General features: G+C 73.9%; 59 protein-coding genes (2 of these 59 running past the window's edge). 24 read left to right on the top strand and 35 right to left on the bottom strand.

Features of this window, described 5'->3' with window-relative positions; genetic code table 11:
• Positions 1-559, top strand: partial view of a DUF6397 family protein gene (locus tag ABTZ54_RS16905; RefSeq protein WP_351663449.1) — the 3' portion only. Its footprint begins 530 nt before the window's first position; only the last 559 of its 1,089 coding nucleotides appear in the window; the start codon falls outside the window, past its left edge; its stop codon occupies positions 557-559.
• 75 nt (positions 560-634) lie between these two features.
• Positions 635-2,182, top strand: coding sequence for an ATP-dependent DNA ligase (locus ABTZ54_RS16910; protein ID WP_351663452.1), 1,548 nt, complete (start codon positions 635-637; stop codon positions 2,180-2,182).
• A gap of 18 nt (positions 2,183-2,200) precedes the next feature.
• Here ABTZ54_RS16910 and ABTZ54_RS16915 read toward each other — a convergent pair whose 3' ends face one another.
• Positions 2,201-2,731, bottom strand: a complete 531-nt coding sequence (locus ABTZ54_RS16915) for a DUF6328 family protein (RefSeq protein ID WP_351663455.1) — start codon at positions 2,729-2,731, stop codon at positions 2,201-2,203.
• 64 nt (positions 2,732-2,795) lie between these two features.
• Here ABTZ54_RS16915 and ABTZ54_RS16920 point away from each other — a divergent pair, with 64 nt between their 5' ends.
• The 4 genes from ABTZ54_RS16920 to ABTZ54_RS16935 all read left to right on the top strand — a co-directional run bounded on the left by ABTZ54_RS16920 (position 2,796) and on the right by ABTZ54_RS16935 (position 5,683).
• Positions 2,796-3,197 (top strand): hypothetical protein, encoded by a 402-nt coding sequence (locus tag ABTZ54_RS16920; protein WP_351663458.1) that lies wholly within the window; start codon positions 2,796-2,798, stop codon positions 3,195-3,197.
• A 238-nt stretch (positions 3,198-3,435) separates the two neighbouring features.
• Positions 3,436-4,224 carry a polysaccharide deacetylase family protein gene (locus ABTZ54_RS16925; protein ID WP_351663461.1) on the top strand — a complete coding sequence of 263 codons (789 nt, stop codon included), beginning with the start codon at positions 3,436-3,438 and terminating at the stop codon, positions 4,222-4,224.
• A gap of 398 nt (positions 4,225-4,622) precedes the next feature.
• Entirely contained in the window at positions 4,623-5,315 is a 693-nt protein-coding gene (locus ABTZ54_RS16930) for a hypothetical protein (RefSeq protein ID WP_351663464.1), read from the top strand.
• Positions 5,312-5,683 carry a peptidase inhibitor family I36 protein gene (locus ABTZ54_RS16935; protein ID WP_351663467.1) on the top strand — a complete coding sequence of 124 codons (372 nt, stop codon included), beginning with the start codon at positions 5,312-5,314 and terminating at the stop codon, positions 5,681-5,683. Before ABTZ54_RS16930 ends, ABTZ54_RS16935 begins: the two co-directional genes overlap by 4 nt.
• Positions 5,684-5,900: 217 nt before the next feature.
• Here the strand turns inward: ABTZ54_RS16935 and ABTZ54_RS16940 are convergent, their stop codons facing one another.
• The 5 genes from ABTZ54_RS16940 to ABTZ54_RS16960 form a co-directional block, all read right to left on the bottom strand.
• A complete protein-coding gene (locus tag ABTZ54_RS16940) occupies positions 5,901-6,638 on the bottom strand; it encodes a rod shape-determining protein MreC (RefSeq protein ID WP_351663470.1) in 738 nt (245 codons plus the stop codon).
• Positions 6,639-6,741: 103 nt separating this feature from the next.
• Positions 6,742-7,929 carry a globin domain-containing protein gene (locus ABTZ54_RS16945; protein WP_351663473.1) on the bottom strand — a complete coding sequence of 396 codons (1,188 nt, stop codon included), beginning with the start codon at positions 7,927-7,929 and terminating at the stop codon, positions 6,742-6,744.
• A gap of 74 nt (positions 7,930-8,003) precedes the next feature.
• The gene (locus tag ABTZ54_RS16950) at positions 8,004-8,495 is read right to left on the bottom strand and encodes an RrF2 family transcriptional regulator (protein ID WP_351663476.1); all 492 of its coding nucleotides are present in this window, start codon (positions 8,493-8,495) and stop codon (positions 8,004-8,006) included.
• A gap of 52 nt (positions 8,496-8,547) precedes the next feature.
• Positions 8,548-9,264: a hypothetical protein gene (locus ABTZ54_RS16955; protein ID WP_351663479.1), complete on the bottom strand. Its 717-nt coding sequence runs from the start codon at positions 9,262-9,264 to the stop codon at positions 8,548-8,550.
• A gap of 203 nt (positions 9,265-9,467) precedes the next feature.
• The gene (locus ABTZ54_RS16960) at positions 9,468-9,869 is read right to left on the bottom strand and encodes an SHOCT domain-containing protein (RefSeq protein ID WP_351663482.1); all 402 of its coding nucleotides are present in this window, start codon (positions 9,867-9,869) and stop codon (positions 9,468-9,470) included.
• A gap of 165 nt (positions 9,870-10,034) precedes the next feature.
• Between ABTZ54_RS16960 and ABTZ54_RS16965 the strand changes: the two genes are divergently transcribed.
• A complete protein-coding gene (locus ABTZ54_RS16965; protein WP_351663485.1) occupies positions 10,035-10,481 on the top strand; it encodes a DUF6325 family protein in 447 nt (148 codons plus the stop codon).
• A 5-nt stretch (positions 10,482-10,486) separates the two neighbouring features.
• The gene (locus ABTZ54_RS16970) at positions 10,487-10,870 is read left to right on the top strand and encodes an SHOCT domain-containing protein (protein ID WP_351663488.1); all 384 of its coding nucleotides are present in this window, start codon (positions 10,487-10,489) and stop codon (positions 10,868-10,870) included.
• A gap of 41 nt (positions 10,871-10,911) precedes the next feature.
• On the opposite strand, the gene ABTZ54_RS16975 is transcribed toward ABTZ54_RS16970, so the two are convergent.
• Positions 10,912-11,367, bottom strand: coding sequence for a peroxiredoxin (locus ABTZ54_RS16975; protein ID WP_351663491.1), 456 nt, complete (start codon positions 11,365-11,367; stop codon positions 10,912-10,914).
• A gap of 34 nt (positions 11,368-11,401) precedes the next feature.
• Positions 11,402-11,980 (bottom strand): PadR family transcriptional regulator, encoded by a 579-nt coding sequence (locus tag ABTZ54_RS16980; RefSeq protein WP_351663494.1) that lies wholly within the window; start codon positions 11,978-11,980, stop codon positions 11,402-11,404.
• Positions 11,981-12,248: 268 nt separating this feature from the next.
• Here ABTZ54_RS16980 and ABTZ54_RS16985 point away from each other — a divergent pair, with 268 nt between their 5' ends.
• From ABTZ54_RS16985 to ABTZ54_RS17000, 4 genes are all read left to right on the top strand, one after another.
• On the top strand, positions 12,249-12,734 hold the full coding sequence (locus ABTZ54_RS16985) for an SRPBCC family protein (protein WP_351663497.1): 486 nt from the start codon (positions 12,249-12,251) through the stop codon (positions 12,732-12,734).
• A gap of 109 nt (positions 12,735-12,843) precedes the next feature.
• Positions 12,844-13,413, top strand: a complete 570-nt coding sequence (locus ABTZ54_RS16990) for an MBL fold metallo-hydrolase (RefSeq protein WP_351663500.1) — start codon at positions 12,844-12,846, stop codon at positions 13,411-13,413.
• 152 nt (positions 13,414-13,565) lie between these two features.
• Complete coding sequence (locus tag ABTZ54_RS16995) at positions 13,566-14,909, top strand: L,D-transpeptidase (protein WP_351663503.1); 1,344 nt, start codon at positions 13,566-13,568, stop codon at positions 14,907-14,909.
• A 39-nt stretch (positions 14,910-14,948) separates the two neighbouring features.
• Entirely contained in the window at positions 14,949-15,275 is a 327-nt protein-coding gene (locus ABTZ54_RS17000) for a CU044_2847 family protein (protein ID WP_351663505.1), read from the top strand.
• Between the two features lie 43 nt (positions 15,276-15,318).
• Here ABTZ54_RS17000 and ABTZ54_RS17005 read toward each other — a convergent pair whose 3' ends face one another.
• From ABTZ54_RS17005 to ABTZ54_RS17035, 7 genes are all read right to left on the bottom strand, one after another.
• Positions 15,319-15,816, bottom strand: coding sequence for a DUF6069 family protein (locus ABTZ54_RS17005; protein WP_351663508.1), 498 nt, complete (start codon positions 15,814-15,816; stop codon positions 15,319-15,321).
• A 122-nt stretch (positions 15,817-15,938) separates the two neighbouring features.
• Entirely contained in the window at positions 15,939-18,464 is a 2,526-nt protein-coding gene (locus tag ABTZ54_RS17010) for an ATP-dependent Clp protease ATP-binding subunit (protein ID WP_351663511.1), read from the bottom strand.
• 131 nt (positions 18,465-18,595) lie between these two features.
• On the bottom strand, positions 18,596-20,008 hold the full coding sequence (locus ABTZ54_RS17015; RefSeq protein WP_351663514.1) for a threonine/serine exporter family protein: 1,413 nt from the start codon (positions 20,006-20,008) through the stop codon (positions 18,596-18,598).
• Between the two features lie 124 nt (positions 20,009-20,132).
• Positions 20,133-20,948, bottom strand: a complete 816-nt coding sequence (locus tag ABTZ54_RS17020) for an ABC transporter permease (RefSeq protein ID WP_351663519.1) — start codon at positions 20,946-20,948, stop codon at positions 20,133-20,135.
• A gap of 40 nt (positions 20,949-20,988) precedes the next feature.
• A complete protein-coding gene (locus tag ABTZ54_RS17025) occupies positions 20,989-21,891 on the bottom strand; it encodes an ABC transporter permease (protein ID WP_351663521.1) in 903 nt (300 codons plus the stop codon).
• A 9-nt stretch (positions 21,892-21,900) separates the two neighbouring features.
• Positions 21,901-23,100, bottom strand: a complete 1,200-nt coding sequence (locus ABTZ54_RS17030) for an ABC transporter substrate-binding protein (RefSeq protein WP_351663542.1) — start codon at positions 23,098-23,100, stop codon at positions 21,901-21,903.
• 82 nt (positions 23,101-23,182) lie between these two features.
• Positions 23,183-24,283 carry an ABC transporter ATP-binding protein gene (locus ABTZ54_RS17035; protein ID WP_351663544.1) on the bottom strand — a complete coding sequence of 367 codons (1,101 nt, stop codon included), beginning with the start codon at positions 24,281-24,283 and terminating at the stop codon, positions 23,183-23,185.
• 124 nt (positions 24,284-24,407) lie between these two features.
• Here ABTZ54_RS17035 and ABTZ54_RS17040 point away from each other — a divergent pair, with 124 nt between their 5' ends.
• On the top strand, positions 24,408-25,247 hold the full coding sequence (locus ABTZ54_RS17040; RefSeq protein WP_351663546.1) for a FadR/GntR family transcriptional regulator: 840 nt from the start codon (positions 24,408-24,410) through the stop codon (positions 25,245-25,247).
• The gene (locus tag ABTZ54_RS17045) at positions 25,201-26,058 is read left to right on the top strand and encodes a cache domain-containing protein (protein WP_351663548.1); all 858 of its coding nucleotides are present in this window, start codon (positions 25,201-25,203) and stop codon (positions 26,056-26,058) included. Before ABTZ54_RS17040 ends, ABTZ54_RS17045 begins: the two co-directional genes overlap by 47 nt.
• 25 nt (positions 26,059-26,083) lie before the next feature.
• Here ABTZ54_RS17045 and ABTZ54_RS17050 read toward each other — a convergent pair whose 3' ends face one another.
• Complete coding sequence (locus tag ABTZ54_RS17050) at positions 26,084-27,691, bottom strand: extracellular catalytic domain type 2 short-chain-length polyhydroxyalkanoate depolymerase (RefSeq protein ID WP_351663550.1); 1,608 nt, start codon at positions 27,689-27,691, stop codon at positions 26,084-26,086.
• Positions 27,692-27,906: 215 nt separating this feature from the next.
• On the opposite strand from ABTZ54_RS17050, the gene ABTZ54_RS17055 reads away from it, so the two are divergent.
• Positions 27,907-28,413 carry a tetratricopeptide repeat protein gene (locus ABTZ54_RS17055; protein WP_351663552.1) on the top strand — a complete coding sequence of 169 codons (507 nt, stop codon included), beginning with the start codon at positions 27,907-27,909 and terminating at the stop codon, positions 28,411-28,413.
• Between the two features lie 32 nt (positions 28,414-28,445).
• On the opposite strand, the gene ABTZ54_RS17060 is transcribed toward ABTZ54_RS17055, so the two are convergent.
• Together ABTZ54_RS17060 and ABTZ54_RS17065 are read right to left on the bottom strand one after the other, a co-directional pair.
• Positions 28,446-28,778, bottom strand: coding sequence for a cupin domain-containing protein (locus ABTZ54_RS17060; protein WP_351663554.1), 333 nt, complete (start codon positions 28,776-28,778; stop codon positions 28,446-28,448).
• 77 nt (positions 28,779-28,855) lie between these two features.
• Positions 28,856-30,067, bottom strand: a complete 1,212-nt coding sequence (locus ABTZ54_RS17065; RefSeq protein WP_351663556.1) for an MFS transporter — start codon at positions 30,065-30,067, stop codon at positions 28,856-28,858.
• Between the two features lie 90 nt (positions 30,068-30,157).
• On the opposite strand from ABTZ54_RS17065, the gene ABTZ54_RS17070 reads away from it, so the two are divergent.
• Positions 30,158-31,060: a LysR family transcriptional regulator gene (locus ABTZ54_RS17070; protein WP_351663558.1), complete on the top strand. Its 903-nt coding sequence runs from the start codon at positions 30,158-30,160 to the stop codon at positions 31,058-31,060.
• Positions 31,061-31,095: 35 nt separating this feature from the next.
• Here ABTZ54_RS17070 and ABTZ54_RS17075 read toward each other — a convergent pair whose 3' ends face one another.
• The 8 genes from ABTZ54_RS17075 to ABTZ54_RS17110 all read right to left on the bottom strand — a co-directional run bounded on the left by ABTZ54_RS17075 (position 31,096) and on the right by ABTZ54_RS17110 (position 38,722).
• Complete coding sequence (locus tag ABTZ54_RS17075; protein WP_351663560.1) at positions 31,096-32,259, bottom strand: oxygenase MpaB family protein; 1,164 nt, start codon at positions 32,257-32,259, stop codon at positions 31,096-31,098.
• 97 nt (positions 32,260-32,356) lie between these two features.
• On the bottom strand, positions 32,357-33,427 hold the full coding sequence (locus ABTZ54_RS17080; protein WP_351663562.1) for a polyprenyl synthetase family protein: 1,071 nt from the start codon (positions 33,425-33,427) through the stop codon (positions 32,357-32,359).
• Positions 33,420-33,707 (bottom strand): polyprenyl synthetase, encoded by a 288-nt coding sequence (locus tag ABTZ54_RS17085; protein ID WP_351663564.1) that lies wholly within the window; start codon positions 33,705-33,707, stop codon positions 33,420-33,422. The genes ABTZ54_RS17080 and ABTZ54_RS17085 overlap by 8 nt, the downstream gene beginning before the upstream one ends.
• A 108-nt stretch (positions 33,708-33,815) precedes the next feature.
• Positions 33,816-35,135 (bottom strand): M20 metallopeptidase family protein, encoded by a 1,320-nt coding sequence (locus tag ABTZ54_RS17090; protein WP_351663566.1) that lies wholly within the window; start codon positions 35,133-35,135, stop codon positions 33,816-33,818.
• Between the two features lie 94 nt (positions 35,136-35,229).
• Positions 35,230-36,873 (bottom strand): acyl-CoA dehydrogenase family protein, encoded by a 1,644-nt coding sequence (locus ABTZ54_RS17095; RefSeq protein ID WP_351663568.1) that lies wholly within the window; start codon positions 36,871-36,873, stop codon positions 35,230-35,232.
• A complete protein-coding gene (locus ABTZ54_RS17100; RefSeq protein WP_351663627.1) occupies positions 36,857-37,510 on the bottom strand; it encodes a TetR/AcrR family transcriptional regulator in 654 nt (217 codons plus the stop codon). The genes ABTZ54_RS17095 and ABTZ54_RS17100 overlap by 17 nt, the downstream gene beginning before the upstream one ends.
• A gap of 28 nt (positions 37,511-37,538) precedes the next feature.
• Positions 37,539-38,093: a hemerythrin domain-containing protein gene (locus tag ABTZ54_RS17105; RefSeq protein WP_351663629.1), complete on the bottom strand. Its 555-nt coding sequence runs from the start codon at positions 38,091-38,093 to the stop codon at positions 37,539-37,541.
• 44 nt (positions 38,094-38,137) lie between these two features.
• Complete coding sequence (locus tag ABTZ54_RS17110; protein WP_351663631.1) at positions 38,138-38,722, bottom strand: TMEM165/GDT1 family protein; 585 nt, start codon at positions 38,720-38,722, stop codon at positions 38,138-38,140.
• Between the two features lie 340 nt (positions 38,723-39,062).
• Between ABTZ54_RS17110 and ABTZ54_RS17115 the strand changes: the two genes are divergently transcribed.
• The 4 genes from ABTZ54_RS17115 to ABTZ54_RS17130 are packed head-to-tail and all read left to right on the top strand — an operon-like array spanning position 39,063 to position 42,491.
• Positions 39,063-39,698, top strand: coding sequence for a TetR/AcrR family transcriptional regulator (locus ABTZ54_RS17115; protein WP_351663633.1), 636 nt, complete (start codon positions 39,063-39,065; stop codon positions 39,696-39,698).
• Positions 39,695-41,062 carry an MFS transporter gene (locus ABTZ54_RS17120; RefSeq protein ID WP_351663635.1) on the top strand — a complete coding sequence of 456 codons (1,368 nt, stop codon included), beginning with the start codon at positions 39,695-39,697 and terminating at the stop codon, positions 41,060-41,062. Before ABTZ54_RS17115 ends, ABTZ54_RS17120 begins: the two co-directional genes overlap by 4 nt.
• Positions 41,063-41,100: 38 nt before the next feature.
• Entirely contained in the window at positions 41,101-42,246 is a 1,146-nt protein-coding gene (locus tag ABTZ54_RS17125; RefSeq protein WP_351663637.1) for a PP2C family protein-serine/threonine phosphatase, read from the top strand.
• A 32-nt stretch (positions 42,247-42,278) separates the two neighbouring features.
• A complete protein-coding gene (locus tag ABTZ54_RS17130) occupies positions 42,279-42,491 on the top strand; it encodes a hypothetical protein (RefSeq protein ID WP_351663639.1) in 213 nt (70 codons plus the stop codon).
• Positions 42,492-42,580: 89 nt separating this feature from the next.
• Here the strand turns inward: ABTZ54_RS17130 and ABTZ54_RS17135 are convergent, their stop codons facing one another.
• From ABTZ54_RS17135 to ABTZ54_RS17160, 6 genes are all read right to left on the bottom strand, one after another.
• On the bottom strand, positions 42,581-42,799 hold the full coding sequence (locus ABTZ54_RS17135; RefSeq protein WP_351663641.1) for a heavy-metal-associated domain-containing protein: 219 nt from the start codon (positions 42,797-42,799) through the stop codon (positions 42,581-42,583).
• A 106-nt stretch (positions 42,800-42,905) separates the two neighbouring features.
• The gene (locus ABTZ54_RS17140; RefSeq protein WP_351663643.1) at positions 42,906-44,270 is read right to left on the bottom strand and encodes an NtaA/DmoA family FMN-dependent monooxygenase; all 1,365 of its coding nucleotides are present in this window, start codon (positions 44,268-44,270) and stop codon (positions 42,906-42,908) included.
• Positions 44,267-45,421, bottom strand: coding sequence for an LLM class flavin-dependent oxidoreductase (locus tag ABTZ54_RS17145; RefSeq protein WP_351663645.1), 1,155 nt, complete (start codon positions 45,419-45,421; stop codon positions 44,267-44,269). The genes ABTZ54_RS17140 and ABTZ54_RS17145 overlap by 4 nt, the downstream gene beginning before the upstream one ends.
• Before the next feature lie 342 nt (positions 45,422-45,763).
• Positions 45,764-46,348: a nucleosidase gene (locus tag ABTZ54_RS17150; protein ID WP_351663647.1), complete on the bottom strand. Its 585-nt coding sequence runs from the start codon at positions 46,346-46,348 to the stop codon at positions 45,764-45,766.
• A 38-nt stretch (positions 46,349-46,386) separates the two neighbouring features.
• Entirely contained in the window at positions 46,387-47,835 is a 1,449-nt protein-coding gene (locus tag ABTZ54_RS17155) for a vWA domain-containing protein (protein WP_351663649.1), read from the bottom strand.
• The gene (locus tag ABTZ54_RS17160) at positions 47,832-48,701 is read right to left on the bottom strand and encodes an AAA family ATPase (protein WP_351663651.1); all 870 of its coding nucleotides are present in this window, start codon (positions 48,699-48,701) and stop codon (positions 47,832-47,834) included. The genes ABTZ54_RS17155 and ABTZ54_RS17160 overlap by 4 nt, the downstream gene beginning before the upstream one ends.
• 179 nt (positions 48,702-48,880) lie before the next feature.
• On the opposite strand from ABTZ54_RS17160, the gene ABTZ54_RS17165 reads away from it, so the two are divergent.
• Complete coding sequence (locus ABTZ54_RS17165; RefSeq protein WP_351663653.1) at positions 48,881-50,026, top strand: PP2C family protein-serine/threonine phosphatase; 1,146 nt, start codon at positions 48,881-48,883, stop codon at positions 50,024-50,026.
• 83 nt (positions 50,027-50,109) lie between these two features.
• A complete protein-coding gene (locus tag ABTZ54_RS17170; RefSeq protein ID WP_351663655.1) occupies positions 50,110-50,478 on the top strand; it encodes a luciferase domain-containing protein in 369 nt (122 codons plus the stop codon).
• Between the two features lie 16 nt (positions 50,479-50,494).
• On the opposite strand, the gene ABTZ54_RS17175 is transcribed toward ABTZ54_RS17170, so the two are convergent.
• The gene (locus ABTZ54_RS17175; RefSeq protein WP_351663657.1) at positions 50,495-50,983 is read right to left on the bottom strand and encodes a PaaI family thioesterase; all 489 of its coding nucleotides are present in this window, start codon (positions 50,981-50,983) and stop codon (positions 50,495-50,497) included.
• Positions 50,984-51,092: 109 nt separating this feature from the next.
• Here ABTZ54_RS17175 and ABTZ54_RS17180 point away from each other — a divergent pair, with 109 nt between their 5' ends.
• Positions 51,093-51,566 carry a winged helix-turn-helix transcriptional regulator gene (locus ABTZ54_RS17180; RefSeq protein ID WP_351663715.1) on the top strand — a complete coding sequence of 158 codons (474 nt, stop codon included), beginning with the start codon at positions 51,093-51,095 and terminating at the stop codon, positions 51,564-51,566.
• A 75-nt stretch (positions 51,567-51,641) separates the two neighbouring features.
• A complete protein-coding gene (locus tag ABTZ54_RS17185; protein WP_351663659.1) occupies positions 51,642-52,532 on the top strand; it encodes a YhjD/YihY/BrkB family envelope integrity protein in 891 nt (296 codons plus the stop codon).
• Between the two features lies 1 nt (position 52,533).
• Here ABTZ54_RS17185 and ABTZ54_RS17190 read toward each other — a convergent pair whose 3' ends face one another.
• Together ABTZ54_RS17190 and ABTZ54_RS17195 are read right to left on the bottom strand one after the other, a co-directional pair.
• Positions 52,534-53,364, bottom strand: coding sequence for an ABC transporter permease family protein (locus ABTZ54_RS17190; RefSeq protein WP_351663661.1), 831 nt, complete (start codon positions 53,362-53,364; stop codon positions 52,534-52,536).
• A protein-coding gene (locus ABTZ54_RS17195) for an ABC transporter ATP-binding protein (protein ID WP_351663663.1) crosses the window boundary here: on the bottom strand, positions 53,361-54,038 show its 3' portion. 234 nt of this gene lie beyond the right edge of the window; the window shows 678 of its 912 coding nt (coding positions 235-912); the start codon falls outside the window, past its right edge; it ends in the stop codon at positions 53,361-53,363. Before ABTZ54_RS17195 ends, ABTZ54_RS17190 begins: the two co-directional genes overlap by 4 nt.

Below are 54,038 nucleotides of genomic sequence, written 5' to 3' on the forward strand. Positions count from 1 at the left end.
GCCGCGCAACTGGCGGGCCCGGCGGCTCGGTTCGCTGCTGCGGGCGAGCGACGACCCCTGGGTGCGGACGGCCGCCATCGCCTCGCTCCTCGACCCGCTCCAGCTCGCCGAGGTCGTCGACGACCCGTACGAGCGCGCCTATCTGGACCGGCTCCGCCCCGGCCCACCGGCATGGCGCCCGACCGGCCCGACCGCCCGCGAGATCGCCGACCGGCTGATGCTCGCCGACGACCCGGACGAGATCCTCTGGCACCGGATGAGCCTCGCCCTCGCCCTGGACGAGGCCCGCGCCGACCGCCAGGCCCCGCGCCCGGACGGACTTAGCGGACCGGCCGTGGCTGTGGCCGTCGCCGCCGCCGTACGGCCTGAGGCGGATCCGGTGCGCGGGGACACCGGCAGCGGAGCCGTGGCCGCGGGTCCCGGGCCGGGAACAGGACCAGGGCCGGGACCGGGGCCGGGACCGGGGCGACCGGCGGGCGTCACCCGGCCTCCCGGGAGGCGGATCCGACGCGGGCTGCTCGACCGGCTGCGCAGGCGGAGGGAGGTGGGGCGCCGCTAGGGCGGGTCGGTGGGCTGTCGTCGCTCGCGCCCGGTCCGGGGTGCGGAGGGACGGTGGCGCGGGCACGATGGGCGCATGCTGCTGGCCCGGGTCGCGGAGGTGTCGGGGCAGGTAGCGGCCGCCTCGGCGCGGTCGCGGAAGATCGGCCTGCTGGCTGAGCTCTTCGCGGAGGCCGCGCCCGAGGAGAGCCCGCTGGTCATCGCCTATCTCTCCGGACGGCTTCCCCAGGGGCGGATCGGGGTCGGCTGGAGCGTGCTCAAGCACGTCGTCCCGCCGGCCGTCGGGCCCGCCGCGCGGCCGACGCTGACCCTCACCGGCACCGACGAGGTGATGACGGAGCTCGCCGCCGTCTCCGGCGCGGGAGCGCAGGCGCGGCGCGGTGAGCTCGTGCGCGGGCTGATGGCGGCCGCGACCCTCGCCGAGCAGGAGTTCCTGATCCGGCTGCTGTCCGGGGAGGTACGCCAGGGCGCCCTCGACGCCATCGCCCTGGAAGGGGTCGCCCGGGCAGCCGGCGTGGCGCCGGAGGAGCTGCGGCGGGCCGTCATGCTCGAAGGGTCGCTGCCGAGCGTGGCGAGGGCGGTGCTCGCCGAAGGCGGCGCGGTGCTCGGTGCGTTCACCCTGCGGGTCGGCCGCCCCGTGCTGCCGATGCTCGCCCACACGGCGGGCAGCGTGACGGAGGCCGTCGGCGCCCTCGGGCCCTGCGTCGTGGAGGAGAAGCTGGACGGCATCCGCGTCCAGGTCCACCGCCTCGGTGACCGGGTCCGGGTCTACACCCGCTCCCTCGACGACATCACCGACCGGCTCCCCGAGGTGGTCGCCGTCGCCCTGGAGGCGCGCGGCGACGGGCTGGTCCTGGACGGCGAGGTCATCGCGGTCGACCCCGCGAGCGGGCGGCCGATGCCGTTCCAGGACATCGCCTCCCGGGTCGGTTCGCGTGTCGATGTGGCCGGGGCGCGGGCCGCGCTGCCCCTGTCGCCCGTGTTCTTCGACGTGCTCGCGGCGGACGGCCGGGTGCTCGTCGACCTGCCGGGGGAGGAGCGTCACCGGGTGCTCGCGCGGCTGCTGCCGGAGCCGCTGCGGGTGCGGCGCAGCGTCGTCGCCGACCCGGCGGAGCCCGGCGCGGCCGAGGCGGCCGAGTGGTTCTTCCGGGAGGCGCTCGCCCGTGGCCACGAGGGCGTGCTGGTCAAGGCGCTGGACGCGCCCTACGTCGCGGGGCGCAGGGGGCGCGCATGGCTGAAGGTGAAGCCCGTGCACACCCTCGACCTGGTCGTGCTCGCCGCCGAGTGGGGCCACGGGCGCCGGACCGGGCTGCTGTCCAATCTGCATCTGGGAGCCAGGGCCGCCGACGGCACGTTCGTGATGCTGGGCAAGACCTTCAAGGGGCTGACCGACGCCATGCTTCGCGCGCAGACCGAGCGGCTGGGCGAACTCGCTGTGTCCGACGACGGTTTCACGGTGCGGGTGCGGCCCGAGTTCGTCGTGGAGGTCGCCTATGACGGGCTCCAGCGGTCCACCCGATACCCGGCCGGGGTGACGCTGCGGTTCGCCCGTGTCCTGCGCCACCGCCCCGACAAGAGCGCCGCGGAGGCCGACACCGTGGAGCGGGTCCTCGCGGGGGACTGAGCCTCGGGCGCCGTGCGGTCAGCGGCGGTCCGCCGTGTGGCGGTGGCGCACCCAGAGCGGCAGGGCGAACCAGCACAGCAGGTACCAGAGGAACAGGCACCCGACCAGCCAGGGCACGTACGTGGCCCCGGTCGCGACCCGGAGCACAAGCAGCAGGGCGGCGGTCAGGGTCGCGAGGAGGAGCAGGAGCCCGACGAGGATCAGCCGGGAGGTCCAGGTCACCGCCCGCGGCTTGAGGCTCCGTCCCGCGACCATCCGGTGGAAGGAGACCGGGCCGATCAGCGCCCCGATCGCGGCGGCGGCCAGCGAGACGGTGACGACGTAGATGGCCCGGTCGGTGTCGGAGAGTTCCGCGAAGCGGGGCGTGAAGACGACCGTCAGGAGGAAGCCGAAGAGGATCTGCACACCGGTCTGGGCGACCCGGATCTCCTGCATCAGCTCGCCCCAGCGCCGGTCCGCCCGCTGCTCGGACGTCTCGTCGCGCCCACGGGCCGGTCCGTCGCCGTCCGGCCGCGCGGGTCCCGTCGGCCCAGCCGCTCCTCCCGCCACGTGTCCTCCCGTGTCGCTCCCCTCCACCGTGGCACGAACCTCGCGGGACGCCCTGTCGGGAGGCATGCTGGAAGCGGGACAGGAGGAGATGAGCGACGTGTACGACTTGCACATCGACACCGATGTCACCGTGCAGCTGAGCGACTGCTGCCGGGAGGACGCCCAGGCCGTCTTCGAGGTCCTCGACCACACCTACCAGCTCGAGGACATGACGGCACCGGGCCCCAAGGCGGCCACCGGGCCCGCCACCACCGTCTGGATGGCCACCTTCGACACCGCGGGCGGCCGGCGCGAGGAGACCCCGCCGGTCCACCTGAGCGCCATGGTCGGCGCCACCCTCACCGGCGGCTACCACGCCGTCGACGAGGTCGAGAAGGTGCTGGCGCGCACCTTCGCCATCCAGTCCCTGCAATCCGTCTCCGGCGACCAGGAGACCGAGGCGCGACTCCTCCTCGCCTCCCGCTGACCCCACGACCCGACCCCATGACCTGACCCCACGACCTCCGAGCCCCCGGGCGGAGCGGACGGGCGCCGCCCGGGGCCGTCGCGCGCAGCAGGCCCGTGCAAGGGAACGGAGCCGGGCCGGGACCCCCTCGACCGGGCAGCTATACACCGTGTGTAGAGTTCTGGCTGTGCCGCAGGGCCCCGCCATGACCGCCGTGGGCCCCGGCACTCGAACCATTTTCGGGGAAAGCGGGTTGCTCATGTTCCGAACCACGACGGGCCGACGCCGGGGACCGGCTGTCGCCCTCCTCGCCGCGGCTTCGCTGGTCCTCACCCTCGCCGGCTGCTCCGCCGACACCGTCACCCCCGGTGACGCACGGGGCGGCGCCCAGGCGGACCTCAAGGCGGGAGGGCCGGCCGGCGGCGTGGACTGCGCCAAGGTCAAGTGCATCGCGCTGACCTTCGACGCCGGGCCGGGCAAGGACACGCCCCACCTCCTCGACGTACTCAAGGAGAAGAAGGTCCCCGCCACCTTCTTCCTCCTCGGCAAGAAGCACGTGGACCGCTATCCCCAGGTCGTGAAGCGGATCTCGGACGAGGGGCACGAGGTCGCCAACCACACCTGGACCCACCGGATCCTCACCGACCTGGACGCCGCGCAGGTCCGCGACGAGCTCTCGCGCACCCAGGACGCCATAGCGAAGATCACCGGTCGCAAGCCCACCCTCATGCGCCCGCCGCAGGGCCGCACGGACGACACCGTCGCCGACGTGAGCCGCGAGCTCGGGCTCGCCCAGATCCTGTGGAGCATCACGGCCAAGGACTACTCCACCACCGACTCCGCGCTCATCCGCAAGCGTGTCCTGGAGCAGGCGCACCGCGACGGCATCATCCTGCTCCACGACATCTACGACGGCACCGTCCCGGCCGTCCCCGGGATCATCGACGAGCTCAAGCGGCAGGGCTACACCTTCGTGACCGTGCCCCAGCTGCTCGCCCCCGGAAAGGCCGCGCCCGGCACCGTCTACCGCCCCGAGAAGGACGACTGAGCGCCCGGCGCCGCGGAGCGGGGTGTCAAAAGGGGTGAGGTGACTCACATGCGGCACACGGGACACCGCGGAACAAGAGATGAAGGTTTACCGTTCATCATTGTGTGACGGTGAAGGGGCCCGGTGCCCTAGGTCCCCCGCCATGGCGCGACCGCCCTTCCCCTGTCACGGCAAGAAAGCCCCGGTTGGAATCCCCCGTCCAACCGGGGCTTTGTCGTACCCGCCGCACGCCCCGCGGGCGACCCCCTGACGGCGTGCGCTCCGGCGCGTTCGACCCCTTCGAGTGAGTCGCGCGAACGCCTCGCATGGCCCGCCCGGCACCGGGCATTGATCGCCACGAACGGCGGCGACCACGCCGCCGGACCACGCCGATCAGGCCCGCCACCAGGGGGAATCTCTTGCGCCATGGAATCCGCCGCGCACTCGTGACGGCCGCCGCCGCCCTCGTGCTGGCCGGCTGCGCCACCGTCCGGCCCGGCCCGTCCGCCGGCGCTACGCGGCAGGAGCAGGACCGGCTCCTCAAGACCGTCGAACAAAGCCTCGTCGTCGACTGCCTCGGCGACCGCGGCCTCACCCTCACCACCAGGGCCCGCGCCCCCGCCGAGGACCGCCGGCTCCAGGTCGCGCTCTTCGGCAGCGACCCCCGCGAACTCTCCCTGACCCTCACCAGTGGGCTCACCGTCACCGCCAACAGCGACGGCTGCGTCGCCACGGCCCGCGCGAGCCTCTACGGCGACCAGATCCGCTGGTTCCACGCCCAGGTCACCGTCGACAACCTGCGGGCCGAGGCGCAGGCCCGCATGAAGGACGACCCCGCGCACCGGGCCGCCCTCGACCGCTGGACCCGCTGCGCCGCACCCGAGGGCGTGCCCCGCGAGGGCCGTCCCGCCCCGGCCCTCGCCGACCGCTGCTCCCGCGAGAGCGGCCTCGCCGACGTACGGGCCCGGCTGGAGCCCGTCGAACTGGCCGCGGTGCGCACCCTGCACCACGACCAGGTCACCACCTACGAGCAGTTGCGCGCCCGCGCGCTGCGGCGGGCGGCCGAGCTGTCCGCGACGACCACCACGACGAAAGGCAACGACGCTTCATGAAGCGATTCCTCGGCTCCACCGCCGCCGCCGTGCTCGCCCTCGCCGGCGGGCTCGCGCTGACCGCCCCGGCCGCCGCCGCCGAATGCCCCTCCGGGGAGTTCTGCGTCTGGCAGGACGCCAACTTCGGCGGTCAGCGGGCCAACTGGAGCGGCGACGACGGCTGGTGGGAGAGCTGGATCGCCGACACCGACTCCTCCTGGGCCAACCACGGCATCTCGGGACCGGGCATCAAGGACTACGTCCAGGTCTACGAGAGCGCCTGGCAGGGCGGCTCGATGACCATCTGTCTCGCCCCCGGCCAGGAGGTCGGGTACGACGGCGCGGCCAACGACCGGGGCGACTCCCACACCTGGGCCACCGGCTGCTGAACCCGGCCGCCGAGGTCCGTGGACGCGCCCGCGCCCCGCATCGCCGGACGTACCGGGGAAGCGGGGCGCCGCGGTGGGGCCGGACGTTCCGTGGCCGCGACAGCCGGCGACGCTGAGACGGTCTGGGGCCGGAAGTTCCATGGCCAGCGACAGCCGGCGGCGCCGAGACGGCCCGTGGTCCGCCAGCTCGTGGCCCGACGGTCCGTGGCCGCTGCGGTCAGCGGCCCCCCGCCGCCCCCGGGTGCCGCAGCGCCGAGGAGAGCAGCAGGCCCGCGCCCCGTACGGTGCTCGTGGCCGGGTCGTTCGCCAGGCACAGCCGGGCGCCGAGGAGCAGCGCGAGGCGGCTGGTCAGATCGAGCCGCAGTGCGCCGCCGCCGGTGACCAGGACACCGCGGCCGAGCGCCCCGCGGACCGCGCCCGTGGAGTCCCGCCGCCACAGCTCCCCGACCATCTCCGCGGCCGCGCGCACCACCGCGCCCGGCGAATCACCGGCCGCCGCGAGGTCGTCGAGGCCGACCTCGGCAAGCCGGGCGTCCTGGACCATGCCGTCGACGAGGAGCGTGACCTCTGTGAGCTCCGCCCCCAGATCGACCACGAGCAGCGGACCGCCGCCCGAGGGGCCCGCGTAGGCCGCGGCGGCCCGGGCGCTGTTCACCGAGACGACCCGCGCGGGGCCGAGCCCGGCCACCATCCGGCGGGCCTCCTCGCGCTCCGCCGGTCCGGCGAGGACCGGGTGGCAGAGCATCACGACGGCCTCGTCCATCGCGCCGCCGAGCGCCGAGGCCGCGACCTCGCGCAGCAGCCGCTGGTGCGGGGTCGCGTCGGTGACCCGCCCCCGCCGGACCGGACCGCTGGGCACGTCCGCGAGGACTCCCGCGCCGGGCGCCCACACCCGGGTGCGGGAGCTGCCGATGTCCAGGGCGAGCCCGCGAACCGTCTTCTGCGCCGTACCCATCCGCCCGCTCCTGCCGCTGATCATGAGGTGATTTAGCGGCATCACTATGCAATATCCGGGGCGATAACGCCATGCCCCATCGGATTGCAGGCCCTGTGCCCGGTCAGGCCTCGGTGCCCAGCCACAGGTCGGGCCCGAAGACCTCGTAGTGCACCGCCGCCGCCTCGACCCCGCCGGAGAGCAGGTCGCCGCGCACCGCGCGCATGAAGGGCAGCGGGCCGCAGAGGTACGCGGTGACGTCCCGCGGCAGGTCAAGCGCCCCGACCTGGGCCCGGCCGCGCTCCGCGTCGGCGGTGCCCGGCTGCTCGTACCAGAGGTGCAGCGAGCCCTGCGGCAGCGCGTCGACGAGGCGCCGCAGCTCCTCGCGGTGCGCGTGGCTCGCGGGGGAGCGGTCGGCGTGGACGACGGTCACCGGGCGCTTCGAGCCGGTGGCGACGAGGTGGTCGAGCATCGCCAGCATGGGCGTCGAGCCGATGCCCGCGGAGGCGAGCAGCAGCGGCCCCTCGCCCTCGGGGAGTACGAGGTCGCCGAACGGGGCCGAGACGGTGACCCGGTCGCCGACGGCGGCGTGCGCGTGCAGCCAGGACGAGACCTCGCCGGCCGGGTCGCCGTCGATCCGCTTCACGGTGATCCGCCATTCGGGTCGGCCGGGGGCGCTGGAGAGGCTGTACTGGCGGATCTGCCGGGCGCCGTCCGGGAGCGTGACCTGGACGCTGACGTACTGGCCGGGCCGGAACGTCCCGGTCGGCCGCCCGTCGACGTGGCGCAGGACGAAGGAGGCGGTGTCGGCGGTCTCGGCGCGACGCTCGGCGATCTCCATCGGCTGCCACACCTGGCCCTCCGCGACGCCCTGCTCCTGGTAGAGACGGGCCTCGATGGCGATGAGCGCGTTGGCCATCAGCCAGTACACCTCGTCCCAGGCGCGGGCGACCTCGGGGGTCACGGCCTCGCCGAGGACGCCGACGATCGCGGCGAAGAGGTGCTCGTGGACCACCTTGTACTGCGCGGAGGTGACACCGAGCGAGGCGTGCTTGTGGGCTATCCGGGAGAGCATCACGTCCGGGCGGGCCTCGGGCTGGGCGAGCAGGGCCCCGGCGAAGGCGGCGATCGAGCCGGCCAGCGCCTTGCGCTGGTCGCCGGTGGCCTGGTTGCCGCGGTTGAACAGGTCCCGCAGCAGCTCGGGGTGGGCGGCGAACAGCCCCGCGTAGAACCGTTCGGTGATCTCGTCGAGTGCTCCGCCGACGGCGGGGAGGGTGGCACGGACGACCGGGGTGGCCTGCTCGGACAGCATGACGGCTCCATAAGTGGTAGATGATCTACGTATTTAAAAGGCTGTGGAACCCCCGCGGGTCACGCGGGGGACGATCAGTCGGTGGGGCCACCCGCGGGCCGCCCTGGCGGCCCGAGCGGCCGGGACGGCGCCGACGGTCCGGACAGGGCGATGAGTACCGGCCCGGTGGGGGGCTCGACCAGCTCGGCGACCGTCAGGGGATCGAGGGTGCGGTAGAAGGCGTCCTGGGCCTCGCGCAGCGCGCCGCGCAGGCGGCAGGCCGTACGCAGGGGGCAGGGTGGATCGCCCTCGCAGGCGACGACCTCCTCCTCGCCCTCCAGGGTCCTGGCCAGCCAGCCCACCGAGGAGCGCCGGCCGAGATCGGTCAGCGTCAGCCCGCCGCCCCGGCCTCGCCGGGCCTCGACCACGCCGAGGTGCTGGAGGCGCGTGACCACCTTGGCCATGTGCGCGTAGGGGACGGCCATGGACTCCGCCACCTCGCGGGTGGTGGGGGAGTCGTCCTGATCGGAGACCGCCAGGCGCATCACGGCACGCAGCGCCAGGTCGGTGAATTTCGTCAACCGCACGGAACGACCGTATCAAAGGCGTATTTCGTATACGTATTAAGGGGGTGGGTCTTCAACCGTGCCGCTTGTGCCGCCGCCACACCCACCAGCCGCCGACCGCCATCGACGCCGTGAACAGGGCGATGCCGAGGACCGGCCACTGCCGGTCCGCGATCCGGGCGTCCGTGAGCACGACCACCGCGAGGGCCACCAGAGGGACGAGCAGAGACAGTACGGCCCGCAGCGACGCGACCACCAGCGCCGGATCCAGCCGGCCCGAGCGACGCGGAAGACGCGCACCGGAGTAGAAGAGCGTCGCCCTGTCCGCGACCCGGGCCGTGGAGCGGTAGTACGAGAAGGCCAGATAGGGCAGCCACACCAGCGGGGCGACGAGGCCCACCAGGAACACCACGGCGACCAGCGCCCACAGGCCCAGCCGTACGAGAAGCCCGGTCCCGCCGTCCGAAGGGGTGACGAGCCCGAGCAGCCGCGCCATCCGCATGACCAGTTCCCACAGGGCGCCGATCCGCCCCGGCCGTCGCGCGGCCGGGGCCTGCGGGGCGGCGAGTCCGGCCCGCGCGGCCTCGGTGTCCTCGTACACCCCCTGGAGGACCAGCAGTTCGGCGGTCCGCTCGGGGGTGGAGGGATCCCGGCCCTCCAGGGCGGCGAGCTCCAGCATCATGCGCGCCTGTGACAGCAGCGCCGCGCAGAACGCGACCGGGATGAGCACCAGGAACGGCCCGCCCACGAACGCGCCCTCGGACGTCGCCGCCCGGCTGCCGCGCGCCACGATCCGGGCGCGCAGCTGGTCCGGCGTCTCGTCGGGGTGCTCCGTGCGCAGCCGCTCGACCGTCCGGCCGGCCCCGTGGCCCAGCCGGCGGGTCGCGAAGTCGGCGAGGAGTTCCGGCAGCCGCCCCGGCTGCGCGGTCGCCGCGCGCAGCAGGGAGCGGGAGAGTTCGGAGGGAGCCTCGGGCTCCTCGCCGTCCGTTCCGGTCAGGACAGGACCTTGGCCTTCGCCTTCTCGAACTCCTCGTCCGTGATGGCTCCCTTGTCCTTCAGCTCCGACAGGCGCGCCAGTTCGTCCACGCTGCCGCCCTTGCCGTCGCCTCCGCCGCCCGCGGTCTTGCGGATGTAGTCCTGGAAGGCCGCCTCGCTCGCCTGCGCCTGCTTCAGGTCGCGCTGTCCCATTCCCTTGCCGCGGGCGATGACGTAGATCAGCACGCCGAGGTAGGGCAACAGGATGCAGAGGATCAGCCAGCCGGCCTTGCCCCAGCCGCTGAGCTCGTGGTCGCGGAAGATGTCCGTCACGATCTTGAACAGCAGGAAGAGCCACATGATCCAGAGGAAGAACCAGAGCATGGTCCAGAAGAGGTTGAGCAGGGGGTAGTCGTCCATGCCTGTACTCCGTTTCCCGCAGACCTGGAACGGCCTGACGTGGAAGCGAGTCTCGCCGACCCCGGGCCGTCCCGCATGTCGTGGCCGGCTCGGGGTGCGGGCCCCGCGACACCGTGTTCGGATGGGCGGGCGTAAGCGAACAGCACTCGTATGTGAGGGAGTCACATGGGGCCGGTGGAATGTCTGGTGCTCGCCTTTCCGGGGGAGCGGCTCAAGGTCCCGGCGGTCACGGCCATCGCCGACCTGCGCAAGGCGGGTCAGGTACGGCTCATCGACTCGCTGATCGTCACCAAGTCGGCCGCCGGTGAGGTGTCCAGCTCCGAACTCGTCGAGTACGAGGAGTACGAGGACGCGGCCGCCGAGATCGGCCCCGAGGCCAACCTGCTCGGTCCTGAGGACGCCGCCGAGGTGGCCGAGACCCTCGAACCCGGCTCCTGCGCCCTCATGCTGCTCGTCGAGCACGTCTGGGCGGCGCACGCGGCCGAGGTGATCCGGGAGGCCGACGGGTATGTCGCCGGACGGGTGCCCATTCCGCACGCGTTCGTCGAAGAGGCGCACGCCGCCTACCGCGATGCCGTCACCGCGGCCGCTGCCGCCGCCGTAAGGAGCTGACCGGGATGTTCATGCGTCGTCGCCCCCTCGTCCGCCCGGTCGTCCGGCCCGCCGGAGCCCCCCTGCTGCGCGGCGCGCTCGTCGGCGGTGCCGCCTACGCGGCGGGCCGCAGCGCCGCGCGCAGCTCCCGTCGCGAGCAGGACCAGGAACAGGCCATCGCCGACCTCCAGGCGCAACAGGCGGCCCAGGCGGCCCAGGCGGCTCAGCCGGCCGCGCCGCCTCAGCCCCAGCAACCTCCGCAGCCCGCGCAGCCGGTCGCCGCCGCCGCGCCAGGGGGCGCCCAGCCCTCGGTCATCGACCAGTTGACGCGGCTGGGCGAGCTCGCGCAGCAGGGACTGCTGACCCCCGAGGAGTTCGCGGCGGCCAAGGCCAAGCTGCTCGGCGTCTGACCCGGGCCCGGTGGGACGCGGTGCTCGGCGCGTGCGCGGGCTCAGCGCCCGCGTGACCTGAGCGCCGCGAGCGCCCGGTCCGCGTGGGCGCTCATCCGCAGTTCGCTGCGCACGACCTCCAGCACCTTCCGGTCCTGGTCGATCACGAAGGTGACCCGCTTGGTCGGCGCCAGCGAGAAGCCCCGCTTCACTCCGAAGCGGTCCCGGACCGCGCCCTCGGGGTCGGCGAGCAGGGGATAGCCGAGCGAGTGGCGGTCGGCGAACTCCCGCTGCCGCTCCACGGCGTCCGTGCTGATGCCGACGGGACTCGCCCCGGCCGCGCGGAACTCGCCCGCCAGGTCACGGAAATGGCAGGCCTCGGCGGTGCACCCCGGGGTGAGCGCCGCCGGGTAGAAGAAGAGGACGACGGGCCCCTCGGCCAGCAGGCCGGAGAGGGAGCGGGGCGTCCCCGTTTCATCCGGAAGGGTGAAGTCCTCGACGATGTCACCGACGTTCATGGGCAGCGACGCTACCGCACGGTAGCCACGGCCGTCACCGTTCCTGGCGCACCGGTACCGAGGCCTCGCGCGCGGCGAGGACCGCCAGGACCCGCTCGCCCCAGCGCAGGTTCTCCTCCTCGAAGGCCCGGCCGCGCATCAGCGTGAGGTACGGGCCGACCCGCTCGGCCTCGCGCAGATAGGTCTCCTCGTCGCGCCCGTCCAGCAGCCACTCGCGCAGCCGCTCGTAGCGCGCGATCTTGCCGCGGGCCCACTCCATCCGATACCGCACGTGCTCGCGCACCGCGGCGGTGTCGCCCTCGTCGCAGGCCTGCACCTGCACCATGAGCTCATCGCGTACCGCCGTCGGCTTCGGCGGGTGCGAGGTGTAGGCGACGAGGTCCCGGCGGCCCGCCTCGGTGAGGGTGAACACGCGCTTGTTGGGGCGCCGTTCCTGCTCCACCACGCGGGCCGCGATCAGACCGGCCTCGGAGAGCCGGTCGAGCTCGCGGTAGAGCTGCTGCGGCGTGGCCGCCCAGAAGTTGGCCACGGACACGTCGAAGAGTTTGGCCAGGTCGTATCCGGACGCCTCGCCCTCCAAAAGGGCCGCCAGGACCGCGTGCTTGAGAGACATCCGGACAAACTAGCAGTTCGTCCAATAGTTTCCTCCGCACCTATTCACCGGTGAAAGTGCTGGTGGGGGGCGGGGTCCAGGCGGCGTGGCGCAGGACCATCGAGCGGGTCGGCGGCGGCCGGCGCGTGGCCGCCGTGCTCCGGTGACGTACGGCCGAATGGCTGCCCGTCGCGGTGCGGCGCGGGCGTCGGCGGGAGAAGCTGCACTATCCGGAGGCCGACCCGGTCGGCGCCCCCGCCGACCTGACGTCCGCAATGGAGCAAGCCCGATGGACAGCAACGCGTTCGTCTACACGACCTACATCCGCACCACCCCCGACGAGGTGTGGAAGGCGCTGACCGAGCCCGACCTCACCCGTCGTTACTGGGGCGTGGCCTTCGACACCGACTGGACCGAGGGCTCCGCCATGGTCTGGGACGAGGCCGGCCGCAGGACCGCCGACCCCGAGCAGGTCGTGCTCACCGCCGTGCCGGGCCGCCGGCTCGCCTACACCTGGCACACCTTCACCCCCGACTGGGCCGAGGCCGTCCGGATCGACCCGGCGACCTACGCCCGCCTCGCCGGGGAGCGTCGCTCCAAGGTGACGTTCGAGATCGAGCCCGCCGGGGACATGGTGAAGCTCACCGTCGTCCACGACGACCTGGAACCCGACGGCACGATCCGCGGCTTGATCGGCGAGGGCTGGCCCGCCCTGGTCTCCAGCCTGAAGTCCCTTCTGGAGACGGGCGAGGAACTGCCCGAGGTCCCGCGCTGACCTCGGGGCGCCTCTCACCCGGCCCCCGGCTCCGATCCCGGGTCCGCTCCCCGGTGCCGTCCTCCGGAATTCCCTCGAACGGCTCAGCGAGACACGCTAACGTGCGCGCATGATCGCCACCGCCACTGTCACCGTCCTGACCGCCGGGTACGTAGGCCCGCGTACCGCCTCCACCGTCTCCCTGCTCCGCGACGGGGACACGATCGTCGTGGTCGACCCCGGCATGGTCGCCGACCGGGAGCTCATCCTGGGCCCGCTCGCCGCCGCGGGCGTGACGCCCGAGCAGGTCACGGACGTGGTGTTCAGCCACCACCACCCGGACCACACGCTCAACGCCGCCCTCTTCCCGGCCGCCCGCTACCACGACCACTGGGCGATCTACCAGGACGACCTGTGGACCGTTCGCCCGGCCGACGGCTTCGCGCTCTCCCCCTCGATCCGGCTCGCCGCCACCCCCGGTCACACCCCGGAGGACATCAGCACCCTCGTCGACACCGCCGAAGGCCTGGTCGTCCTCACCCACCTCTGGTGGTCCGCCGAAGGGCCGCCGGAGGACCCGTACGCGACCGATTCCGAAGCCCTGCACGCCTCGCGCCGTACGGTCCTCGACCTCGCCCCGGTCCTCGTCGTGCCCGGCCACGGGGAACCCTTCGCCCCCACCGCCGCGACGCCCCACTGACCTCCGCGCACACCCCCGTTGGTGCTTTCGAGTCGTCTCACGGGCCTCTCGCACGCCACGCCCGGTCGGTTGATCATCTTTTCCGCCCCTGATCGGTTTTGATGCACCCGTCGGACCGGATCGGCGCAGGTGAGAAGGGGCGGGTGCCCGACGTGGCGTCACGCAGCAGCATCAAGGGGTGGGGTGCGCTCTCCCTCGCGGCGGGAGCAGTCCTCGCCGTCAACGCGGCCCAGCCGCCGGCCGTCGGCGCCCCCGACGTCCGCGCGGCCCCCGCACTGGTCGCCGTCGACGCCTGCCCCCACGGCAGCGGCGGCCTGTGCGCCGTCCCCCGGCGCACCGTCCTCCTCGACGGACGCCGGCAACCGGTCACCCTCGACGGACGCACCGCCCTCGGGCCCCTGGGCCTGGCCCTGCGCACCCCCGGACGGCTCGCCGACGTCACCGTCACCGACCACGAGGGCCGCCGGGTCGCCGGAGCCGTGAGCGCCGACGGCGCCCGCTGGACCAGCGCGGCACCGCTCCCCGCCGACGGCCGCTACACCGCGCGCCTCGTCGTCGAGCGCACCGACACCGGCCGGTTCCGCCGCCAGCGCACCCGGCTCGACCTCCGTACCGGAGCCGCCCCGAAGGGCGAACGGCTCACCGCCGAACTGGGCCCCACCCGCGAAGGAGCCTCCGGCGACGAACCGTACGGCGTGGGCCAGCCGCTCACCGCCGAGCTCAGCCGCCCCGTGCCCGCCACCGACCCGGAGGCGCGGCGTACCGTCGAGCGGGCCCTCGACGTCCAGTCCACCCCGCGCGTCGACGGCGCCTGGCACTGGGTCGGCCCCACCACCCTCCACTACCGGCCGCGCACCTACTGGCCCGCGCACGCCACCGTCCGCGTCCACAGCGCCCTCGACGGGGTCCGGGTCGCCGACGACCTGTACGGCGGCCCCTCCGCACCGCTCACCCTCACCACCGGCGACCACGTCGAGGCCGTCACGGACGTCGAGGCGCACACCATGAGCGTCTTCCGCGACGGCCGGCTGATCCGTACCATCCCGGTCACCACCGGCAAGGAGGGCTACCGCACCCGAGGCGGCGTCAAGGTCGTCCTCGGCAAGGAGGCCACCGTCCGCATGCGCGGCGACTCCATCGGCATCGCCAAGGGCAGCCAGGACTTCTACGACCTCAAGGTCCGCTGGGCCACCCGGGTGACATGGAGCGGCGAGTACGTGCACGCCGCCCCCTGGTCGCTGGACGCTCAGGGCAGCGAGAACGTCAGCCACGGCTGCACGGGCATGAGCACCGAGGACGCCGCCTGGTTCTTCGACCTGGTGCGCGAGGGCGACCTCGTGCGGGTGGTCAACGGCTACGGCGAGCCGATGAGCCCCTTCGACAACGGTTACGGAGACTGGAACCTCAGCTGGGCCGAGTGGCGCCGGGGCAGCGCCCTCGGGCCCGCGACCGTCGGCGCCGCGCACGCCTCCGGAGCGCTGCGGCCCGCGCTGTGACCGCCGACCGGCCCGCCCGCCCCGTATGGAGGAGTGACGATGACGGAGATGACCAAGGTCGAACTCGCCGGCGGCGTGATGTACGTGGAGGCGGTGCCGCTCGACCCCGAGCGGGAGGCCGAGGTGCCCGACGGGCCCGACGCCCTGCGCGCGCGGCTGCCGGATCTGTCGGGGGTCACCGCCGCGCTGTCCTCTTTCGCGGGACAGCTCGGCGACGCGCTGCACCGGGCCGCGCCCGACCGGGCGGTGGTGGAGTTCGGCTGCCAGCTCGGCGTACAGGCGGGCAAGCTCACCGCGCTCGTCGTCCAGGGCACCGCGACCGCCAATCTGAAGGTCACCCTGGAATGGGACAAGGGCCCGCAGTGAAGGAGCTGTTCGGGTCCGTCGCCCGCCGTGCGACGGGCCGGTGTCAGTCCGTGCGGACCGCGCCCCGGGCGACCGCCGACAGCAGCGAGCCGATCGTGACGCCGATCGCCAGATAGACCGCCGCCGTCCCGATCTTCGCGTCCAGCGGCAGGTCCGTCGTGAACGGCAGCAGCACCATCACCACCGTCGCGAGCCCCACGATCCAGGCGAAGAAGCGCCCCGGCTGCGGGGTGCCGAGGATCAGCAGGTGCAGCAGGCCCGTCGCCGCGAGCGCGGCGCAGGCGGCGCCGCCCGCGAGCAGTCCGGTGGAGGCGTCGCCCATGGCGCCGTCGCCCTCGGGCGCGAACACCGGGATGCCGAGCACCCCGCGCACCAGGAGCACCCCGACCACGGCCATCAGCGCGGCCACGACCGCGGTCATCACCCCGCCCGACCACAGCCGGGCCGGGTCGACCCGGGGCCCCCGGGCGGGCTCCGGAGCGGGGCCCCGAGCGGACTCCCAGGTCGACGGCTGTCCGTAGGGCGACTGCTGCGGGTCCATGGGATCCCCTCCGGTGCTGCGGCGTATGCGTCCCTCCGATCGTCACCCGGCCCGGACCCGCCGCAAGCGGGGCGGGTCCGAACGGGTCCCGGGACGAGCCCCACGGAGCGGGAAGCGGCGCCCTAGCCCTCGGTCCCGGCCTGCTGCTCCGGCTTCTCGATGCGGCACACGAGCGCGTCGTTCCGGATGTCCGCGACGACCGTGTCCCCGGGGTCGGCCTCACCGCTCAGCAGCAGCGAGGCGAGCCGGTTGTCCAGCTCCGTCTGGATCGTGCGGCGCAGCGGACGGGCGCCGAACTCCGGCTGGTGCCCGTGCGCGACGAGCAGCTTCTTCGCCGCCTCCGTCACCTGGAGCTCCAGACCCTGCGCCTTCATCCGCCGCTTGCTCTGGTCGATCAGCAGGTCGAAGATCCGCGACAGGTCCTCCTCGCCGAGACCGTGGAAGATGATCGTCTCGTCGATCCGGTTGAGGAACTCGGGCCGGAAGAAGTCCCGCAGGTCCTGCTTGAGGTCCTCGCGGATCTCCGAGACGTCGCCGTGATGGGCGAGGATCCGCTGGGCCCCGATGTTCGAGGTCATGATGACCACGCAGTGTCGGAAGTCGACCGTGCGGCCCTGCGCGTCGGTCAGCCGGCCGTCGTCGAGGACCTGGAGCAGCGCGTTGAAGACGTCCTGGTGCGCCTTCTCCACCTCGTCGAAGAGGAGCACGCTGTACGGCTGGCGGCGCACCTTCTCGGTGAGCTGGCCGGCCTCCTCGTGACCCACGTATCCCGGCGGCGCCCCGATGAGCCGCGAGACCGTGTGCTTCTCCTGGAACTCGCTCATGTCGAAGCGGATCAGCCGGTCCTCGTCGCCGAAGAGCAGCTCCGCGAGCGCCTTGGCCAGCTCCGTCTTGCCGACACCCGTCGGGCCGAGGAAGAGGAAGGAGCCCACGGGCCGCTTGGGGTCGCCCATGCCCGCCCGGCTGCGGCGGACCGCCTGGGCGATGGCCACGACCGCCTCGTCCTGGCCGACCACCCGGCTGTGCAGGGCGTCCTCCAGCTTGAGCAGCCGCTCCTTCTCGTTCTCGGTCATCTGCGTCACGGGGATGCCGGTGCGCCGGGACAGCACCTCGGCGATGTCGGCCGGCGTCACCTCCAGGACGCCCTCGCGGCGTTCCTCGATGCCCGCGAGCTCGCTCTCGACACGGGCGATCTCCTGCTTGACGCCGTTGGCGCGCTCGAAGTCCTCCGCCGCCACCGCCTCGTCCTTCTCGCGGCGCAGCTTCGCCAGACCGTCCTCCCGCTCGACGGCCTCGGTCGACCGGCCGAGCGAGCGCAGCCGCACCCGGGCGCCCGTGTGGTCCATGAGGTCGATCGCCTTGTCCGGCAGGAAGCGGTCCCGGACGTAGCGGTCGGCGAGCTCGGCCGCCGCCGCGAGGGCGTCGTCGCTGTACCGCACCTGGTGGTGGGCCTCGTAACGGTCCCTCAGGCCCTCCAGGATGCCGATGGTCTCCTCGACCGTCGGCTCGGGGATCAGCACCGGCTGGAAGCGCCGCTCCAGGGCCGCGTCCTTCTCCACGTACCGCCGGTACTCGTCGATCGTCGTCGCGCCGACGACGTGCAGTTCCCCGCGCGCGAGGGCCGGTTTGAGCATGTTGCCCGCGTCCATCGAACCCTCGCCTGTGGCGCCCGCGCCGACCACGGTGTGCAGTTCGTCGATGAACAGGACCGTCGAGTCGGCGGCCTCCTTCACCTCGTCGATGACGTTCTTCAGCCGCTCCTCGAACTGGCCGCGGTACTGCGCCCCGGCGACCAGGCCCGACAGGTCGAGGGCCACGACCCGCTTGCCCTCCAGGGTGCGCGGCACCTCGCCCGCCACGATCCGCTGCGCCAGGCCCTCGACGATGGCGGTCTTGCCGACGCCGGGCTCGCCGATGAGCACCGGGTTGTTCTTCGAGCGGCGGGAGAGGATCTCCACGGTCTGCTCGATCTCCTCGGCCCGCCCGACCACCGGGTCCAGCTTGCCCGACCGGGCCTCCTCCGTGAGGTCCCGGCCGTACTCGTCCAGGGTGGGCGTCTTCGACTCCGGCTTCGCCGTCGGCGGGGCCTCCGCGCGGGCCTGCCGGTCGGCGGCGGTACGCAGGGTCCCGACGTCCGTGCCGTACGCGCCGAGCAGCTTGGCCGCGGCCGAGGAGGGGCTGTCGAGCAGCGCGCCCAGGATGTGCTCGGGGCCGATGTACGAGACCCCCGACTCCTGGGACCGTTCGAAGGCCCGCAGCAGCACCCGCTTGGCGGCCGGGGTGAGTCCCGGCTCGGCCGACGGCACGACGCTCTCGCCGGGCAGCACCTGGGCGACGGCCTTGCCGAGTTCGTCGGGGTCGGCGCCGGCGCGCGCGAGCAGCCCGCGGGCCGGTTCGACCTGGGTGCACGCCCAGAGGAGGTGCTCGGTGTCGAGGTCGGCGCTGCCGTCCTCGGCCGCCTTGCCGGTCGCCCGGCCGAGCAGGTCACGGGCCGAGTCGGTGAGGAGCCGGCCGATCGGCACCCGCTGGACGGCCGGGGGAGAGGCCGCGGGAGACATGCCGAAGAAACGGTTGAGCAGGTCGTTGAAGTGGTCGGAGCCGCCGAACGGGTCTGAGCCGCCGAAGGAACCGAAGGGGGACATGGTCATGGAGTGCCGTCCAGATACGTCGACTTCCGGGCAGTTCTGCCTCCACTGGACCAGCAACGGGCGCTCCCCACCCGGCGGGCGCCGGTCACGGACGGTGGCGGCCGACGGCCCGGGCCGCTGGCCGTACGGGTTCAGGCCGAGCGGTCCGCCACGGAATCCGCTCCGTCCGCTGCGCCGTCCGGGTCAAGGAGCCCGACCGGGGAGGATTCCCCGACCCGCAGCCGGGTCCTGCGCTGGAGCCCGGCGCCGACCAGGACGCCGAGAGCGATGGCGGCGACCGTCACGACGGTGTTCACCAGGCTGGACAGGCCGCCGTTGGTGTCGCCCTCGACGATGATCTCCGAGACGCTGGTGAGCCCGATCGCGCCCGGCACGAGCAGCCAGAAGCAGGGCAGGAACACCACCTGGTCCGGGGTCTTCGAACGGCGCGCGACCCAGCCGGCCATGGGCGGCAGCAGCACCCCCGCCGCGAAGGCGCCGAAGGCGACCCCGCCCAGCTCGCCCGCCACGGACTGCACCAGGCGCTCGGTGAGCAGGGCGCCGAGCAGCCAGCCGGTGACCCGGGGCGGCGCCGAGAAGTAGAGCAGGAAGCCGAACCCCAGGAGCAGCACCCCGACCCACGGGGCCCACGCGCCCAGCGCCTCGGAGGGCGGCTTGCCGATCGGCCGGGGGTGGACGAGCTCGGTGCCCACGAGGATGCCGAGCGCGAGCAGCAGCAGCACGTTCACCGCGACCGCGAGCCGGGCGATGCCCGACAGGGCGGCGCCGGTGGCCAGTTCGATCGCGCCGAGGGTGAGCGCCGCGCCCGGCAGGAAGGCGATCAGCGGCGGGATGTAGAGGAGGGTGGGCTCCTCGTGCAGGATCGGGCCCGCCCAGCGCAGCGAGACCGCGGTGACCAGGATCGCCGTGATCACCGGCAGCGCCGAGCGGCCGGCCGGCAGCCGGTCCCCGAACAGGCGCAGCAGACCGACCCCGAGGCCGAGGACGGCGTAGCCGACGACGGCGGCGACCGTCGCGTGCCGGATCACGCCCAGACCCACCGTCAGCAGGACGTAGCCGAGCACGGTGGTGGCCGGGCTGAACCGCTCGGGCTGCTCCCGCTCGGCCCGCAGCGCCGCCCGCACCTCCTCGAAGGGAAGCTCCTCGGCCCGCAGCCGCGCCACCAGCGACTGGAGCGCCTCGACCTGGTCCAGGCGCAGGTCCGGCCCCTCGACCGGCGCGAAGTCCAGCTCCCCGCCGCGTCCGTCGGGCCCACCCCCGACGCGTACGAACAGCCCGGTCGGTACGACGAAGCAGCGGACGCGCATCCCGTACCGGGCGGCGATGTCGTGGACGGCGCGCTCCACCTCGGCGGTTTGCTCCCCGGCGCGCAGCAGCTCCGAGCCGATCTCGCAGAGCAGCGCGGCGAGGTCCCGCAGCCGCTCCCGCCCGGCGTCCTCGGCCTCGGGCAGGGTGAGGGTGCCGGGGGCGCGGCGGCGCAGCGGCCTCAGGGAGGCCGTCTTGCGGGCGAGCGCGCGTAGGTCGAAAGAGGGCAAATGCCGCATTCCGGAAACCTAGCAGCGCTCAGCCGTACGCGCGGCTCGGCCCGCCCTCGTGCCTGTTGAGCGAGGTCTGCCGCCTGCCATCGGACCCCGGGGCCCCCACCTCCCGGACCCCCGGCCCCGGTTCTCAGACCCGCCCGCCGCCCGCCGTGTCCGAGGACAGCCGCTGCGCCGCGTAGATCGGGATCACCGACAGCAGCACCAGCAGCGCCGCCACCACGTTCACCACCGGCGCCTGCTGAGGCCGCGTCATGTTGTCGAAGATCCACAGCGGCAGGGTCCGCACCCCCGGGCCGGCCGTGAAGGTCGTCACCACGACCTCGTCGAAGGAGAGCGCGAAGGCGAGCAGCCCGCCCGCCAGCAGCGCCGAGCGCAGCAGCGGGAAGGTGATGTCCCAGAAGGTGCGGAACGTGTGCGCGCCCAGATCCATCGCCGCCTCCTCGTACGAGCCCGGCAGCCGCCGCAGCCGCGCCGTCACGTTGTTGAAGACGACCACGATGCAGAAGGTCGCGTGCCCCACGATCACGGTGAAGAGACCGAGACCCACCCCCAGCGGCGCCAGGACCGTCCCGAACGCGGAGTTGAGCGCGATGCCCGTGACGATGCCGGGCAGCGCGATCGGCAGCACCACCGCGAAGGAGACCGCCTCCCGCCCGAAGAACCGGTGCCGCTGCACGGCGAAGGCGATGAGCGTGCCGAGCACCAGCGCGATGGCGGTCGCCGCGAGCCCGGTCCGCACCGAGGTCCACAGCGCCTCGCGGACCCCCTCGTTGGCCCAGGCCGCCGCCCACCAGTCCAGCGTGAGCCCGGGCGGCGGCCAGCTCGCCGATCGGTCCGGGTTGAGCGAGCCGACGAGCACCAGCAGCAGCGGCACGTAGATCACCGCGAAGCCGAGCCCGGCCGCGGTGCGCAGCGCGATCCGCGCGGGACGGGAGAGGTTCATCGGGGGCGGTCCTTCCGCAGGTTACGGTTCCGGGGCCCGGTCACAGGCTGCGCAGCGCCCCGGTGCGCCGCACCGCGAGCAGGTAGAGCACGATGACCGCCACCGGTACGGTGCCGAGCGCGGCGGCCAGCGGCAGGTTGAGCGTGACGTTGGAGTAGACGAGGTTGCCGAGCAGCTGGGTCTTGCCGCCGACGATCTGCACGGTGATGTAGTCGCCGAGGCTGAGCGAGAACGTGAACACCGAGCCCGCCGCGACCGCCGGCCACACCATCGGCAGCACCACCGAGAAGAAGGTCCGCCCGGCCCGCGCCCCGAGGTCGGCCGAGGCGTGCAGCAGGTTGTCCGGGAGCTGCTCCAGGGCCGTGTGCAGCGGCAGGATCATGTAGGGCAGCCAGAGGTAGGTCAGCACCATGACGGTGGCGGTCAGGCCGTACCCGGGGCCGCTGAGACCCAGCGGGCGCAGCGCCCAGTCGAGCGGTCCGCCCTCGGAGAGGATGAGCCGCCACGCGTACACCTTCACCAGATAGCTGGCCCACAGCGGGGTGAGGATCGCGACCACGAGCAGCGGGCGGCGGCGCGGGCTCGCCACCCGGGCCGTGTAGAACGCCAGCGGGAAGGCGATCAGCGCGCACAGCACGGTCACGGTCAGGGCGACGCCGACCGTGCGCAGGGCGACCGTCCGGTAGACCGGCGAGGACACCAGCTCCTGGAAGTTCTGCGCCGACCAGACCCGTACCACCTCGGAGGTGAACGAGTCGGTGGTCCAGAACGCCGAGAGGAACAGGGCGGCCAGCGAGCCGAGATAGGCGAGCACCAGCCACAGCAGGGGCGCGGTGAGCAGCGCGGCGAGCCGGACCCTGGGCCTGCGGTGCAGGGCCCCGGCGAGCCGCCGGACGGGACCGGCGGCTCGCGTGGCGGTGGACGTCGGGGAGAGGCTGGTCATGGGACGGTGTCAGCCCTTGATCTCGTTCCAGGCCTGCACCCACTTGGCGTACGGCACGCACTTCGCGTCCGTGCGCCCGTCGAGGCACTGCTCGATCGGCGTGGTCCAGAAGTGCACGTTCTTCCAGTAGGCCTCGTCGCTCGCGTGGAAGGTGGCGCAGTGCCCCTTGTCGGCGGTCTGCGCGCAGGACTTGGCGTTGGCGGGGGCCTCGCCGAAGTACTCCGCGACCTGGGCGTTGGCCTTCGGCGAGACGATCCAGTCGAGCCACTTGTAGGCGCAGGTCGGGTGCTTGGCCTTGGCGGACACCATCCAGGTGTCCGACCAGCCGGTGGAGCCCTCCTTGGGCAGCACCGCCTCCACCTTCGCGCCCTCGGCCTTGGCCAGGTTGGCGATCACCTGCCAGCTGGTGCCGACCACGGAGTCGCCGCTCTTGAAGGCCGAGATCTCCTTCAGATAGTCGCTCCAGTACTCGCCCACGTGCTTGTTCTGCGCCTTCAGGAGCTCGACGGAGGCGTCGAACTGCTTCTGGTCGAGCGCGTACGGGTTCTTGATGCCCAGCTCCGGCTTGGTCGCCGACAGGTAGAGGGCGGCGTCGGCGATGTAGATGGGCGAGTCGTAGGCGGTCACCTTGCCGCTGTGCGCGGACGCCTTGTCGAAGACGGCCGACCAGGAGTCGGGCGCCGGGGTGACCTTCTCCTTGTCGTACATCAGGAGGTTGGCGCCACGGCCGTGCGGGATGCCGTAGGAGACGCCCTTGACGGAGTTCCACTCCTTGTTCTTGAGCCCGGCGAAGACATCCGCGTAGTTCGGTACGAGCGCGGTGTTGACGGGGGCCGCGTCGCCGGAGGCGATCAGGCGCAGCGAGGCGTCGCCGGAGGCGGAGACGGCGTCGTACGCGCCGGTCTTCATCAGCGCGACCATCTCGTCGGAGGTGGCGGCGGTCTTGGCGTTGACCTGGCAGCCGGTCTGCTTCTCGAAGGGGGTCACCCAGTCGACCTTGGGGTCGTTGGAGCCGTCCTCGACGTAACCGGCCCAGGCGACCAGGTTGACCTGCCCCTCGGGCGCGCCGAGCGACGTGGGCGCCTTGAGGGCGGGCGGGTGCAGACCGCCGGACTTCCCGGCCCCGGCCTGGTCGGCGGAGCCGCAGGCGGTGACGAGGAGCAGTCCGGAGACGGCGGCGGCCGTCAGGAGCGAGCGGTGCAGGCGCACGGGGTTCTCCGTTGCGTGAGAGTGCGGGACGGGGAGTGCGGGGAGTGGATCGAGGGGCGGTACGAGGGCAGAACGAGGGGCGTCACGCCTTGGGTGCGGGTACGCCTTCCAGCCCTGGCTCGGGGGACGGCGACGGCGCGGGTACCGCCGAGGGCGCCGGGACGCTCACGGCGTGCCCCGGGTGCCACTGGAGCCCCACCCGGGCGCCCCGGAAGGCGGCGAGGTCGGCGGAGGAGGTCTCCAGGTTCTGCTGGACGGCGGTGAGCCGCCCGCCCGCGTCGAGGTCGACCAGGAAACGGGTGGCGTCGCCCAGGTAGACCACCTCGGCGACCGTGCCGACGGCGCTCGTGAAGCCCGCCTCGGCGGCCGCGGCCGGGTCCTTGAGCACGCGGATCTTCTCCGGCCGGATGCTGTACGTGCCGGAGGCGCCGAGCACGGCCCGCGCGCTCTCGCCGCTGAGCAGGTTGGAGGTGCCGACGAAGCCGGCGACGAACGGGCTCGCGGGGCGCTCGTAGATCTCGGCGGGGGAGCCGACCTGCTCGATCCGGCCCTGGTGGAAGACGGCGATCCGGTCGCTCATCGTCAAGGCCTCCTCCTGGTCGTGGGTGACGAACACGAAGGTGATGCCGACCTGCCGCTGGATCGCCTTGAGTTCGACCTGCATCTGCTCGCGCAGCTTGAGGTCGAGGGCGCCCAGCGGTTCGTCGAGGAGCAGCACACGCGGGCGGCCGACCAGGGCGCGGGCCAGGGCGACCCGCTGGCGCTGGCCGCCGGAGAGCTCGCCGGGCCGGCGCCTGCCGAGCCCCGCGAGGCGGACCTGGTCGAGGGCGGCGCGCGCCCGGACCAGCCGCTCGGCCTTGGCGACCCCGCGCACCTTCAGGCCGTACGCCACGTTCTGCTCGACCGTCATGTGCGGGAAGAGCGCGTAGTCCTGGAAGACGGTGTGGACGTCCCGCTCGAACGGGGCGAGCCGGGTGACGTCCCGGCCGGCCAGCTCGACGGTGCCCGCGCTCGGGCTCTCGAACCCGGCGATCATCCGCAGCACGGTCGTCTTGCCGGAGCCGGAGGGGCCGAGCATCGAGAAGAACTCCCCGTCGGCGATCTCCAGGTCCACCCCCGCCACTGCCTCGGTCCGGCCGTAGCTCTTGCGCAGTCCTGAGAGCCGGATCGCCATTCCCTCCATGGGCGGGAACCTTTCTGGTGCGGTGGCGCGTTCTGAGAGCGTGGGCGTAAACATATGAAGTCATAGTTCAAATCTCAAGACCCCTTTAAGGTAAAGGCTGAGTCAACGCGCGAGGTGGTACACCGTGAGGCCAGACGGCAGACAGGGCGCGGGCGCGCCGAGGAGCGCCCGCAGGATCGTGTTCACGCCCGTCGACACCCGCGCGCGGGTCGACACCGTGGTGCGCAGGATCGGCGACGCCATAGAGCTCGGACTCCTCGCCGACGGCGAGCAACTGCCGGGCGAGACCGAGCTCGCCGCCCAGCTGGGCGTCTCCACCGTGACCTTGCGCGAGGCGCTCATGGCCCTGCGCCAGCAGGGACTCGTCACCACCCGCCGAGGACGGGGCGGCGGCAGCTTCGTCACCCTCCCCGAAGGGCCGCCCGAGGGCCGGCTGCGCGCCCGCCTCACCGACTGGTCCACCGAGGAGCTGCGCGACCTCGGCGACCACTGGGCCGCCGTCTCCGGAGCCGCGGCCCTGCTCGCCGCACGCCGCACCCAGCCCGGTGACCTGCGCCCGCTCACCCGGACCGTCGACGAACTCACCGCCGCCGAGGACCCCGCGGCCCGCAGCCGGCTCTACGGACGCTTCCACGTCGAGCTCGCCGCCGCCGCCCAGTCGGCCCGCCTCACCCGCGAGGAGATCGCGCTCCAGACCGAGTTGGGCGCCCTGCTGGTCCTCGTCCTCGACGACACCGCGTATCTCGCGTGCGTGGCGGATCGTCACCGCTCCGTGATCTCCGCCGTGCAGGATGAGGCCGACGAGCGGGCAAGAATGCTGGCCGAGCAGTGCGTCCGCGAGTCCGTGGGCCGGCTGATCACCCTGCGGCTCGCGCCCTCCACCCGCCCGCCCGAGCCCCGTCCCGAGGAGGACCCCGATGGCCAGGAGCACCGGGCTCACCCGCCCCGCGGGGGGCGCCCCTGACCAGGCCCGCGCCCTCGGGACCGACGGCGCCGCTGCCCGTGGCGACACTCCTGGCCACGCCGACACTCCTGGCCACGCCGACCCCCACGCCGTCGCGCGCCGCGTCCGCGACACCCTGGAGGGCGTCTTCGCCGCCGTCGCCGCCACCCGCGCCGACACCGCCGCCCTGCTCACCGCCGCGGCGACCACCGGCCGGGCGCCCGTCTCCGCCGACCTGGCCGCTCTGCGGCCCGGGCTGCACGGGCGTCTCGCGGCGCAGGGCCTCGTCTCGGGAGCCGGGTTCGTCGCCGCGCCCGGCCTCCTGGCCGACGTACCGGCCTGGCTGGAGTGGTGGCAGCGCGGGTCCGACGGGACGGTCCGGCCGCTCCTGCTCGACCTCGACCCGGCGCACTCCGCGTACGCGGACTACACCCACTGGGACTGGTACGCGCTGCCCCGCGAGACCGGGCGGCGGGCCGTCGCCGGGCCGTACGTCGACTACCTCTGCTCGGACGAGTACAGCCTGACGCTCTCCGCGCCCGTCCACCTGGGAGGCCGCTTCGTCGGGGTCGCCGCCGCCGACGTCTATCTGCGCCACTTCGAGGCGGCGGTGCTGCCCGTGCTCCAGGAACTCCCCGTCCCCGCGCGCCTGGTGAACGCCCGTGGCCGGGTCGCCGCGTCGACCGACCCGGGCCACCTCGCGGGCTCCCTCACCAAGGGCCCCGACTTCGCCGCCCTCCTCGCCGCCCCGCCGGCCGTCCACCGCCACGGCGCCCTGCGCCTGATGCCCTGCGCGGGCACCCCGCTGGTGCTGGTGACACCGGAACGGTGAACGGCCCGGGACGGTCCCGGCAGAGCTACCGGTACTCGACCGTCAGCGTCACCGGTGCCGCCTGGTTGACGAAGAGGTACGCCGTCGATGTCGGCGCCGAGGCGAAGCCGAGCCGCACCTGGGTCGTCCCGCTGCGGTCCAGCGCGGCGACGGCCGCGGGCGACAGGTCCGAGGACACCCCGGCACCCGGCGAGAACGCGCCGATCTCCGCCGCCCCGGCGACCGTCGCGGGCGCCGCCCAGTCCACCGCCTCCACCGCGCAGCCGCCCCCGAAGCAGCCCGTACGGACGTCCGCGAGCAGCCGGTTGCCCGCCGGCGAGGCCCACGGGTCTCCGGAACCGCTCGACCGGGTCACCGTCAGATACGCCCGGGTGATCTCCTTGCCCGCCGGGATCGCCGACGTGTCGAAGGAGAGCAGCGTCCGGTTCAGCTTGCCGTCGGTGCCCCGGCCGAGCGCGAGGCCCAGGCTGTCCTCAAGGGTGCCGACCGAGGCCCCCGAACCGTCGGCCGCCGCCTTCACGTACCCGTCCTGCGCGTCCACGCTCGACAGGGTCACCGAACCGCCCGACGACGGCGGCGGCGGTGTGGCGTCGCCGCGCAGCGCCCGCACCATCCCCATCACGGCCTCGATCTGCTTCCCGCCGTGCCGCGCGTACGCGGAGTCCCCGAGGTAACCCCACCAGTTCCAGCAGCCGTTGGGATTGTCCAGGCTCCCGGTGGCCGCGGCCTGCGGATACAGCACGATCATGCCGTTGGTGTCCGCGTACTCGTCCAGATAGGCCCCGTCGAGGAACCGGCTCCCGAAGCCCTGGTACCCGTACCCCTGCTTGCAGCCGTGCAGCGCCACCATCAGCGTGCAGGCGGCCCCGCCCGCACAGGACTTCGGGACGTACGCGAAGCCGTCGGCGCCCATCGACAGGGCGGCGGCCGAGCCGCCGGGGGCGTACGCGTTCTGGTCGAAGCGGATCAGGCTGCCCGACGGGGTGGCGGCGGGTGCCGCGACCGAGCCGAGGAGCTGCCCGAGCAGCTCCTGCTCGGCGTCGGTCCCGCAGTCGTTGATCCACGGACTCTGCGTCACCCCGCAGGAGTTGGGGCCGAGCGGGCTGATCCACGCGTGCCCGGCCGGGGTGGAGCGGTTGTAGCGCACCCGGGCCCCGAAGTGCCCGTAGAAGTCGGCGAGCGCGGTCGCGACCGGCTGCTTCACCGTGGTGTCGGCCGTCCCGCTGAACACGTACACGGGGTCGCCCGACAGGTTCGCCACCGGGTCGACGAGTCCCTGTGCCGACCAGTCGCGGGTGGTCTGCTCCAGTTGGGCGAGCTGGAGGTCCTGCGTGGTGTTCATGCAGGCGTTGAGCGCCGTGGACAGGGCGTTCTGGGCGCAGTTGTACGGGCCCGAGGCGAAGACCGCCGACCCGGAGATCTCACCCGAGTACGCCACGTGCAACTGCGTCGCCATGAACCCGCCGGAGGACACCCCGGCGGTGTAGACGGCACGGATGTCGTACGGCGTGAGGGCACCCGGCACCGGAGCGGGCGCCGCCGCCTCGGCGGGCGAGGCGGGTCCGGCGAAGAGCAGGGCGGTGGCGGCGGACAGGAGAAGTGCCGCGAGGCGGCGTGGGCGTGAGGGGCGCATGGGGGCTCCCGAGTGGCTCGAAAGTGGGGTTCGGCCGGAGGGTAGAGGCGCGGGGGAGCGCCCCCCTATGGGCCGGGCAGCCACAAACGACGGGGCGGAGTATGGCGTTCCACGACCTGGCAGCGCGCGACGGTCCTCGGCGGTCCCGGCGGTCGCCGACGGTCCTTGGCCGCCGCCCCGTCCGCGCCGCCACGGCGGACTGCGAGGATGCCCCCATGAGCACCCAGGAACGAGACACCCTGCTGGCCGAGGCGATCGGTCTGCGTGAGCGGGGCGGCCGTGAGGAGGCCAGGGACCGCCTCCTCGCCCTCTCGGCCCGCCACCCGGCCGACCCCGAGATCGCGTACCAGACCGCCTGGGCCCACGACGTACTCGGCCTGGAGGCCGAAGCCGTGCCGTACTACGAGAAGGCGCTGGCCGCGGGGGCGGAGGGACTCGGCCCCGAGGAACGCCGAGGAGCCTTCCTCGGCCTGGGCAGCACGTACCGCGTACTCGGCCGCTACGAGGAAGCCGTCGACACCCTGAGCCGCGGCACGGAGGAGTACCCGGAGGACGGCTCCCTGCGCGCCTTCCTCGCCATGGCCCTCTACAACACGGGCCGCCACCACGACTCCACCCGACTCCTGCTCCACCTCCTCGCACGGACCAGCGACGACCCGTTCGTCCGCGCGTACCGGGAAGCCATCGAGCACTACGCGGAGGACCTCGACCGGGTGGAGTGAGGTGAGCCGGCCCCCTCGTCGTACGCGTCGTTCTAGTCGTTGACCGCCGTCAGCAGCACGACCGCGTCCTCCAGGGCGGTGAGCCCGTGGCGTTCCTTCGGGATCATCTGGAGCGCGCCCGTCGCCAGTTCCTCGGCACGGCCCGCGGCGGTCAGCTCCACGCGGCCGCGCAGGACCTGGAGGCTCGCCGCCGGCGGTGCGTTGTGCTCGTCGAGGGAGGTGCCCGCCGTCAGGGCGATCACGCTCTGGCGGAGCACCCCGTCGTGCATCACCAGGTGGGCGCTGCGGCCGTGGGGCGCCGTGCGGGCCTTCGTCAGGTGTTCGTCGGCGAGGGCGGCCAGGTCGAAGGGGGCGGGTCGCTGCATCGTGTCTCCCTGTGAGGACGCGGACCGGTGCCCCCAGCCTTGCGTGTGGCGGGCGCGGCGCAAGTCGGGGACAGGTCCTAGGCGGCCCGGCGCCGCGAGGCCGCCAGGGCGCCCAGTGCCGTGAAGGCGGTCGCGGCGAGGACCGTCGCCCGCCAGCCGTACGCCCCGTACAGCCAGGCGGCCGTGAGCGAGCCGAGCGCGCCGCCGCCGAACGTGGCGAGCATGAAGACCGTGTTGACCCGCGCGGCCACCTCCCGCCCCAGGCCGAGCACCCGGGCCTGGTTCGCGACCTGGCAGGCGCTCGTGCCGAGGACGACGAGACCGGCGCCGGCCGCCAGCGCCACCGGCGCGTACGGGGCCAGACCGGCGACCACGAGGCCGAGGCCCACGCACCCCAGGGACCAGCGGCCGACCGGGCCCGCGCCGAAGCGGTCGGTGAGCGGGCCCGCGTACGCCGAGGCCAGCGCGGCCGGCACGGTGAGCAGCCCGAACAGACCCACCGCCCCCGGCCCGTACCCCAGCGGCGGGGCCGCCAGGTGGAAGACGAGCGCGGCCCAGAAGACGCTGTACGCCGCGAAGACGCACGCCCCGGCCAGCGCCGCGACCCGCAGCGCCCGGTGGACATCGAGCAGCCGGGGCAGCCCGGCGAGCATCCGCCCGTACGGCACCCGGCGTGCGCCCGGCGCACCGAGCCGCTCCGGGAGGGCGCGCGGCAGCACGCACAGCAGGCCCGCCGTCGCCACGGCGGCCACCAGGTACGCCGTGCGCCAGCTGCCGCTCGCGTCGGACACCGCGCCCGAGACCGTACGGGACAGGGTGGAGCCGAGGGTGAGGCCGAGGCCGATCAGGCCGACCACCCGGCCGCGCCGCTCGGCGCCCGCGAGGACGGCCGCCACCGGCGTGAGGATCTGCGGCAGCACCGTGGTCGTCGACAGGGCCAGGGTCGCGAGGAGCAGCGTGAGGATGTTGGGGGCCGCGGCGGCCACCAGCAGCGCGCCGCTGGTCAGGGCGAGCAGCGTGCCGGTCAGGCGGCGCAGCCGGGCGGTGTCGGCGAGCGGGACGAGCAGCAGGAGGCCCAGCGCGTAACCGACCTGCGCCGCCGTGGCGAGCAGGCCGGCGGTGCGGTCGGAGACGTCGAGGCCTTGGGCCACGGCGGCGAGCAGCGGCTGCGGGAAGTAGATGTTGGCGACGGTCACCGCTCCGGCGACGGCGAGGACCAGGACGTTCACGGGCGCGGCGGGCGAAGCCGTCCGGACCGGTTGGCGCGGACGGAGGGAGGAGAGGGTCACGTCCCTCAGGATTCCTTCGGCCCGCACCCGCCTTCAAGGTGCGACAATGCAACCGGCGTTGAGTGAGGCTAAACGATCGGAGGGGGTCCCGTGCTCGAACGGCACGAACTGGAGGCGTTCCTGACCCTCGGCGACGAGCTGCACTTCGGACGCACCGCCGAACTCCTCGGCGTCTCCACCGGCCGGATCAGCCAGACGGTCAAGAAGCTGGAGCGCCGCGTCGGCACCCCGCTCTTCGCCCGCACCAGCCGCAGCGTCCGCCTCACCCCGGTCGGCCGCCGCCTCCACGAGGAGCTCCGCCCCGCCCACCGCCAGATCCTCGCCGCCCTCGAACACGCCACCGCCGCCGGACGCGGCATGCTCGGCACCCTGCGCGTCGGCTTCGCCTCGCCGTGGGGCGGCGCCCTGCTCACGGCCGCGGCGGACACCTTCCTCGCCCGCCATCCCGGCTGCGAGATCACCCTCCGCGAGGTCCCCCTCGACGTCGGCACCCGTCCGGTCGAGGACGGCGAACTCGACCTCCAGTACGACACCTTCCCGGCCGGGCCCGGCCTCGGCTCCGGCCCGGTTCTCGTCCGTGAGGACCGGGTGCTGCTCGTCCCGGTCGCGCACCCGTTCGCCCGGCGTTCCTCCGTCGGCCTGGAGGACCTCGCGGGCCAGACCCTGGTGACCACCGGCGACTGCCACCCCCGCGCCTGGCGCGAGGCCCACTACCCGACCCGCACCCCCTCCGGCGCCGCCGTCGCCCACGGCCCCGCAGGCGCCACCTGGGAGGAGGTGCTGTCCCTCGTCGGCGCGGGCCGAGGCGTCTCCGTGGGAGCGGCCCGAGGCGCCCGCTACCACCCCCGCCCCGGCATCGCCTACGTGCCCTTCCACGACGCCCCGCCACTGGAGTACGGCCTCGTCTGGGCGACGGCCGCCGAGTCCGCGCTGGTCAAGGCCTTCGCGGAGACGACGGCGCGCATCGCGGCCGGGAGCGCGGCGACCGGCTGACCGCTGCGGCGCCACGGCGCTGCCGCGCTGCGGCGCTACGGGCCGAGCACGGCGGCGGGCGGGGTCCAGCGCCGGGAGCGGGGCACCGAGGACGACACCCCGAAGTCGGCCTTGAGGTGCTCCGGGATGGCGTAGTGCATGATGCGGCCCCGGGTGAGGGAGGACAGCTCGAACACCGTGGTGAGGTGCCCGATCCGGTCGAGCGCCCAGGCGCCGAGCGGCGACCGGTCCTCGATGGTCTCCAGGACGCCCAGAAGGTGGGGCACGGCCTTGACCACGGTGTCCCACGGGGTGCGCGGCACGTCGAGCCAGTCGGCGGAGGTGTCGCCGACGAGGAAGCGGATGAGGGCGGAGACGATCGGGTCGAAGAAGGTGCCGGGCACGACCTCCTCGTAGAGGTCGATGAGCTGCCGGGTCAGCACCGCGCCCTCCTCGGACGGCCCCATGTACCGGAGCATGTACCGGTCGAGGAACTCCCGGGCCTCGGTGAGGTCCTGCGGGACGACGTCCTGGTCGACCCCGAGGATCGCGCCGACCACCTTCCACGCGTAGTAGTAGGCCTCCGCCCCTTCCGTGGACATGTGGACGCCGAGCCGGTGCAGGCTGTCGAGCACGAGGATCGAGAAGAACATCTGCCCGCCGATCATGTCCTCCTGACAGATCGGCACCCCCAGCGCCGCCGTGTCCCAGCGGTCCGCGCGGACGAGGTGGTGGCGGATCGAGGCGTGCAGGAGCCGCACCTTCTGGGCGGCCGGGATGAAGCGGCCGCCGGCCTCGAACGCGTCCGGCCGCATCAGATGGACGGTGAACTGCCCGGTCTCCGCCATCCGCTTGGACGGGTACTTCAGACCGTGGGTCGTCGACAGCAGCTTCGCCACGTGGGGGACGAGATAGCAGGCGGGCATCGAGGCGAAGGACAGCGCCGTGGTGATGTGCACGTCGTTGTCGATGAAGAACAGCCGGGCCTTCTCCATCTGCTCCCAGTCCACCCAGTCCGGAGCCGCGCTCGTGACGTGCAGGTACTCGCGCGCCACGTCGGGCAGCCCGTCCGGCAGGGGAGCGCCGGCGACGGAGACGTACCGCATGAGGGTGTTGAACTTCCCGACCTCGCCACGTTCGAAGAGCGTGGCGACAGTGGCGTCGGCGAGTTCGTCGCCGGTCCGGCGCAGGGGGTCCTGCGGCGCGTCGGTGGAAGGCATACGGGGGCTCCTTCGGGCTCCTGATACGGCGTCGTGCGAGGGGGCGGGCGGGGTGTGTACTAGGGGGGCCGGTGCCCCGGGGGCGTACGCGGGGGCGTCAGGCCGGCCGGATCGCGGCCGAGTGCGCGAGCGCGGTCAGGGCGGCGGCGCTCGACGGGGGGACGTCCAGGCCGTCGAGCGCGCCGAGCGCCTCCTCGACCCGCGCGGCGATCATCTCCTCGACGCGGTCGGGCGCCTTCAGCCGCCGCATCAGCGCGCGCACCTCTTCGAGCGCGCCGTGCTCCGCCCGGGGGTCCTCGCCCGGACCGGTCCCTCCCAGGAGCGCGCGCAGCCGGTCGCGTTCACCCGGACCGGCGAGCCGCCAGGTCTCCGCGAGGAGGGCCGTGGGCCGGTGGCCGCGCAGGTCGTCGCCGTTGGACTTGCCGGTGCGCTCCGGGTCGCCGAACAGCCCGAGCAGGTCGTCCCGCAGCTGGAACGCCTCGCCCAGCGGCAGCCCGTACGCCGCGTACCCGTCACCCAGGAGCCGGCCGGCCCCGGCCAGGGCGCCGCCGATCAGCAGCGGCTGCTCCACGGTGTACTTGGCGGTCTTGTAGCGGATCACCTTCAGCGACGCCTCCGTGTCGGGGACGGCGCCGGTGTGCAGGATCTCCAGGCACTCGCCGGCGACCAGCTCCCGCGCGAGCAGCGCCCACAGCGGGCGGGCCCGGCCGAGATAGGCGGCGGGCAGGCCGCTGGTGACGAACAACTGCCCGGCCAGCGACATCAGCAGGTCGCCCACCAGCATCGCGAGGGAGCGGGCGGCCCCGTCGGCCCCCGGGTGGTGCGGCACGGCGGCGCGCAGGGCCCGGTGCGCGGTGGGCCGGCCGTGCCGCAGCGGGCTGTCGTCGACGAGGTCGTCGTGGACGACGGCCGCCGCGTGGACCAGCTCCAGGGCGGCGGCCGCCCGTACCAGCGGCTCGCTGTCGGGCTGCCCCGCCCCGCGCCAGCCCCAGTAGCAGAACGCGGCCCGCAGCCGCTTGCCGGCCGCGACCGCCGTCTCCAGCTGCACGGCCACCGGCGCCAGGGCGGGATCGACCCCCGCGAGCAGGTCGGCCTCCTGCGCGACGAACCGGTGCAGCGCCGTGTCGACCCGGGCCTTGAACGCGGCCGGATCCCAGGTGTCAGACATCGCCGGCGTCCCGCTGGGCCTGACGGTCCCGCACGTGCCGGGCGAGCACCTCCAGGTGCGGTGGTGGCGCGGCGGCGTACCGGTCGAGGGCGAGGCGCCCGCGCGCCATCAGGTCCCGCTCGGCGTCGGAGGCGAGCTCGGCCGCGTCCGAGCGGCGCAGCAGCCCCCGGACCGTGCCGAGCGCCGACCCCAGCGTGCTCACCGCCAGGTCGGCGAGTCCCGCCACGAGCAGGACCGCCTGGTCGTCCAGCCCTGCGCGGCTGCCGGAGTCCCGCGTCATGTCGCCCTCCCACTCTAGGAATCGTCCGCTCCAGCGTGGCGCGGCGTGGGTGGGGGGAAGGCCGGAACTCACGAACGAGTGAGTCGCCATCCGGCCGTCATAGGGTCGTCATCCGGCCGCCAGCGCATCCGTCAGCGCACCCGTCAGATGGTCGTACGCCACATGCGCGTGCAGCCGGACACCGGTCACCAGGGTGTCGTCGTCGGCGTAGAAGTGCGGGTTGTGGTTGGTGACGAGGCCACGGCCGTCCGGCAGCGGGACCGGCTGCCCGGCGGCGTCGAGGGTCGCGTCCTGGACGCCGAGCATCACGTACAGGCCGCCGAAACGGTTCACGAACTCGGAGACGTCGTCGTACCCCAGCGTCGCGCCGGTCTCCACGACCCGCTCCTCGCCGACGACGCGGCGCAGCGTCGGCAGCCCGGCGGCCACCCAGGTGGCGGTGTTGTGCACCGGCGGCACCGCCTGGAGGTAGTCCACGGCCGCCGTCGCGCCGTACGCCGCCGCCGTGTGCTCGGCGAGCGTCGTCAGCCGCCGCTGGACCTCCGCCATGTCCGACTCGACGGCGCAGCGGACCGTGCCCCACAGGGTGACGGTCTGGCCGATGATGTTGAAGCGGCCGACGTCCTCGACGTGCCCGATGGTGACGGTGACGGGGTCGAAGGCGGAGACCTGGCGGTAGATCTGCCCGATCCCGGTCACGATGCCGCCGGCCGCCGGCATCGGGTCGACCCCCTGCCAGGGCGTGGACCCGTGCACCTGCTTGCCGGTGACGACGATCCTGACCAGCGAGGACGCCGCGTACTGATTGCCGACCCGATAGCCCACATACCCCTTGGGATACGGAGTCACATGCATCCCGAAGACCATCGAGGGCACCGGATCGGCGAACGCCCCCGCCTCCAGCATCGCCCGGGCCCCGCCCTCCTCGGTGACCGGCGGCCCCTCCTCGGCCGGCTGGAAGACGAACAGCACGGTCCCGGGAAGCCGCTCACGCGCCCCGGCGAGGACGCTCGCCGCACCCATCAGCATCGCGGTGTGACAGTCGTGCCCGCAGGCGTGCGAGACCGGGAACGGGCCGCCCGGATAGTCCGCGTCGACGCTCTCGGAGGCGAAGTCGGCACCGCACAGGTCCTTCACGGGCAGCGCGTCGATATCGGCCCGCAACGCCACCGTCCGCACCCCCGGCAGCCCACCCCGCAGCACCCCCACCACACCGTGCCCGGCGATCCCGGTCCGCACCTCGTCGAGCCCGAGCGACCGCAGATGCTCTGCCACGAACCGAGCCGTCCCGACCTCACGATTGGACAACTCGGGATACCGATGCAGATGCCGCCGCCAGCCGACCACCCGCCCCGCCACCCCCTCCGCCCCCCGATCCAACTCCTCACGCACCCCATCGATCCCACCGGTCTTCGCTTCCGTACTCACAGGGGCCTCCGTCGTGCCAGGGAACGGGCGGGGACGTGCGCGCACCAGACTGCCACGCGACCGGGCCGGGCGCCCGGTACCGGGCCGTCGCCGGTCAGGCCGCAGGGAAGCCCGGCGCGCCCCGCTCGATGATCGCCGCCGTGTCCACGCCCGGCGGGAGGGTGCCGAAGGCGATGCCCCAGTCGTGGTCCAGGCGGGAGGCGCAGAAGGCGTCGGCGGTGGCGGGGTGGCCGTGGCGGACGAGGAGGGAGCCCTGGAGGACGAGGGCGAGGCGTTCGACGATCCTGCGGGCGCGGTACTGGAGGTCGTCGAGGTCCGTCAGGTCCTTGCGGAGGCGGGCCGTCGCCGCGTCCAGGCGCCGGTCGGCGCCCGCCGCGCGGTCGACCTCCGCGAAGAAGGCCTCCACCGCCTCGGGCTGACGGGCCATCGCGCGCAGCACGTCGAGTGCGGCCACATTGCCCGAGCCCTCCCAGATGGAGGGGAGCGGCGACTCGCGGTAGAGGCGGGGGAGCCCCGAGTCCTCCACGTAGCCGTTGCCGCCCAGGCACTCCAGGGCCTCGGCCGCGTGCGCGGGGGCCCGCTTGCAGACCCAGTACTTCGTGACCGCGAGGCCGAGCCGCCGCAGCTGCTCCTCCTCGGCGTCCCCGGCCGTCGCCCGGTCCACCGCGCCCGCCAGACGCATCGCGGCGATCGTCGCCGCCTCGGCCTCGACCGCCAGGTCCGCGAGGACGTTGGTCATCAGCGGCTGGTCCACGAGGCGGGCCCCGAAGGCGCTGCGGTGCGTCGCGTGGTGCACGGCCTGGACGAGCCCCTGCCGCATCCCGGACGCCGAGCTGACGGCGCAGTCGAGCCGGGTCATGTTCACCATCCGGATGATGGTGGCGACCCCACGGCCCTCCTCGCCGACGAGCCGCCCGAGCGCGCCCTCGTACTCGATCTCGCTGGAGGCGTTCGAGCGGTTGCCCAGCTTGTCCTTGAGCCGCTGGAGACGGATCGCGTTGCGCGAGCCGTCCGGCAGCACCCTCGGCACCAGGAAGCAGGACAGGCCGCCGGGCGCCTGCGCGAGGGTCAGGAAGACGTCCGACATCGGCGCGGACGTGAACCACTTGTGCCCGGTCAGCGCGTACGTCCCGGGCTCGCCGGTCGGCACCGCCCGGGTGGTGTTCGCGCGGACGTCCGAGCCGCCCTGCTTCTCGGTCATCGACATCCCGGCGATGATCCCGCGCTTGCCGGTCGGGACCCGCAGCCCGAAGTCGTACGTGGTGGAGGTCAGCAGCGGCTCGTAGACCGCGGCGAGCTCCGGCTCGGCCCGCAGCGCGGGCACCGCGGCGTACGTCATCGAGACCGGGCACAGGTGCCCCGGGTCGGCCTGACCCCACACGAACACCTTCGCGGCGCGCGCCACATGCGCACCCGCCCGCCCGTCGGCCCAGGGCGCGGCGTGCAGGCCGTGCTGGACGGCCACGCTCATCAGCTCGTGCCAGTACGGGTGGAACTCGACCTCGTCGATCCGGTGCCCGTACCGGTCGTGGGTGTGCAGCACCGGGGAGTGCCGCTCGGCGAGCCGCCCCCACTCCTGGGCCTGCTGACCGCCGGCCATCACCCCCAGCTCCCGGACGTCGGGCTCCGCCCACTCGGCACCCTCGCGCCGCAGCGCCTCCAGGAGCGCGGGGTCGGCCGAGACGTCGTAACCGGTCAGCGGCGGGACTTGGTTGGTGACCTCATGCGTGGTGGGCATCGGGAACTCCCAGAGCTCGGAGGGTGAAGGTGACCAGCGCGGGTACGGTGCCGGGCCCGACGGCCTCCCCGGCCGTCTCCGCGCCGGACCCCTCGGTCAGCGGCCCGGTCAGCGGTCCGACGAGCGCCTCGGCGCCCGCGCCCACGAGCGCGGAGGCGGTCAGCCTGGCGTCCTGGGGCGGGAGCTCGCCGCTCTCGACGCCGGCGGCGATCAGCGAGGCGAAGACGTCGCGGAACGCGCGCCGGAAGACGAGCCGCTCGGCGTCGACGGCCGGGTCGACCGGCTCGGCGAGCAGCGCGTAGGCGAGCCGGGGCGACTTCAGGGCCCGGCTCGCGAAGGTCTCTATGACGGCCACCACGCGCTCGGCGCAGGTCCGGTGCGCGGCCAGGCCCGCCGCCTCGGAGACGGCGGCGACCTCGCGCCCGACGACCGTGCGGAACAGCTCGACCGAGAGCTCGGCCTTGCTGGGGAAGTGGCGGTACACACTGCCGGTGGCGATCCCCGCCCGCGCGGCGACGGCGGCCATCGTGCAGCCGGCGTAACCGTGCTCCGCGAGCAGCCCGAGGCCCGCCTCGACGACGGCGGTGCGCTGTGCGTCGATACGGGCCTGGACCGCCGGTGTGCGTCGGTAGGGCATGGAAGGAGTGAAGCAGTGATTCAGTCCTTCAGCAAGGATCCGCCCGCCGCTCCGTCAGGTCGCTCAGCGCGAACTCCTCGAAGCCCGCGGGCAGCGCCCCGGCGGACCCGTCGAGCGCGTTGAGGGCGTTGAGGGCGGAGACCAGCTTGCGTTCCTCGTACGTGAAGTGGGACTCGACCAGGGCGACGAGGCCGTCCAGCTCGCCGCTGATCCGCCGCGCCTCCGCGGGGTCCGGCTCGGGCCCCGCGCCGAGCCCGTCGACCAGCTTCTGGACGGCCCGCAGGAGCTCCGTCACCTGCTCGTGGTCCCGCGAGAGCTCGTCGAGCACGGGCCGCAGCTCGGGGTGGCGCAGGGCGAGGGCGGGGAAGACGCCCTCGTCCTCGGCGGTGTGGTGCCGGGTGAGCGCGGAACAGAAGGCGAGGCAGTGGGCGCGCAGTTCACGCGGGCGCTCCCCGCCGGAGGCGAGATGGGCGGCCACGTCCGCGCGCAGGCGGGTCAGCTCCTCGCGGAGGTAGAGGTGGACGTCGACGAGCTGGTTGCCGAACGCCGCGATGCGGTCGGTCGGTTCGGGGCTGGGGGACATGCCCGCATCGTAGAACGCGGGCACGCCCTCCAGGGCCGGTCGCGTCAGCCCGTGAAGACCTCCACCAGCGACCAGATCGCCAGCGCGGCCATGCACAGACCGCCGATCCGCTGCACGGTCTTGAGCGGGACGCGCTTCGCGATGAAGCGGCCCGCGACGAGCGCGAGCGCCGAGACGCTCATCAGGGCGGCGGCTGAGCCGATCGCCGTCGACCAGGTGCCATTGGTGGCGGCGAGGTTGGCCGTGGTGATCTGGGTGAGGTCGCCCCACTCGCTGATGAAGACGGCCATGAAGGCGGTCGAGAAGACGGGCCAGAAGCCGGTCACGGTCTTGCCGCCGGCGTCGTCCTCGTCCTCGTCGCCCCCGCCGCGCAGCAGCATGAACGCGCCGAAGCCGAACAGCAGCGCGGAGACCAGCTTGACGCTCCAGCCGGGCAGCAGACCGAGCAGGCTGCCCGCGCCCACGGCGATGGCCACGTGGACGATGAACGCCGTCGAGGTGCCGAACCACACGTACAGCGGACGCATGCGCGTGCCCATGGCGAGGGACGCGAACATCGTCTTGTCGGGCAGCTCGGCGAGGAAGATCAGCCCGAAGGCGGTGATGATCGCCAAGGGGTCGAGGTGCATACCGGGAGCTCTCTGCTCGGACCGGGCCCGGGCCCGACACGGCGCCTGGAGGGGCGACGGGAGGACCACTCGGCCCGGCATGACGAACCACGCCCACAGGTGCGGACGTGGCGTTGATGCCTGGCCGAAGGTCTCGCCCGTCCGCGCTTCCGCATGGACCCGGTCACCGGGAACCCGGGGGTTCCAGTGTGTCGACGACCGGTTCGCAGGGCTACTCCCCTTCGCTGTCCACCAGTGTAACGGACGGCCCGGGAGGCGTGGGGCGGGGTGCGTAGACACTGTCTACATCGCTGTTCGCAGAGGGTAGACAGTGTCTACGGAGATCGACTAGACAGGAGCCATGCCCGCTGAACCCATGCCACCCGCCACACCCCCCGCCCCCACACCGCCGCCCGACACCGGGCTGCGCGAACGGCTCGTCCGGGCCGGGGTCGAGCTCGTCGACGCCGAGGGCGTCCAGGCCCTGTCACTGCGCGAGATCGCCCGCCGCGCCGGGGTCTCGCACGGCGCGCCCCGCCGCCACTTCCCGACCCATCTCGACCTGCTCTCGGCCATCGCCCACGAGGGCTTCCGCGAGCTCGGCGCGCGCGTGGCACGCGCGGAGGCGGACACGGGGGAGGGCGGCGCCCGGGCCCGGATCGAGGCCCTGGCCCGGGTCTACCTCGACTTCGCCCGCAGCCGCAGCGGGATGTACGAGCTGATGTTCCGCCACGACCTCTTGGAGAGCGGCCGCCTCGGTCTGCGCGACACGAGCCTCCCGCTCTTCGCGCGCCTCGGCGCCCTCGTCGCCGAAGCGCGCCCGGACGCCGCCACCGATCCCGCCATCGCCGCCGGCGCGCTCTGGGCCAACCTGCACGGCATCGCCCAGCTCTGGCGCTGGGGCAGCCTGTCCCTCGCGACGGGCGCCGACGACGTGCGGCCGCTGCTCGCCGCCGCGCTCCGGGCGCACCTGGGCCCGCCGGAGCCCACCCGATGAGCACCGCCGTCGCAGCCCGCCCCGTCACGGCGACCCGGCACCGCGTCCTCGCCCTCACCTGCAGCGTCGTCGGCGCCGCCGTCGTCGCCCTCGACGGGACCGTGCTGACCGTCGCCCAGCCCGCCCTCCAGCGCGACCTCGGCGCCGGTCTCGGGCAGGTGCAGTGGACCAGCACCGGCTATCTCGTGGCCGTCGCCAGTCTGCTGGTGTTCGCCGGACGGCTCGGCGACCGGTACGGGCACCGCCGGATCTTCGCGGTCGGCTGCCTCGGCTTCGCCGCGGCCTCTGCCGGGATCGCCGTCGCCCCCGGGATCGGCACGGTGATCGCCCTGCGGGTCGCCCAGGGGATCGCGGGCGCCCTGCTGCAACCCGCCACACTCGGCATGCTGCGCGCCGCCTACCCGCCCGAACGCCTCGGGATGCCCGTCGCGCTGCGCACCAGCGCCATCGGCCTCGCCGCCGCGGCCGGCCCCCTCCTCGGCGGCGCGCTCGTCGGCGCGTACGGCTGGCGCGCGGTGTTCCTGATCGGCGTGGCCCCCACGGCAGCGCTCGCCCTGCTCTGCCTCGCCGTCCCCGAACGGCACCCGGCCCCGCAGGCCGAGGGCACCCCCGGACCCGGCGCGCTGGACCTCCCCGGCGCCGTCCTCCTCGGCCTCGCGCTCGCCTGCCTCGTCCACGGGCTTGTCACCGGCACCCCCGCCGCCCTCGCCGCCGCCGCGCTGGCCGCCCTCCTCCTCGTACGGCACGAACGGCGGGCCCCGCACCCCCTGCTGCCGCCGGGACTGCTGCGGCCCGGGCCGGTCACCGCCGGGCTCGGGGCGCTGCTCGCCCTGTCCGCCGCGCTCTCCGGCACCCTGTTCGCGGCCACCTACCTCTTCCAGGACACCCTCGGCCTCACCCCCATGGACACCGCCCTGCGCATGGTCCCGCTCGCCGTGCTCATCGTGCTGGGAGCGCCGGCCGCGGCCGTGCTCAAGCAGCGCCTCGGCGCCCGGGTCACGGCCACCGGGGGAGTCCTCCTCACCGCGGTCGGCGTGCTGCTCCTCGGCCGGCCGGGCGTGACGGACTCCGGCCCGGCGACGGGCGCCTGCGCCGCGCTGATCGGGGCCGGGTTCGCGGCCGTGATGGTGACCGCGACCTCCGTCGTCGTGCACCGCGCGCCGCCCGAACACGCCGGGGTCGCCGGCGGTCTCCAGCAGACCGCGATGAACACCGGACCCGTCCTCGGCGTCGCCCTGGCCTCCCTGCCGCTCGTCCCCGGCGGCGCCCTGCCCGTGCTCGCCGCCGTCGCGGCCCTCGCCCTGCCGGCCGCGCTCGCGCTGCCGGGCCCGCGCCGGGACACGGACACGCCACCGGCGCGGTGACACCCGGGTCGGCGCCGCCCTGTACGTACGATCGGGCAATGCCCACAGGTGGTCACCGTCTCCCCTCGCCCAGGGGGACGCGCACCCAGTTCACCATCGGCCTCGCGCTGCCCCTGTTCGCCCTCGCGCTCGTGGTGGTCGTCGACCTCGCCACCTCGCAGGGGCAGCACTTCGACCGGCTCCTCGTCATCGGCCCCGCGCTCGCCGCCGTCACCTGGAACACGCGCGGCACCGTCGCCATCGGCCTGCTCGCGATGGTGCTGCGGCTGGTGCTCGCCGTGGCGCAGGGCGATCCCGCGCAGGACATCCTCGCGGCCGAGGCCGTCCTGGCCGCCGTCATCGCCGCCGCCGTCTGGGTCAGCCGGGTCCGGACCCGCTACGAACAGGACCTGCGGGAGGTGCTGGCCGTCGCCGAGGTCGTCCAGCGGGTGCTGCTGCGCCCGCTGGCGCCCCGGCTCGGCCGCGTCGAACTGCACCTGCTGTACGTCGCGGCCGCCGCGAAGGCCCGCATCGGCGGTGACTTCTACGAGGCCGTACGGATCCCCGGCGCCGTCCGCATCATGCTCGGCGACGTCCAGGGCAAGGGCCTGGGCGCCGTGGAGAGCGCCTCCGTGCTGCTCGGCGCCTACCGCGGCTTCGTCACCGAGGCGCCCGACCTCCCCGCCCTCGCCGACCGTCTCGAAGAGGGCCTGGAGCGGTACGGCGCCTGGGACCCCGACTCCGACGTCGCCGAGCGCTTCGCCACCGTCCTGCTCCTCGAACTCCCCGACGACGAGGACGTCGTACGGCTCCTGAGCTGCGGCCACCCGGCCCCGCTCCTCCAGCACGACGGACACGTGCGGCCGGTCGTCCTCTCCGACCCGTCCCTGCCGGTCAACCTGGCCGGCCTGCTCGCCTCCCGGCACCGGGTGGAGGAGGTGCCCTTCGGACCCGGCGACCGGCTGCTGCTGTTCACCGACGGGGTGAGCGAGACCCGGGACCGGGCGGGCGTCTTCTACCCGCTGGAGGAGCGGCTCGGCGGCTGGACGGACCGGCCGGGCGACCGGGTGCTGCCGCTGCTCCACGACGACCTCGCCGATTACGCGGCGGGCGGCCTCGACGACGACGTGGCCGCGCTGCTCGTCGTACGCCCGCCGGAACCGGCCGCCGAGCCCAGCGCGCCCGCCGCGTCCGCGCGGCGGTGACGGGCGGGCGGTGTCGCCGGTGTCCCGGGCGGGTGTCCCACGCGCCCATCGCGCGCGCCGCCCGGATGCGTCCGGTCGAGTGGCGGCTCCAGGCCGCCGCGTACGACCTCGCCGAGGGGCACCGGCTCATGCTGGTGATCGACAGCGAGGACCCGCTGTACGGGGACGTGTCGGTGGTCTGGACGCAGACCTTCGGCGGTGGGCCGGAGGGGGTGCCCGCGATGCTTGAGCTTCCGCTGGGCTGAACGGCCGGGGAGGGGCCGGGCATGGTGCCCGACCCCTCCCCGATCCCCTCCCAGGGCCCCTCTTCGGCGCCGCGCCGACGCCGCTTCGGTCAGGCGCGGCCGTGGAAGTCGTAGCCGGCGTCGTCGATGGTCGACGAGATCACCGTGTCGTCCGGCTCGGCGCTGGTGTTGACGGTGACCAGGCCGGTGGAGATCTCCACGCTCACCGTGTCGACGCCGTCCAGGCCGCGCAGGGCCTCGGAGACGATCGCCTTGCAGTGACCGCTGTTGACACCGGAAACCTTGTACGTGGTGGAGAAAGCGGACATGGGAACCTCCTGAGCGTGTGCGCGTGATACCCCGTGGGGGTATTCCGTTGATCCATTTGTACCCCCCGGGGGTATCTAACGCAAGGAGAGGTTCCGGCCGACGGGGTCAGGCCAGCGGCGCCAGCCCGAGGTGCTCCCGCAGGGTCGTCCCCGTGTACGCCGTGCGGTACGCCCCGCGCTCCTGGAGCGCGGGGACCAGCAGGTCCACGATGTCGTCCAGGCCGTCCGGGATCAGGTACGGCGAGATGTTGAACCCGTCCAGGGCCCCGTGCCGCACCCAGTGGGCGAACTTCTCGGCGAGCCCCTCGGCCGTCCCCACGTGCCCGCGCTGCGGGCCCAGCTCGATCACCGTCTCCCGCAGCGACCAGCCGTTGGCCTCCGCCTTCGCCCGCCACTCGGCGACCACGCCCCGCGGATCCGCGATCCGGGCCGAGCCGAACGCGCCGGTGTTCTCCTCGACGAACGGGTCCTCCGCGGGCAACGGCCCGTCCGCGTCGCGCTCCGACAGGTCGATGTTCCACAGCCGGCTCGCCACCGCCAGGGCCGTCGCCGGGGTGACCTGCTCGAGCCGTACCCAGCGGGCCTTCTCCTCCGCCTCCTTCTCGGTCGCGCCGATGACGATCTCCGTGGCCGGCAGGATGCGCAGCGCGTCCTCCGGCCGGCCCGCCGCGCGCAGCCTGCGGCGGATGTCCTCGGCGAAGCCGAGCGCGTCGTCGAAGTCCCGCCCGTGCGCGGAGAAGATGACGTCCGCGTTGCGCGCCGCGAAGTCGCGGCCGTCCGGCGAGTCGCCCGCCTGGAAGATCACCGGATGCCCCTGCGCGCTGCGCGGCAGCGCCGGTGCCAGATCGACGTCGAACTGCGCGCCCGCCGCCCGTACCCGGCCTATCGTGCCGGGCACGGACCACGTACGGGCCTCCGCGGAGTCGGTCACCGCGCCGTCCGCCCAGCCGTCCCAGATCGCGCGGGCGACGGCGAGGAACTCCTCGGCGCGCCGGTAGCGGTCGGCGTGGTCGAGGAAACCGCCACGGCGGAAGTTGGCGCCGGTCCAGGCGTTGTCGGTGGTCACGACGTTCCAGCCGGCCCGCCCCTCGGAGAGCAGGTCGAGACTGGCCAGGCGGTGGGCGAGGTCGCCCGGCTCGTTGAAGGTCGTGTTGGACGTGGAGACCAGGCCGATCCGGTGGGTGACGGCCGCGAGCGCGGAGAGCTGCGCGAGCGAGTCGGGGCGCCCGGCGACGTCCAGGTCGTGGATGTGCCCGTCGGTCTCGCGCAGCCGCAGCCCGTCGCCGAGGAAGAAGGCGTCGAACAGACCGCGTTCGGCGGTCTGGGCGACCTTGCGGAAGGAGACCGGGTCGATCTGGGAGCCGCTGGCCGGGTCGGACCAGATGGTCCAGTGGTTGACCCCCTGGAAGAAGACGCCGAAGTGCAACTGGGCGTCGGGGCGGGGGACGTCGTACGGGTCGGTGCCGGTCATCGGTTCCCCTCCCGGGTGGTGGCGGTCGTGGTGGCGGTGGCGGTGGCGGAGGCCGTGGTGGCGAAGCGGCTCTCGGGGCGGGGCAGCCCGAGGGTGGTGCGCAGGGTGGTGCCCGGCAGCGGGCGCGCGGCGATCCGCCGGACGAACAGCTCGGGCAGGACGAGTCGGGAGAGGACCGCCAGGTCCTCGTCGAGGACCAGCGGATGCAGCCGCACCCCGTCGACCAGCGCGCTCAACTCCTCCAGGAGGTCGGCGAGCCCCTGCGCGGAGCCGGTGTACCGCAGACGGCCGGGCGGCCGGCCCGCGCCCTCGTCCCAGGAGGCGAAGCGCTCCAGGTCCGCGATCCGCTCGGCGGCCGTCTCGCCCGGGGTGTCCAGGGCGACCTCCAGCTCGGCGAACGCGAGCGGCGCGCCCGAGGCCGCCGCGGCCTCGCCGAGCAGCGCGGGCGAGGAGCCCTCCACGAGCGCCACGTCGACGAGCCCCGGCGGGACGAGCCCGGCGGGCGCCAGGACCACGGGCCTGCCCTGCGGCGGCCGGGGCACGATCGCCGGGCCCTTCACGCTGTACGTCTCGCCCTCGAAGTCGACGTAGTGCAGCCGCTCGCGGTCGAGATAGCGGCTCGTGGCGACGGACCGGATGACGGCGTCGTCCTCCCACGAGTCCCACAGGTCCCGCGCCACCTGGAGCCCGTCCAGGGCCTCCCGGCGCAGCGCCGACGCGCCCTCGACACGGGGCCGCCCCCAGGCGCGGGCGGCCTCGGGGCTCTCCTCCACGCCGAGCACCCAGCCGGCCCGGCCCACCGAGACATGGTCGAGCGAGGCGATCCGGGTGGAGACGTGGAACGGCTCGGCGTAGGTCGTCGCGAGGACCGGCGCCACGCCGATCACGCTGGTGGACGCGGCGATGAACGCGGCCCGCTCCACCGCCCCGATCCGCCCCGCGGGACCGCCGACGGCGGCCGAGGCGGGCGGCAGGACGGAGTCGTCGAGGGTGACCAGGGTGAACCCGGAGTTCTCGGCGACGGCCGCGACCTTGGCGACCCGGCGCGGCGTGAGCAGCTCTCCGGGGGCGTGCGCGGCACGGCGCCACGCGGCGGGATGGGCACCGTCACCGTCGATCTCGACGGCCAGGTGCAGGGCAGGGTGAGGCATGGAGTGTCCTTCCGGAACGACACGGCGAAACACGACGGCGCGCCGCCCGGAGCCATGACGGCACGGCACGGCGGACGCCGGCCCGAGACCGCGCGAGGGCGCGGCGACGGGGTGGGATTCAGCGGTGTGCGGAAGGACAGATGGCGGAGGCGGTGCGGCAGTAGTCGACATGCCGCCGGCAGCACAGCAGCGCCCCGGCCCACACGACACCACGACCGCGACGCGGCGCGGCGAGGGGTGCGGGCACGGGAGCCTCCAGGGTCCGGAAGGGGATGCCCCAGCTTAGGCAGGCCCGGTTCCGGGATGTCAAGGCGGTTCTGACTGGCGGACGTTCGGGTCCGGCTACGCTCGGTACGGCGTGTTCGCCGCCGCCCAGTCCGCGAGCGCGCGGGCGCAGTCGGCGACCGACTCGCGCCAGCTGCGGGCGGCGCCCTCGCCCGCCTCGTCGCTGACGTGCTTCACCAGCCGGACCGGGACCCCGGCGAGGCCCGCCGCGTTCGCCAGGGCGTACCCCTCCATGTCCACCAGGGCGGCCCGGGCCGCGAGCCGCACCCGCGCGGCCTCGTCCGATACGAACGTGTCGCCCGTCGCCAGGACGACGTCGCCGCCGGCCGGCAGGGTGAGCGGCGCCCCGTACGTCTCGCCGGTCAGGGTGGCGAGCAGCTCGCCGTCCAGGTCGTGCTGGATGACCGTGCCGACGACGTGCGTACCGGTCCAGCCGGGGCGCAGCGCGCCCGCCGTGCCGAGGTTGACGACCTCGGAGGGGCGCGGCCCGCGGGCGAGCACGGTGGAGAGCGCGGTGGCCGCGTTGACCTTGCCCATGCCCGTGAGCAGGATCGGCAGATCCGTGTCGAGGTACTGCGCCTCCTCCTTGACCGCGAGGACGAGCAGGGGACGGCCGGCCGTGATCTCACCCGAGAGTTCCATGCGTCTCACGCTACCCGGTGCGGCCGGGCGCCCGGCGCTCAGACCGGAAGCAGGCGGCCGATGAGCTCCCCGAGCTGCCGCGCGTCCCGGCACGGGCGCATCTCGACGAGCTCCGCGTACGCGTGGGCCACCGAGTCGCCGGTCGACCACAGGGAGCGCTGCTCCGGGTTGAGCCAGTACACCCGGCGGGCCCGCTCGGCGATCAGCGCGAGCGCCGGGAGCCCGGGGTCGCTGTTGTTGGTACGGGCGTCGCCGAGCACGAACACGACGGTACGGGGCCCCAGCGCGTCCAGGTAGCGCTCGGCGAACTCGTCGAGGGCCGTCCCGTAGTCGCTCTGCCCGTGCCAGCCGGTCACCGTCGCCTCCGCGAGGATCCGCTCACCGAGCCCGGCGGGGTCCGCCCGGCCCCGGGCCACCAGGTCCGTCACCTCGTCGGTCCGGTTGACGAAGGCGAAGACCCGGACCCGGCTGAACTGGTCGTGCAGCGCCCGCACCAGCAGCATCGTGAAGTGCGCGAAGCCCGCGACCGAACCCGAGACGTCGCACAGCAGCACCAGTTCGGGCCGCCCGGGCCGCCGCTGCCGCAGCGCCGGACGCATCGGCACGCCCCCGGTCGACAGTGAGCGCCGCAGGGTCCGCCGCAGGTCGATCTCCCCGCGCGCGGCCCGGCGGCGGCGCGCCGCGAGCCGGGTCGCGAGACGCCGGGCCAGCGGGCGCACCGTACGCCGCAGCTCGTCGAGCTGGTCCCGCCCGGCGAGCAGGAAGTCGATCCGGTCGGGCGTCGTGCCGACCGCCCGGCGCGCCACCCCGTCCCGGCCCTGACGCTCGGCCACCCGGCGGCGCGCCTCGGTCCGCACCCGTTCGCGGAAGCCCTCGATCCGCCGCCGGATCTCGTCGTCGGTCAGCCGGTCGGCGAACTCCGGCTCCCCGCCGGCTCCCTCGCGGAGCATCGCCCTGACCCGGGCGAGCAGCGTCTCGGGGCGCAGCCGGGACAGTGTCCGGTACGAGGACCAGCCGTCCGAACCGGGGGAGGAGCCGTATCCGCCGAGCCCGCCCACCGCCTCCCCGGCCAGCCGGTTCAGGGCCGTGTCGTCGCCCGAGGCGAGCGCGGCGGCGAGCCGCTCGCGCAGCCGCTCACGGAAGAGGGCGGGGTCGGCGGGGAGGCCGGCGGCCGGATCATGGTCCACGGAGGGTCCGGCTGCCGGCCCGGCGGGTCCGTCGCCCGCCGGGTCGTCGTCCGTCGCCCCGGAGGCCTCGGGGAACGCCTCGACCAGCGGGAAGTGCAGGTCGAAGACCCGGTCGAACACGGGCCGCCCGTCCTCGCCGTGCAGGAGCGTGGCGGCCAGCGCCGCCCGCACCCGCTCCCGGTCGTCGAACCCGACGGCTTCGAGCGCGAGGCCCGCGTCGACGGTCTCGCCCGTGCCGATCCCGAAGCCGTGCGCCCGCAGCGCCCGCACCAGGCCGGTGACCCGGTCCGCGGCGGTCACAGCGCGTCCAGGTCCAGCTTGGCCGCCGCCTTCAGGATGTCCTCCTGGTGCTTCAGGATCACGCCGAGGCTGCCGCGTACCACCTCGTCGGAGAGCGTGTCGGCGCCGAGCGCGAGCAGCGTGCGGGCCCAGTCGACGGTCTCCGCCACCGAGGGCGCCTTGCGCAGGTCCATGGCGCGCAGCGCGCCCACGACCCGTACCACCGAGGCCGTGAGGGCCTCGTCGATGCCGGGCACCTTGTTCCGCACGATCCGCCGCTCCAACTCCTCCTCGGGGAAACCGATGTGGAGGAAGAGACAGCGCCGGCGCAGGGCCTCGGAGAGCTCGCGGCTCGCGTTGGAGGTGAGGACCACGAAGGGGCGCCGGGTGGCGGAGATCGTGCCGAGCTCGGGCACGGTGACCTGGAAGTCGCTCAGCACCTCCAGGAGCAGCCCCTCGACCTCGACGTCCGCCTTGTCGGTCTCGTCGATGAGCAGCACGGTCGGCTCGTCGGAGCGGATCGCGGTGAGCAACGGCCGGGGGAGCAGGAACTCCTCGCCGAAGATGTCGGTGCGGGCCTCGTCCCAGCTCTCGCCGCGGCCCGCGGTGATCCGCAGCAACTGCTTGGCGTGGTTCCACTCGTACAGGGCGCGGGACTCGTCGACGCCCTCGTAGCACTGGAGGCGCACTAGGCGCGCTCCGGCGACCTGGGCGACCGCCTTGGCGAGCTCGGTCTTGCCGACTCCGGCGGGCCCCTCGACGAGCAGCGGCTTGCCGAGCCGGTCGGCGAGGAACACGGTGGTGGCGACGGCGGGCGAGGCCAGATAGCCGGTGGCGGCGAGCCGCTCGGCGACCTCGTCGACGGAGTGGAAGTACCCGGTCGTCATTGCTGTTCCCCCCGGAGATACGCGCGAGTTACCGGCCAGTAGTGGCAGGGTACCCGCCCGGCGGCCGGGGCGCCGAGGGTCTCACGGAGGGTGACCCCGCGCTGGTCCGGGGGGTGCCGCGCGCGCGGCGGTCGGGCCGCTGATGGAATGGGGGTGAAGGGAACGGCGGTGGAGGTGTGGTGGCGGAGCAAGCTGGGGCGCGGGCCTGGCCGGAGGGGGAGTACGAGGCCGTCCTCGCCCGCCTCGACGCCATGGAGCACGCGGCGGCCGAGATCGGCACCGCGCTCGACGAGCCGACCGTCTGCGCCGAACTGGCCGCCTTCCTCGTCCGCCGGGTCGCCGAAGCGGCGGCCGTCGACCTCGGCCCGCCGGACGGTGCCCCGTCGACGCGGACCCGGGCCGCGGCGGCCGGAGACACCGCGCTCCTGGACGGATCGGCCGCGCCCGCGGTGCTCCTGCTGCCGATGCTCGGACGGGACGGCCAGGACCTGGGGCGGGTACGGGTGGCGAGGACCGGCCGCGCGTTCACCGCGCACGAGAGCGCGGTCGTCGCCCACGCCGTACGGCTCGCCGCCCTCCACCTCGGCCACGCCCGCCGGCTGGCCGCCACCGAGGCCACCGCGCTGCATCTCCAGCGCGCCCTCGTCGCCGAACCGGGCCGGCCGCACCCCAATCTGGAGGTCGCCGGACGCTACCTCCCGGCCGGTCCGCGCAGCCTCGTCGGCGGCGACTGGTTCGAGACGGTACGGCTCCACTTCGGGCGCACCCTGCTCGTCGTCGGCGACGTGATGGGGCACGGCCTCGACGCCGCCGTGGACATGAACGCCTACCGGAGCGCGCTGCGCGAGGTGGCCGCCACCGACCTGCCCCCGCACCGGGTGCTGCGCCAACTGGACGCCGTCGTCGCCGAGGACGAGGGCCGCCGCCCCGCCACCTGCCTGCTGATCCAGGTCGATCCGGCCCGCTCCACCGCCACCTTCGCCAGCGCCGGCCACCTCCCGCCCGTCGTCTTCACCGCCGACGGCTCGGCCGAACTCGTCGACCTCCCCGTCGGCCCGCCCCTCGGCACCGGCCTCGGCGGCTACGAACCGGCCGTCCGCACCGTCACCCCGGCCGACACCCTGCTGATGCTCACCGACGGCCTCGTCGAACGGCGCGGCGAGGACATCGACCACTCCCTGGCCCGCCTCGCCGCACTGCGGCTGACGGCGGGATCCGGCCCGGCCGAGGTCGTCGACGAGGTGCTCCGCAGACTCGACGCCCACACCGCCGAGGACGACGTCGCGGTGCTCGCGGCCCGGGTCCGCGAACGCCCCGCGCCCTGACCCGAGTCGACGGTTTCGAGCCTCGGCGGGATTCTTTCCGCAGGACGCTTGTGCGCGTTCCCCGAGAGGGGCACGCTCCTGGTATGAACACAGCCAGGCACGCCAGTGAACGCCTGATGAGCTGGCCCTCGCTGATCGCCGACCGCGCGCCCTGCGGCGCCGCGCTCGGACTGCGCACGGCGACGCAGGAGATCGTGCACTTCCACAGCGAACACGAGGCCGACGTCCACCTCACCCGCGCCATGATCGCCCGGCTGCGCCCGGCCCTCCTCGGGTCGAGCGCGCTGCGACTGCGGGCCGGGTCGGGCTGGGTGACGGTCCGTCTGGACATGGGCTCCGACATCGACCTGCTTGCCACCCTCGTGAGCGCGGCCCTCCAGGCGACCGGCGCACCCTATCCGGCCCACGACCCGGCCCCCGACCACTGCACGCGCACCCGCATACGCTGCTGACGGCCGGCCCGGTGCGTCAGCCCACCGGGAAGATCATGCAGGTGCTGGTCGCGTGACCGAGCAACCGGTCCTGGGCGTCGTACAGGCCCGCCTCGGCGAGCGCCGTGCGCCGGCCCTGGCTCAGGACCGTGCCGATCGCGCGGACCTTGCCGGTGTCCTTGGTGATCGGCCGCAGGAAGCGCGTCGACAGGTCCAGCGAGGTGTACGCCATGCCCTGGGGGAGCGTGGAGTGCACCGCGCAGCCGGCCGCCGAGTCGAGCAGCGTCGCGTAGACCCCGCCGTGCACGCTGCCGATCGGGTTGTAGTGCTCCTCACCCGGCTCGAAGCCGAACACCGCCCTGCCGTGCTCCACCTCGTCCAGACCGAAGCCCAGCAGGGAGCCGAGCGGCGCCGCGGGGAGGCGGCCCGCGGCGATCTCACGCAGGAAGTCCAGGCCCGCCATCGTGCGCGCGGCATCGGCGGTGGCCGCCGCGTCCTGCCAGTGCACCGTCCGTGACCGCTCCATCGCCGCTTCCCTCCGCCGTACCCGTCATCTGACTTCGAAGATCGAAGTTAGAGGGGGTGTCGGCTGACTGTCAACAACGCAGCCAGCTGACTACAGTGTGACGATGCCGATGCCGTATCTGGAGATGGACACCGAGAACTGCCCGGTCCGCCGCGCGCTGGACCTGGTGGGCGAGAAGTGGTCGCTGCTCATCCTGCGGGACGCCCTCAACGGGGTGCGCCGCTACGACGACTTCCGCCGCCACCTCGGGCTCTCCGAGGCCGTCCTCGCCGACCGGCTCCGCAAACTCGTCGCCGCCGGCATCCTGCGCGCCGAGCCCTACCGCGAACCCGGTGCGCGCACCCGCTCCCAGTACCGCCTCACCTCCAAGGGCCGCGACCTCTGGCCCGTCCTGCTCGCCCTCAAGCAGTGGGGCGACACCCACGCCGGGGACCCCGCCGGCACCCCGCTCGACATCCGCCACACCGACTGCGGCGCCCCCGTCCGCGTCGAGGTGGTCTGCACGACCGAGGAGCACACGACCCTCACCCCGTACGAGGTGACCGTCCGACCGGGCCCCGCCGCCCGCCCCCGAACCAGCTGACCCCGAGTCGCGATCTGCACCCGATCGGCGGCATGCCGGGCGGGTTCGGCCGACGAGTGGGGTACTCGACGAGACATGCCCCCGAATTCCGGTGCGCCGCACGACGGTGCCCCCGCCGAGCACGGCCACTGGTTCCACCGGCTCCACGAACGCGTCCTCGCCTCACCGGCCGGACTCGCCTGGAACCGCGGGCGCGAGATGGAACTCATGCACCGCGCCATGGGGTTCGCCGCACTCAGCCTGCTGACCCTCGTTCCCCTGCTCATCGTCGTCGCCGCCGCCGACCTCGCCAGCGGCCAGGGCTTCGCCCGCTGGCTCATCCAGGGTCTGGGCGTCTCCCAGGTCTCCCAGGAAGAGGTCGAGCGGCTCTTCGGCCAGCCGGGGCAGGCCCTCCAGCGCACCACCGCCTTCGGCCTCGCCGCCCTCGCCGCCTTCGGCGTGACCTTCGGCTCGGCCGTCCAGACCGGCTACGAACGCGTCTGGGACCTGCCCACCGCCCGCTGGCACACCATGTGGCGCCACGTCGTCTGGCTCGCCGTCCTCGTCGCCGCCCTGCTCCTCTTCGTCGCCAATCCGTCTCCCGACGAGTCGCCCGCCGGCGTCACCGTCCTCGTCGCCCTCGGCGACCTCGTCGGCACCTTCCTCTTCTTCTGGTGGTCCCAGCGCCTTCTGCTCTGCGGCCGCATCCGCTGGCGCGCCCTGCTGCCCGGCGCCGTCCTGACCGCACTCGGCCTCCTCGGCCTGCGGATCTTCTCCCAGTTCGTCTTCTCCCCGCTCATCGCCTCCAACGCCGTCACCTACGGCCAGTTCGGCACCGTCCTCGTCCTGCAGTCCTGGCTCGTCGGGGTCGGCTTCGTCGTGTACGGAGGCGCCCTCGCCGGCCGCCTCGTCCATGAACAGCTCGTCCTGCGCCGCCTGCGCCGTGCCGCGCGCGACGCCGTCGGACCGGGCCCCCGACGCCGCTGACTCACTGGTCCCGGCGCTGCACCGAGAGCACCGTCACCGCGGCCGCGACCAGCGCCCAGGCCCCGTACACCAGCCACGCCCCGCCGACCGTCCACGGGAAGAACGCCGGCCAGTCCCCGATCTGCACCAGACGCTGCCAGGCCTTCTGCGGCAGCAGATGAGCCAGCACCGCCGACCAGTAACGCTTCTCGCTGACCACCCCGGGCACCACCAGGAGCAGCACCACACTGGACACGATCGTCGGCGCGCTCGTACGCAGCAGCGTCCCGAGGGCCATCCCCACCAGCGCGCTCACCGGCGCGAGCAGCGCCGAGGCGACGACGATCCGTATCGCCCCGGGGTGACTGACCGGCAGTCCGATGCCGTGGACGGACAGGATCGCCTGGCTCACCCAGAACGACACCCCGGCGACCGCCAGACCGAAGCCGGTCATCACCGCCGTCACCACGAGCACCTTCGCGGCCATCAGCGAGCGCCGGGCCGGCACCGCGGCGAAGGTCGTGCGGATCTGTCCGCTGCCGTACTCGCCGACGACCGTCATGGCACCCATCGCGGCGGTCGCGAGGATCAGCACCATTCCCGCGTTCCCCGTGAACGCGTCCATCAGGGCCATGCCGTCCCGGACGAACCGCGCCTGGCTCGCGGTGTCGTACGACGTCCAGTACCGATAGTGGTCCCAGGCCTGGCCCGCGTTGAACGCGATCACCGACAGCGCGCCGAGCAGCAGCGACCAGCCGGTCGAGCGCAGCGACCACAGCTTGAGCCACTCGGACGCGAGCAGGTCGCGGAAGCGGGCGCGGGGCTCCGCCAGGGGAAGGGCGAGCGCGGTCATCGGGTGTCTCCTGCCAGGTACTCGACGCTGTCGGCGGTCAGCTCCATGAAGGCCTCCTCCAAGGAGGACGTACGGGTGGTCAGCTGATGCAGCGGCACGCGGTGGTCGAGGGCGAGCTCACCGATCCGGGCGGCGCCCAGTCCCGTCACCGTGAGGAGCCCATCCGCCTCGGTCTCCACCGCCGCGCCCTCCGCGACGAGCAGGGCGCTCAGCGCCTCGGCCGCGGGCGTGCCGACCGTGACGCTCAGCCGGGTGCCGCGCGCCGCGAACTCGGTGAGACTCTCCGCCGCTATGAGCGAACCGCGACCGACCACCACGAGCTCGTCCGCCGTGTGCTCCATCTCGCTCATGAGATGGCTGGAGACGAAGACCGTGCGCCCCTCGTCCGCCAGCCGCCGGAACAGGCCCCGCACCCACTTCACACCCTCCGGGTCCAGGCCGTTCAGCGGCTCGTCGAAGAGCAGCACCGGCGGATCGCCCAGCAGCGCCGCGGCGATCCCCAGCCGCTGCCGCATGCCCAGGGAGAACCCCCCGATCCTGCGCCCGGCGGCACTCGCGAGGCCGACCTGCTCCAGCAGGGCCTCGACCCGGGCCCGGGGAATCCGGTTGCTCCGCGCCAGAATCCGCAGATGCGCCCGGGCCGTCCGCCCGCCGTGCACGTCCCCCGCGTCGAG

The organism is Streptomyces sp. NPDC094032 (assembly GCF_040303965.1).
Lineage (GTDB): Bacteria > Actinomycetota > Actinomycetes > Streptomycetales > Streptomycetaceae > Streptomyces.

Bases quoted from the DNA above. Each gene is read 5' to 3' on its own strand.
- ABTZ54_RS16960 (WP_351663482.1), bottom strand. From the start codon at position 9,869: ATGGACGACTACCCCCTGCTCAACCTCTTCTGGACCATGCTCTGGTTC.
- ABTZ54_RS16940 (WP_351663470.1), bottom strand. From the start codon at position 6,638: ATGGGTACGGCGCAGAAGACGGTTCGCGGGCTCGCCCTGGACATCGGC.
- ABTZ54_RS17060 (WP_351663554.1), bottom strand. From the start codon at position 28,778: ATGCAGCGACCCGCCCCCTTCGACCTGGCCGCCCTCGCCGACGAACAC.
- ABTZ54_RS17020 (WP_351663519.1), bottom strand. From the start codon at position 20,948: ATGAACCTCTCCCGTCCCGCGCGGATCGCGCTGCGCACCGCGGCCGGG.
- ABTZ54_RS17125 (WP_351663637.1), top strand. From the start codon at position 41,101: ATGCCCACAGGTGGTCACCGTCTCCCCTCGCCCAGGGGGACGCGCACC.
- ABTZ54_RS17170 (WP_351663655.1), top strand. From the start codon at position 50,110: ATGAACACAGCCAGGCACGCCAGTGAACGCCTGATGAGCTGGCCCTCG.
- ABTZ54_RS17095 (WP_351663568.1), bottom strand. From the start codon at position 36,873: ATGCCCACCACGCATGAGGTCACCAACCAAGTCCCGCCGCTGACCGGT.
- ABTZ54_RS17000 (WP_351663505.1), top strand. From the start codon at position 14,949: ATGACGGAGATGACCAAGGTCGAACTCGCCGGCGGCGTGATGTACGTG.
- ABTZ54_RS16925 (WP_351663461.1), top strand. From the start codon at position 3,436: ATGTTCCGAACCACGACGGGCCGACGCCGGGGACCGGCTGTCGCCCTC.
- ABTZ54_RS17025 (WP_351663521.1), bottom strand. From the start codon at position 21,891: ATGACCAGCCTCTCCCCGACGTCCACCGCCACGCGAGCCGCCGGTCCC.
- ABTZ54_RS17085 (WP_351663564.1), bottom strand. From the start codon at position 33,707: ATGACGCGGGACTCCGGCAGCCGCGCAGGGCTGGACGACCAGGCGGTC.
- ABTZ54_RS16975 (WP_351663491.1), bottom strand. From the start codon at position 11,367: ATGAACGTCGGTGACATCGTCGAGGACTTCACCCTTCCGGATGAAACG.
- ABTZ54_RS17045 (WP_351663548.1), top strand. From the start codon at position 25,201: ATGGCCAGGAGCACCGGGCTCACCCGCCCCGCGGGGGGCGCCCCTGAC.
- ABTZ54_RS16990 (WP_351663500.1), top strand. From the start codon at position 12,844: ATGATCGCCACCGCCACTGTCACCGTCCTGACCGCCGGGTACGTAGGC.
- ABTZ54_RS17145 (WP_351663645.1), bottom strand. From the start codon at position 45,421: ATGCCTCACCCTGCCCTGCACCTGGCCGTCGAGATCGACGGTGACGGT.
- ABTZ54_RS17100 (WP_351663627.1), bottom strand. From the start codon at position 37,510: ATGCCCTACCGACGCACACCGGCGGTCCAGGCCCGTATCGACGCACAG.
- ABTZ54_RS16945 (WP_351663473.1), bottom strand. From the start codon at position 7,929: ATGCTGTCCGAGCAGGCCACCCCGGTCGTCCGTGCCACCCTCCCCGCC.
- ABTZ54_RS17080 (WP_351663562.1), bottom strand. From the start codon at position 33,427: ATGTCTGACACCTGGGATCCGGCCGCGTTCAAGGCCCGGGTCGACACG.
- ABTZ54_RS17140 (WP_351663643.1), bottom strand. From the start codon at position 44,270: ATGACCGGCACCGACCCGTACGACGTCCCCCGCCCCGACGCCCAGTTG.
- ABTZ54_RS17180 (WP_351663715.1), top strand. From the start codon at position 51,093: ATGCCGTATCTGGAGATGGACACCGAGAACTGCCCGGTCCGCCGCGCG.
- ABTZ54_RS16935 (WP_351663467.1), top strand. From the start codon at position 5,312: ATGAAGCGATTCCTCGGCTCCACCGCCGCCGCCGTGCTCGCCCTCGCC.
- ABTZ54_RS17075 (WP_351663560.1), bottom strand. From the start codon at position 32,259: ATGCCTTCCACCGACGCGCCGCAGGACCCCCTGCGCCGGACCGGCGAC.
- ABTZ54_RS16980 (WP_351663494.1), bottom strand. From the start codon at position 11,980: ATGTCTCTCAAGCACGCGGTCCTGGCGGCCCTTTTGGAGGGCGAGGCG.
- ABTZ54_RS17110 (WP_351663631.1), bottom strand. From the start codon at position 38,722: ATGCACCTCGACCCCTTGGCGATCATCACCGCCTTCGGGCTGATCTTC.
- ABTZ54_RS17115 (WP_351663633.1), top strand. From the start codon at position 39,063: ATGCCCGCTGAACCCATGCCACCCGCCACACCCCCCGCCCCCACACCG.
- ABTZ54_RS16985 (WP_351663497.1), top strand. From the start codon at position 12,249: ATGGACAGCAACGCGTTCGTCTACACGACCTACATCCGCACCACCCCC.
- ABTZ54_RS17150 (WP_351663647.1), bottom strand. From the start codon at position 46,348: ATGGAACTCTCGGGTGAGATCACGGCCGGCCGTCCCCTGCTCGTCCTC.
- ABTZ54_RS17105 (WP_351663629.1), bottom strand. From the start codon at position 38,093: ATGTCCCCCAGCCCCGAACCGACCGACCGCATCGCGGCGTTCGGCAAC.
- ABTZ54_RS17175 (WP_351663657.1), bottom strand. From the start codon at position 50,983: ATGGAGCGGTCACGGACGGTGCACTGGCAGGACGCGGCGGCCACCGCC.
- ABTZ54_RS17120 (WP_351663635.1), top strand. From the start codon at position 39,695: ATGAGCACCGCCGTCGCAGCCCGCCCCGTCACGGCGACCCGGCACCGC.
- ABTZ54_RS16970 (WP_351663488.1), top strand. From the start codon at position 10,487: ATGTTCATGCGTCGTCGCCCCCTCGTCCGCCCGGTCGTCCGGCCCGCC.
- ABTZ54_RS17160 (WP_351663651.1), bottom strand. From the start codon at position 48,701: ATGACGACCGGGTACTTCCACTCCGTCGACGAGGTCGCCGAGCGGCTC.
- ABTZ54_RS17135 (WP_351663641.1), bottom strand. From the start codon at position 42,799: ATGTCCGCTTTCTCCACCACGTACAAGGTTTCCGGTGTCAACAGCGGT.
- ABTZ54_RS17035 (WP_351663544.1), bottom strand. From the start codon at position 24,283: ATGGAGGGAATGGCGATCCGGCTCTCAGGACTGCGCAAGAGCTACGGC.
- ABTZ54_RS17010 (WP_351663511.1), bottom strand. From the start codon at position 18,464: ATGACCATGTCCCCCTTCGGTTCCTTCGGCGGCTCAGACCCGTTCGGC.
- ABTZ54_RS17055 (WP_351663552.1), top strand. From the start codon at position 27,907: ATGAGCACCCAGGAACGAGACACCCTGCTGGCCGAGGCGATCGGTCTG.
- ABTZ54_RS17050 (WP_351663550.1), bottom strand. From the start codon at position 27,691: ATGCGCCCCTCACGCCCACGCCGCCTCGCGGCACTTCTCCTGTCCGCC.
- ABTZ54_RS17005 (WP_351663508.1), bottom strand. From the start codon at position 15,816: ATGGACCCGCAGCAGTCGCCCTACGGACAGCCGTCGACCTGGGAGTCC.
- ABTZ54_RS16965 (WP_351663485.1), top strand. From the start codon at position 10,035: ATGGGGCCGGTGGAATGTCTGGTGCTCGCCTTTCCGGGGGAGCGGCTC.
- ABTZ54_RS16910 (WP_351663452.1), top strand. From the start codon at position 635: ATGCTGCTGGCCCGGGTCGCGGAGGTGTCGGGGCAGGTAGCGGCCGCC.
- ABTZ54_RS16920 (WP_351663458.1), top strand. From the start codon at position 2,796: ATGCTGGAAGCGGGACAGGAGGAGATGAGCGACGTGTACGACTTGCAC.
- ABTZ54_RS17190 (WP_351663661.1), bottom strand. From the start codon at position 53,364: ATGACCGCGCTCGCCCTTCCCCTGGCGGAGCCCCGCGCCCGCTTCCGC.
- ABTZ54_RS17015 (WP_351663514.1), bottom strand. From the start codon at position 20,008: ATGCGGCATTTGCCCTCTTTCGACCTACGCGCGCTCGCCCGCAAGACG.
- ABTZ54_RS17185 (WP_351663659.1), top strand. From the start codon at position 51,642: ATGCCCCCGAATTCCGGTGCGCCGCACGACGGTGCCCCCGCCGAGCAC.